This window comes from Ammoniphilus soli (genome assembly GCF_040813775.1).
The window spans coordinates 1-57,671 of record NZ_JBEGDL010000020.1 but is presented as its reverse complement, the minus strand read 5'-3'; the positions used below and the strand labels follow the sequence as shown (position 1 = coordinate 57,671).

The following is a 57,671-nucleotide window of genomic DNA, read 5'->3' as shown; positions in this document are numbered from 1 at the left end:
TATCAGGAAATCCAAAATACCCTAATACAACTTGTGCTCCTGCAGCACACAGGGCGTAATTGGTTGCCTCGCGACTGTCCATATTAGACATTTCAAGTTCTTCAAGAATTTCTACAAAGATATCAAAAATTAAATCTTCCCACTCATCAGATGTCATTTGTAGATGTTGTCCCATCCAATTGGCTATCTTTCCGGAACGAGCAAGGCGATTAAAGGCTTTAGTATCACGCTTAAACTTGGTCGAGTGAACAAAAACAGTACGAGACATTATCGCTGAATCTTCAGTTGGTACTTCTCCAGATAAGCCCACAATCGCATTGGTTGAATAGATTAATGGTGCATTGGGGTCGAGCGTGCCCCGCTTGTGGTCGTCTCTGTCAAAGGTTTTATTGATAACCTCCCGCATTAGATTAAAGAATCCGTTTTTTCCTGTATCCCTCACCTCGTCAAAATTAATCGGAAGAGAGCCATAAGCCTTAACAGATTTTCTCCAAATATCTTTTGTTGGGTTTGTATCGAACTTTCCTATTAGCCCAGCAATTTCAAATATTCTTCTCATATACTGAGTTTTACCTGACTGGAAAATACCTGTTGCAAATAAATATGGAAATTGCGGTGTATCCATCCGTTGTTCAAACATATGAACTTGGAATCCAGCAACAACCCAACCTAACCCGAGCAATCCTTGATATCCATACAACTTAAAGAAGCTCTGCAAGTATTCTAGAATTTCTTCTTTAGTTGGTTTAACTTGCTCTAAGGGACGAATTACCTTGAACATTCCATTATCAATAACTTTAAACGATTTTTCAGGTGTAACAATAAACCCATCCTTATCCGCATGATAAATCTCACCCTTTACATAAGCATACGTGGGATAAATCCAGCATTTATGTTCACGGTGATAACCAACATAGTCAATTAAGTGAACTGTCTCACCCTGATAATTCTTTATATAATCATATAGCAATTCAAGATGTTTTTGCTTCCCTATCCAGTTGAAATTTCCTTTTTTGGCCATTAATTCTTTAAAATGAGCATTAGTAGTCATAGCACTTGAATTTATGGTTATAACTACTGATTCTCCTCTACTGTCTTCGACTCTTACCACATTTGAATGATTACCATTTTCATCAATAAGAGTGTATAAAGGCGTAAGTATAAAATCCGAGATACGGACGGGGAAATTAGCTTCCCCTGTCCCTTCCCAAACGAAAAAGTATTTCCATTCGTATTGGATATGTAGTTCAGAATGTATTGCTTTCTCCTCTAACTTGGCGGCAGTAGGATGTTCATGAACATTACTCTCGTGTTCCTTGTCATCATTCTGTTTTTTGTTTTCTTTTTCTTTATCTTTGGATATAATGGATTTAAGAATTTTTTTAACGGATTTTTTCTTTTTAGTTCCTTGGTTTAAACCCTCGGAGCTTTTTTCTTTTTGGTTAGGTGCTTTATTCTGTTTCTCTTCCATAAATCAGAACGTTCCTCCATGTTCATTATTTCTATTTTCCAAACAAACTGTACCGAAATGCTTTTCAAATAAATCATAGCCATAGAAGCAGAATTCACAATGAAAAACATCTTCTTCCACCTCAAAAAATTCTGATGTTAAAGACCCTTCGTCTAAAAACACTTCGGCGGGTCTACCACAACTTGGACAACATGGCTTGTCCAACCTGTGAATTCCTTCTCGTTCCCAATCAGAATTAGTGTCTTTGTGAGTAAAACAAACGATATACTCAAACGTACTAAGGTTAATAAAGTCAATTATTTTCCTTTTCATGTTTTTTCCTCCTTGTTATTGTAATTCAACAATGTTATTATTAAATTGGTGATTTATGACCATTTTTAGGTCAGGGGCGTTAAAAATAATAGTCCTCGTCCAATTCCATAAGCCCCTCGGTATTTGGAAATGCGGCTTCGTAGTCGACCACCATAAATGGGATATTATCACTTGGTTTAACTCGTTTAAACACACAGCCCCAACACAAATGACTCCCATCTTCATTCTCGAACAGAATACGGTTTTTTGACACAAATCCATCCCTTTCGAGTTTCAGGTAAGCAATGTTATCACAATCATCGCATCTCAACATTTCATTTCTTACGTCTCCTTCCTCGTTTACTCCACCATCCTCAAAATTAATCACCTTATAAGCCACCTCATACTTGTTAACCCATTTATTATCGTATACTTCATCGTAAACAGAGCAATTTATCAAGTACTTTAATCTTTTCATTTACGCTACTCCTCCATATAGTAACTTTGGATTCATTGCTCTAATTTCAGTGCCAACAGAATCTGTATTTAGCAGTTGCTCTAGGATAGATTTCCTATGTTTCACCATCACTTCAGTTAACGAAAGCATGTCACTAATTTTCTCTTGATTGCTAAACAGTTCTTCTCTATCTTTAAAGATAGGGGTGAATGGAATAACTCCCATCAGAAACCACTTTCCATTAATCATTATGAAACTAGCTGTAAATAATGATTGAGGATGCTCTGAAAATTCGATAACAACCGTTCTGACTTCCTCTGGTGCTATACCTCCAGTGAGTTCTTCAATAAAGTTAGCTTTTACAATTATCATATTTTTACCTCTCCTCTGTATATTTATTTTTTTTGTTATTTTATCTTCTTGGAATTCTTTTTTCTTTATCATTATTTTTCATTAGCTGTTAACTTTTGAAGCAAATTGAGGCAATCTGGACAAAAATGCTCTATCCCCTCTTCATCTTCTAATTCATAAAATTCTGTAACTGTCCCTTTTTTGGGGGTTCGAGCCTCCTTTTCACAAAGGAAACAAGAAATAGGATTGTCAATAAAATCAAAATCTTTATATGTATCCAATGTCTTTAAGTCCAAAGAACTATAAATAAGCAAGTAATCCTCATCCATTTTTTCTATGAAACTAATATCAATTTTCCTTATCCCTTTTTCCTTTCTATTTCTCCTTACTGCCTTGTTATGTAAGTTAATCGCAAGTAATTCCTCCAAATTTTCATCAAAAGTCTTTTCACAAATCATTTTATCTGTAACTCCCTTCATATTTTTCATATTAATCAATTCCTCCTAATATTTATTTTCTATTCGAAAGTTTTTGTCCAAATCCATGACATCATCAAATGATACTCCATAATAATCAACAAGTTTTATCAAAATCGTGTACGTTGGGTCCCTTTTTCCTCTTTCAATCCTACTAAGAACAGAATTGGAAATTCCTATTCGTCTTGCAACTTCCTCTTGCGACACTCCTTTCTTGATTCGTAGTTCCAATAACTTATCTGCTAACAATCTAGACATCCTCCTTTCGTTCATTTAATCGTAAGGTGAATTCCTTATGCTCTTATTCTACTAAAGATTTGCCAATAAAGCAAATGTTTATTCAGAATATTCCTTGTATTTACTTTTATTTATACATTGTAATTTGCTGTAAAATCATTTAAACCCTTGTTATTACTGGTATTTTTGTGTTTTTTTTAAAAATACGAACCAAATCCCAACCACCTAATTTTTTACAATTTTTATTTATGTATTATATAAATCGTTATTTTCTATAGGTTTTTATTATTAATTAACAATTCAAAAAATATTTTAATTAAATAAAAGGTGCGGAACTTCTCTGTTCTGCACCTTCTTTCTCTTATCTTTTAGTTTTCATAATACTTTGTAACGGACTATACAAATTATGTTGTCTTATTAAATCTTCCTTCTCTAATTGGATATAACTTTTCGTGGTCGCGATATGTGCATGTCCTAAAGTACGCTGTAGAGTAAATATATCCATTCCGTTTAGGGCGGCTTGTTTTGCATAAAAGTGCCGAAACGCATGTGGTGATACCGACTTTTTTATTCCAGCTTTCTTAGCATATCTAAAAAAGCTGGTTCTCACCGAATCAATTCCTAAAGGCTCTCCAAAATTGCTGACAAATACATTACGTATGTCAAAGTATTGCCTTGTCTCATTAATTAGTTCAAAGAGTAACCGATTAACTTCACCCGAGAGCGGAATAATCCTCATTTTTCGATTTTTATTTTTGGATGCAGGCAAGTTTATACATCTTGATTTAAAGTCTATTTCTTCAACTTCTAGTGAGCAGATTTCATTGACCCTCATTCCAGTATCAATCAGCAACATTAACATAACATAATCCCTAAATTGCGCGAATAACCGCTGATTGGGTTGCTGTAATAAACGACGTACCTCTTCTTCTGTTAACGGCTCTTTGGTATCCTCGTCAACCTTCATTAATTTAATGTTTTCCATCGGGTTTCTTGTAATAATTCTTTCTTTCATTAAAACATTGAAAAAAGCCTTTAAAAAGCGAATACGAATATTGATTGTATAAGGTGACAATCCCTTCGATTGTTTAAGCTCTTCTTTTTTGAATGGATGTCCATCATACCTTGGCTTGTCATTTGCCAAGAAATTAATATATTCACGAACCGTGGCAGTATTGATTTCATCAATCCTTTCAATGTTAGGAATATGTATTCCCAACCACTCACAAAAGTATCTGTACTGAACAAAATACTCTCTTTTAGTACGTTCCTTTACGTTCTCCGTCTCCTTCACTTGAACAAATAAATTAAATGCCTCTTGGAGCGTATAATCCCTTCCTATAGGGCTTTTAAGTGACTCTCCTAATGCTTTAGAACCTCTTTCCTTCACAACTGCTTTACCACGTCTTTTTTCTGCTCCTGCTTGGATTGACATAATAAAAGCCCTCCAGTGAAACTACTGGAGGGCAAAACAGTCCTGAAGTCTAAGTAATTTTGTAACACAGTCTCATTGCTGCTAGTCCAACAGTTTCCCCATTTTCAACGGGGAAACTGTGTAGCAATCCATTATGTATCAAATACGGTTAAACCGTTGAAAATTCTAGGTTTTTATGAATTGGCGCAACCGAGTATTCTCGCGATTCCGCGACACAGTTTAGGAAACTGCAGCTCTATCCTGCTGAGCTACGGGGCCATTTATATATTAGATACCATATAAGTTATCATATCTTAGACGCCCTTTCAAGTTTCACCTAAAGAAGATATAAGGAAAATAGAATAGGATTTTCCTAAAGTCCTATATCTTTTACTAATGCCAATTTGAAACGAGGGATTTGTTCGTCAACATGGGATACTTGGTTATTAAATGGTCACTCAAGCTTCCGAAGCCATATAGCAGGATCTCTACTTTTCGCACCATCTCGATGAGGGTCATTTAGGCTTACGTCGATGACAATCCAGTCTTTTACCACAGAGAACCCCTCATATCTGTGACGTCAGGTTCGCACACGAATAGTTACGCCATTTTCCCTCGTCCTCTTAAAGGCATTCACTAAGATCCAAAAATGGCTACATACTGATCTGCCAGAACAAACTTATTCTCTTTCCATTTTAAAGTGTTCAAAACATACCCTAAAGAATCTGCATTATATCTTCCAGCTATTTTTTGATAGGCCAATAACTCATATACTTTATTTGAATCGAAATCTACTGGATACAAACCGCTTAAGGGATTTACAAATCCCTTAATTGGACTCTTGAGCTTGCCGTTCTTATCGTATATTTCATTTAAATATTCACTATCCCTAGTGGATATGTCTATAATATATTTTTTATTATTATTCTTGCTGACAACTTCAACTTTATAGTTGTCTTTATAAGTAACCTCGTACTTGTATTGCTCATTATATACATTAAAGTCAAAAAGTAATTGTGGTGCATTATTCAAGAAGGAATAAATGTAGTGGTACATAATCCCGCCACTGCCGCCTGTCGTGATGCTTATTAAAATATCAGCTACGCCATTTCCCGTGAAATCCCCCAGGAATAGTGTAGGGTTATAACCTGCATTTTCACGAAGTGCTGTACTAGTAAACCTGCCTGTTCTTCCATCCTGCACTAGAAGGGTTATATTTTGAGTAAATGGACTATCTTGAGTCTTTATTCCGGTTAAGTAAACATTATCTGGTGTTCTATCACCATTTACATCCCCCTGTACAAATGAAACAACACTCGGATAGTTCCTATTAGCCCTGAGATAATAATTATGCATAACATGCTCCTTTGGATTATAACCTTTTATAATATCCTATGGGCTAATAGGAATCTTGCTACAGAAAAGCCTAAAACATAATCACTTCACCGATACAAGCCTTTAATATACTCAATCTCTCGCTTTAATCCCTCTTCTAGGGATACTTTCGGGCTGTAGCCTAGAACCGATTCAGCTAAACGTATATCTGCCCAGGTATGTGGCGGATCTCCTGCCTGCTTATCCATATAGTCTACATGAGGTATCCGGTTGCATAATTTTCCGATCAAATCGATTACATCATTTAAAACGATCCGTGACTTGCCCCCAATATTAACCGCTATGCCTGCAGCATTCGCTTGGGCAGCCTGAAGATTTGCTTCTACGGCATCCTCTACATAGGTAAAGTCACGTGATTGGGTCCCGTCCCCATAGACCTGAATAGCTTCATTTCTTAAAACAGCCCGAATAAATTTATGGAACGCCATATCTGGCCTCTGCTTTGGACCATACACCGTAAAATACCGAAGGCTTATTGTTGGAACACCATAGTTATCAGCATATAGATGACATAGCTGTTCAGCTGCCAGTTTAGTCACTCCGTATGGGGACAGCGGTCTTGGATTGGTTGTTTCGGAGGTACTGCCTTCCGTCTTCCCGTAGATCGAGGAAGAGGAAGCATAAACCAATTTCTTGATCTCACTATTTTTTGCTGCTTCCAAGATAAGTTGCGTAGCTAAAATATTCATTTTAGAATAGTCCTGGAAGCTTTCTCCCCAGCTGCTGCGTACTCCCGGAATGGCCGCTTGATGAAAGACATAATCGACACCAGTCAGAAGATCCTTCCAATCTAGATCTAAAATATTTTTTTCTATCAAGGAAAAACCAGAATGCAATGCAAGCTCCTTAACATGATCCTGTTTAATTTTAGGATCATAATGATTGCTAAAGCAATCTACCCCCATAACCTGATACCCTTCTTGGAGTAAACGCTGGCTCAGGGATGAGCCAATAAAACCTGCACATCCTGTAACGATGGCTTTTTTCATTTTCTTACTCCTTTCCGCTTCCTCTCCCAAAGGAATGGTAGATAAATCCTAAACTCTTCAACATGCCCGGATCCAGCATATTTCTCCCGTCTATGATGAATTTATTTTTCATTCGCTTTCCTGCTTCGCACCAATCGATCTCCTTGAATTGCGGCCAATCCGTTATAATAAGGGCGGCTTCGCTTTGATCTAACGTATCGTATACGTCTGTGGCATAGTAAATCTGAGGGAAAATGGCCATGCTCTTTGTCATGGCAATCGGATCAAATGCTTTAATGGAAGCATGATACTGAAGCAGAAACTGGATGATCTCAATGGCCGGAGACTCGCGTACATCATCTGTATTCGGTTTAAAGGATAATCCAAAGATCGATACCGTTTTTCCTTCTATACTTCCGAGAACGGATAGCAGCTTTTCGATGACAAGATTACACTGTGTTCGATTGACTTCAATTACGGATCGCAAGATTTTAAACTCATAGTCCGCTTCCCCCGCCATTTGCACTAGGGCAGCTGTATCCTTAGGGAAGCATGAACCGCCATAGCCAATTCCAGCCTGCAAAAAGTAAGGGCCTATACGATGGTCATAGCCCATTCCCTTGGCCACATTTTGTATATCCGCTCCTACCTTTTCACACAGATTAGCTATCTCATTAATAAATGATATTTTCGTGGCCAAAAAAGCATTGGAAGCATATTTGATCATTTCTGCACTTCGTATATCAACTTTAAGTATGGGAACTTGCAGAGGTTCATAAAGGGAAACTAGGCCATCAAAAGCCCGCTCAGAACGCGCGCCAATAACAATCCGATCCGCTTGAAACACATCTTGAATGGCTGATCCTTCCCGCAGGAACTCAGGATTTGAAGCCACATCAAACGAAACATGCGGGGGTGCAATCTGCCGGATCAGCGTGATTAACTCATCATTGGTTCCAACAGGCACTGTACTCTTTACCACAATTAATTTATAAGCATTCAAACGTTTTGCGATTTCGGCCGCAGCATTTTTTACCGGACTTAAGTCCACTCGTCCTGAAGGCAAGGTCGGGGTTCCAACGGCAATAAAAATGATTTCTGATTGGCAAATGGCCTGATCCAAGTCCGATGTAAAGTGAAGATGGTCTTTGTTTTTTTCGATTAATTCCTTTAGACCAGGCTCATAGATCGGCGAAATCCCCCGTTGAAGGTTCCTAATCTTATCCGCGTCTATATCATAGCAAAGTACCCGGTTCCCTATTTCAGAAAGACAGACTCCCGTGACTAACCCAACATACCCTGCTCCTATAACCGATACATTCATAAAAGTCTCACCCTTAATAATTTCTGCCTCTTTAGTTAAATGAATGCAATAAATGCCCGCCCCTATTTATTAGAGGCGAGCATGTCTCATTTCTTATGAAACGCCTGAATGTCGATGTTTATCTTGTTCATATTGAAGGGCATCATGCAAAACAGGCCCTCTAGCATGATCAGGAATCGGAACGCCAAGCAGGGTACTGATCGTTGAGGCAAGCGAAACGATACTGTGTTTCTCATGAATCACTTTACCTTTTTGAATCATTGGTCCATGCATGAAGAATGGAACAAAGCGTTCACCCGTATCCAAATGTCCATGTCCGCCAATCCCATTTCCTTGGCCGTGGTCGGCCATGATCAAGAACGCTGTATCCTCCATGCTTCCTCTGTTCTCAAGCCACTGATAAAAATCAGCGATGAGCGCATCGGATTCTTGAATCTTTTGCAGATATTCAGGATATAGCACACCGCGGCTATGTCCGGTCTGATCTACCGCGATCATTTGCACTACAAACAGATCAGGTTCTTCCCGTTCATAAATTCGTTTCGCCTGTTCGATGATTTTCTTATCAACCACATCGTTATGGGATACAGCCGTAAAGCTTTCAACATGGTCACCAAAGGCATCAATTAAATGAGCACAACCAAACAGGACACCTTTTCTGCCCTGCTTCTTTAACACATCAAAAATACTTTCCACCTTGACGCCAAGGTCCCAAACCATGTTGGATTTAATGCCATGTTCCCAGGTATACGTTCCCGTAAACATAGAGGAAAAGCAAGTAACCGTTCTCGCCGGATAGATGGTTTCCATGTTTTCATAAACCGTTCCTCCCTTCATTAAGCGATGGAGAAACGGAGCTGATGCTTCGTACAGTCTCTCTTTACGGCATCCATCAATCACGACAATCACCATTCGTTTGGCTAATGGCTGCTGTTGCTCACTGGACGGTTCGACATAGGAGGGATACTCCTCCGGTTTCCAGTTAAAAAACCATCGGTGAATGAACCAACTGAACACTAGGAGTGCAATAGAAAAAATAAGATATTGAGGCAGAACGTTTAACGGTGCCGAAAGCTCATACACACCTTGCATCAACAGCAATTGGAGAAATACTTTGGGAACCTGCTCCCCCACATTTCCGCTCGTAGAATCTGTATTTAGCAGAAATAGCTTCCAAATTCTTAAAAAGTTAGTCCAAGGCGTTCCAATACGCAAATGGTAGTATAGCGTACCCCAGAAGAAAACGGTAAAAAATATAAAAAGACCAAAGGCAAGGATGTATTGGCTAAATGGCCCTATTCCGAACCCAAAGCCTGCCGCCAGCAGCGGAACCCACAAAAACCAGCGCAGATGTAGAGGGAAATCGTATTTATAGTAAATGGCCATGACCGGAGAAGTAAAAAGGACAGCGTAAAAAAACTTTGCAAGATCAAGGTCAGCCATGTGATATATAATAAACACGGAAAGAACAAAGATCGGAGTAAACGGTTTTCCCTCATTCAGCAAATTCCACATTCGAGCCATAATGATTTCAAATCTTGATGCTTGCTTCATACTTCAACTCCTTAAAACTTGATTAAACTTCTAATTCTGCCTCACTTTTATGTAGATGTAAGTAAGAATCATTTTCATTATAGTCTTCCTCTCCTAATTCCGTCAATGTTATCTACCCTAGCTTTCGACGGGTCAAACCCCAAAATAAGCTATGATAATTGTAGGGCCTTTATATTATTGACAATGATTTTCAATATGAGTTAGAATATTTTATGTATGATTTACCAAAATTGAGAAACCAAATTGTGTAAGGAAGGTGATTAAATTACTATGACAGCAGTATACAAAAAAACGTTCACCCTAGTACTAGGCTTCCTTCTGCTTTTCCAAGCGTCAATGGCCAGCGCATACTCTTATGGCAAGCCTGACGAAGAAGATATCGCGAATGTTTATACCCTTATCTATGCGGAGCTGCAAAAAGGATCGCCTGACTGGGGCAAGATTTCAACATCCTTTCAATCCGTAAAGGAGGAAATTGCTAATCCACATCATTTTGGAGCAAATTCTCCTAAGATGGCCTCCTACTTTGAAAGCAAAATTGCCAACAAGGACAAAAACGGAATTATCCCTAATTTTCAGGCGTTGCTCGTTTTAAACATTGAGAGACGATTAAAGTTTGTCGAGGAGAGCTTTACCGACTATAGCCGTGCAAAGCTGATCCTGGCCAAAGGCTATGCAACCTTTAGAGAATTAAAACCAACCATTAGCGGGAAGGTATCCTCTGCTGTTCTAGCGGATTTGGATAAATCTTTTAATATCATAAACGAAGAAGCTTTAGGAAATCCGGGGCTATTCGGAGTAGGAAAAAAAGAGCCCAACAAGGCCCTTTTTGATCAGCACCAGAATAAAATCTTAAACGCACTTAAGCCTAGCTTTCCATTAAATTTAACGTCCGCACCACAAAAAGGCATTTTATTGAAAATAGGCCAAAGCACTGCTACCATTAACGGAAAATCGAATAAACTTGATGCCGTTCCTTATATTAAGGCTAATCGAACCTACGTCCCTCTTCGCTTTATCAGTGAAGCTTTTGGTGCCAAGGTAACATGGGATGGAAAATCACAAACCGTAACCGTTGTTTCAGGATCAAAGAATATCAAACTAACGATTAATAAGTCCTACGCCTATAAAAATGGAACAAAAGTCAATTTAGATGCTCCGGCAGAGATAAGAAACGGCCGTACGTTTGTACCCGTTCGATTCATATCTGAAGTGTTAGGATATAAAGTAAATTGGAATGCATCAACCAAAACAGTAAGTATTCAATAGTTTAAGTAAACAACCATAGCTTATCATGCTATGGTTGTTTTTACTTTACGGATAAACAAAGAAAGACTGCTAATCCCACAGGACTAGCAGTCTCTCATACTCTATATTAGTTGATAATCACTTCACCATTATAATAGAACACATTACTCTTCAATAGGTTAGAAACCGCACGTACTGGAATATAGGTACGGCCATCCTCTAGAACAACCGGCTGATCAAGCTGAAGCTTATCATCCTTCTTACCGTTTACATAAACATCCTTGCTGCCGACAACTAACTCGACTTTCGTACTGCCTTTCGTAATCACAACCTTGCTATCAGCTTGCACCCAATCTACCTTTGCGCCGAGTGCTTCCGAAATAAAGCGTGTGGAAGCTAATGTGCGATTGGTTTGTTCATTTAGATAAGATGCTTTTTCTGAGAATTGTACTGATTTTCCGTTAAGCTTTAATTCGTTTTCCCCGATTTTAAAGTAGATTCCTTTCAAGCCGGAATGCAGCTTCAATACCTCGAATGCCTCTTTTGCCGCTTCTTCTACCTTATCCGCTTCTAATGCTTCATAGTAGGCCTGTCCGTGCAGCTGTACTTGTGCATATACTTCAGCATCCAATATGGTTTCTAATTGGCTTGCGAACGCATTTCCTTCTGCAGCATGAACAAGTGCCCCCGCCTTATCTTTTTTCGCAAGATCAACAAACAAGGCTTTGCCTGCATATTCATTTACTTTTGCAGATGCAGCAGTAGCCAGATGCGATTTCACCACATCTCCCTTTACTTGAGAAGCATCTCCGCCGCCTAAGGCATTTTTAATGGAATCCGCAGCTTCTTGATTTCCACCTGCTAAATAGTTATAGATTGGCATAAAGAAGAAGTAACCCTCAGACATATGAACTTTTGCATCTTCATTCTTGCCTTCCTTCACATCCTGCTCAATCTTTGCTGCGTACTTGCTAGTTGCTAATACGAACACCTTCATCATGGTCTTGTGGAAATATTGGCGATATACATTAAATGCCGTATTATCTCCATTATCTACTGCCTGCTGCATCGCTGGTACAACGGTAGTTTTCAGAAAATCCTGCATGGTCGTATTAAAGTCCTGATCGCGCTTTCCAGCGGTTACATAAATGGTTCCTTCAAAAAGTCGAATGGCCTGATTCAATGCTTCTTTAGCCTTTTGTTTGTCCCCAGCCGCCAATGCCGTTCTTGCTCCACCATTGAATTTATTAATTTGATCATAGAAGAACCATTGAAGACCCTTATCAATCGCCTGCTTTACTTGGCCTGCAGTTGCCTGACCTTCAACACCAGCATTCAGTACGATAGAAAGCTCTTGATCAATGACAGGATTAACAGCGATTACAGAATCCTTGAAATTCTTTTCATAGTCGGCTTTTACCTTGGCTAAATCAACTTTTTCAGCTTCAAATTCCTTTTTAATCAACTCAAAATTAGCTAGCTGGGTACCCTGAAGGGAAATATCTGTAGTATATTGGAACACAGTTTGCGCTTGAACAGATGCTTGTTCTGCGTTCACTGCAGATTCGAAGGATAGAAGGGAACCTCCTAATGTTAAAGAAAGAGCTAATGCCGTTGAAATCCATTTTCTCTTATTCATATGTACCTAAACCCCCATCAAAAGTTAGTTAGATTTAAATGATATTGATTATTACACTCTATATAATGATAATCATTATTATTTGGTATGTCAATATACAAGAAGGAAATACTTACATATTTCTCTTCGCAAAAAAAGAGCCGCCACTCATGTGCAGCTCAAATCATGCATAGTAACTCATACTACTCTATCATCCATTCGTATAGCGTAATATCATGGTAAACCGGATCAAATAACGGATTAGAAGAAAATTGGCCGATTTCCCGAATTTGTTTGGATACATCATACCCTTGCGACTTAAATCCCTCCACCACCGCATTAGTGAGAAAGATTCGTTTCCCTTGGTTCAACAAGAGGTCTTCCATAAAAATTTCATATGTAAAGATTCTTTTATGCTCATAAGGCACTTGCAAGTATTCCATAACCCTTGTTTCTTCCCATGTATAGACAAGAAAAGGACTCTCAATCGCATTCAAATGATCTGCTAATTGATAAGTTGCCGGGGATACCGTTGCCTGTTCCTTACTCAGCGTCATCCCCGCGAAAAATTGCACGCTAACCATCATAACTAAAAGACCCCATTTTATTCTTAGATTCCTTCTTGTTCGCAAGATTAGAATATAGAACAACAGAAGAGATGGCCCAATAAGGGGGGCAATATGCCGTGGCTTATCGATGTTCTGTGCAAACCAGGCATAGATAAAATAAAGAATCAGCAAGCTGGCCATTCCATAGTAATGGCGAAAATCATGGATGCGAAATCCGAACCGTATAGATTCTATAATCATAAGGATAAAAAGAAAAACCATTCCGGATGCAATGATCATTGATTGACCAATTAGCCCTGTCCACAAGAAATTTTCAAATAACAAGACTATCCCTCTGTCTAAAAGAGGTTGAGGATTAGACAAGGCTGACCCTCCCCATTCCGTGAAATGGCCTTTCACGAATTGAAAGGATAGTTCCAAAAAGCCACTCCAGCTTCCTTCCGACATAACAAGCCCTGTTACCCAAACCAGCTGAAAACAAATAGCAAGAATGAAATAAACCGCCCATCGCTGCCAGTAGCCTTGGCCCTGAAGCGCTCTTCTCTCTTTGATCCAGAGGTAGATAATCCCTACTCCGAACACAAAGTAAGATAATCGAATCCCCATCAAGATACTAAAAAGAAAGAGGGGCAGGATTTGTGTTAACCAGGTCCTATGCTTATTCGCTAAATATAAACTCCATAGATACCACCATAATACGGATAGAGCCGAACCTTCCGACATGGGTTGACTGGTTAATATCCAAAAATAGGTGGAACATTGAATGCAGAAGGTGATAAAAAGACTTTCTAATTTGGATAAGCCGTTTCTGGCTAATAGATAAATGGGGATCGATGATGCTGCACTCATAAGAACATTAAAAATAGACAAGGATTGAACGGGATCAGAAATCCATTGGTGAACCATCATTCCGCCAAGAATAAAGTAGGGGTAACCAGGAAAATGAGGCTGCATGGCCAACAGATCAAATCTTGACAGCCCTAAAGCAAAATCCACCTCATCCCAGGATCTAGCAAATGTGCTGCTGTATTCTAGACGCCATCCATACATGAAAAGAAATAAGAGTGTAATAGAAATCAAACAAAATGTAGAAATTAGAAGCCTAGGGCCCGATAATCTGTTCATCCCGCTAAATGATCTTGCAGGGATTGTTTAGCGTCAGCAGTTCTTGAAGGTGATTGTACAGGTCGGCGGATTTCTTTATAAATAGCTGGCAAAACCGATGTCAAATAAGCCCTGAATTTAATAAAAGACTCTCCCTTCGTTCTTACTTGGTAGCGTATAGGTATTTCCTTTACCCGAAACCCTTTTCGAATCAAATTTAAGGTTAGCACCTGAGCATAGTTATAATCGTGAACAATTTCTGCATGCTCCATGGCTTGTCTGGAAAAAGCTCGCATGCCTGATTGCCCGTCATAGATCCATTTGCGAAGAAGAATGGACTGAAGGAAAGTAAAAAAGTAATTACCCAATCTCCGGTGAAGCTTCATCCCCTTAATTTGGCCTAAAAATCGTGATCCCATCGTATAATCGGCTTCCCCGGACATAATAGGATAGACAATATCCGGAATTTGCTCAGCAGGATATTCATTATCGGCATCAATCATGACTCCTATATCTGCATCCAATAAACAGCATTCATGCAATCCTTGGCGAACCGCAGCCCCTAAACCTCTATTTGCATCAAACGAAAATATGTGATCCGCTCCGGCTCGTTTGGCTTCCTCAACCGTATGATCTTTAGAGCCATCATTGATTACGATGACTTTTACCTCTACTCTGTGATCAAAACTTCTGGGGACCTTTGAAATCACTTCAGCAATAGAGCCTTCTTCATTATGTGCCGGCAAAAATACGATAACTTTAACTTTTTTCATTTCTTTTTCTCCTCATTCCCCAACTCATGATCTCCTTCAACACAGTTGGAGTGCGATATAAGATGTAAATCCCAACTAAGTAAGAAAATATAAATTTGAAACCATGGCTAATCATGGCCACATGATAAGCTTTCTCCATAGAATAACCAATGGAGTATAAAGAAAAGGACATGACTGTTTCATAAGTCCCAATTCCTCCTGGTGTCAAGTGAAACACCTGCCCAGCTATCGTCATGCTATTTACCCAAATCGCCGCCAATATCGAGATGGGATTCCCTATTGACTGGGTTACTCCAAACACAACTATGGCCTCAAGCAGCCAACTCATTAGGACAAGACCATACATATATAATCCGGATAAGGATATCAGTGTGGTTTTCAATAGATTTACATGGCGATGAATCATAGGCACGCGCTCGAGGCCCTTTGAACGCCATAATGCAATCACCAACAGGGCAACCATAGCTATAAATACAACAAAATCATTTGGATCCCAATCTCTCCAATATAAAATGCCTATACTACAAAACAAACCTAGACTCAATAAATCTAACAATCTCATCACAGCAACGGAATGAGCAGCCAAATCCCAAGAAAGATTATTTTCTCTTGCGATCATTCCAGCTCGGACAATATCCCCTACCTTCACTGGAGCTATATGATTTACAAATAAACTATAAAAAAGGGCATGTAAATAGCGCATTAATGGAATATCTTTTTTTAAGTACATCTTCCAGGCAAACGCTTTGCAAATAAAAGACAGGTAATATAAGCCTGTTATCAGAATAAGCCAGAAAGGATTTCGCAGGAGCTCAATTCCATAGCTTTTCAATTGGCGATAGTCAAAAAATTGCTTACATAGGTATATAAAATATAAAAACATAATAAATCCAACAATCCTAGCTCCCCATTTTTTAAGCATGGATCATGTTACTCCTCATTAATAAAAACTTATAGGACAGTATACCGAATACTGTCCTGGATATAAATGAAAACAAATTGGAATTCTTTATGATAATGATAATTTTTATCACATATAAATGATATAGTTAGTATAGATCCTTGTCAATAGAAATAGCATTGTCTGGAATATTAAATATTGACAATATATAGTGTTGCATGTATAATTTAGGTTGATTTTATTTAATAATGATAATTAATATCAATATTGCATTTTGTGAAAGGACGTGTATGCGTGGACGGGCAAGCATTTTTAATTACCTTTCGCGAAGTTTTAGAGGCTCTATTAATAGTTGGAATTATTACCACCTACCTTACTAAAATGGGCCAAGAAAAATCTCACAAGTGGGTTTGGCTAGGAGTGTTCGGTGCAGTCGTTTCCAGCCTAATCGTTGCGTTTATATTCCAAGTGATTATGACTAGTTTCGCTGCCATGGGTAGCCAGCATTATTTGCGAATTTCCATCATGCTTATATCCAGCATACTCTTAACCCAAATGGTCGTTTGGATGGCTGATAATAGCAATGATATTAACACGAAGACGAAGCAAAAGCTTGACCAACTGATCACGGCAGGCAGCATTTTTGGGATGGTAATTCACGCTTACCTAGTTGTATTAAGAGAAGGAATTGAAACGGTCTTTTTCTTTGCGGCGATAAGTGGCGGGGATATCTCAAAGGCCATTCAAAGCTGGGGAGCCTTGCTAGGTGTTGTTTGTGCTGTTATTGCAGCTTACATCATATTTAAATCTACCATACGGTTTCCATTAAAAACGTTTTTCAAAATCACTGGTATTATGATTGTGTTTATAGCCGCCGGTTTATTTGTTCAAGCCATCGGCGCTCTTCAAGATTATGGTTTTATTGGAACGCTTAAAGAAGACGTTTATAATATAGCCCACATCCTCCCAGAACATCCAATAGACGAAGAGCAGCTGCGGCGGGAAGGCATTGAACCGCTCATTAGCGGTCAGATCGGTCTTTTCTTAATGGCCATGTTTGGATATTCCCATCATCCATCCTTTGAAGAAACAATCGGTTATTGGGGTTATTTTGCAGGTATCTATTTCTTTCTTCGATATCGAAGAAAAGTGTCCTCTCCAGCTAAAGAAGTGTTAAACAAGAAGTCTGAACTCGTAGTAAAAACAAGTGAACAATAAAATTTTGGGCAGTATAAAAAAATTCCTTGTCCTCTCCTTAAAGCGAGAGCAAGGAATTTTTTTACGGAATAAGAAAGTATAAACTTAATCCTTATTCCGCATAAAAAGCTTCCTCTAAAGGTGGTCTGGCTACCCCGAAATGCTTCAATGAAGCTTTTTTTATTAAAACGCTTAGCAAAGAATTACCTATTCCCCATTTTGAAACGACGGGTCAATAAACCACGAAAGGTTGACTTTCTTTTCTAGGTGTATGGCCTTTCTCAAATTCTTTTCATCTAATTGAATAGGCGATAAGGAATGTTGCTTAGAGTAGGTGATAAATTCCTCAACCGCTTTTCGAACAGCCTGCGAATCGTTTCGGGTATTCTCTGTGTGGGTAATTAATAGCCAAATTTGCTCATTAGGATCTTTACTCGCTGCCACTGCAACTATAGGAGCTCCATCTAAATAAAGATTCACAGCCGATGACAAACGGACATATCCGAAATCAATTTCCTTATTTCCAACCAGTGCGACGATATCCGTTTCCTCGGCGTACAGCTGGTGTGTTTTATCTTGCCCCTTTATGGAGTTATAATTTGCTGGTATTCCCGTAAGCAAAACTCGCTCATCAGAGGAAGAACATCCCGTTGCTGCTCCTAACGAGAAAAGTATGATCATGATCAAAGCCCCAATTCTTTTTTCCCACACGATTCATCACCTCAAAACCAAGTAATCCACTATGGTTTATTATACTTACATTGTCTTTGATCTTGGAAAACTGGTCAAGCCATATAATGTGTAGCGTGTACATTTAACCATTTTTGAAAAAAGACATAATACCCAGTGGTTTTTAAGGATATAAAAAGCCACTATTTATCCAAAATAACAGACCATCCATTATGATCCAAAAAAACTTTTGCTCAAAATGAAAAAAAGCATTATACTTAAGGAAATAGATTTGTCTGGAGTATAGCTATGATTCCACTTTTTAAAGAACCATTCTCTCAAAAAGTAAACAGTTTAAAGCAATTATATCGACTGATTTTTAAACATGGACCTATTACCAAAGGTTCCTTGATTGAATTAACGGGCATGAAGCAAAGCACATGCACCAGATTAATTGAGGAGCTTCTTCAGGAAAATGTCATTTTAGAGAGCGGGCTTGCGGAATCGAGCGGGGGACGTAAACCACTCATGTATCAAATCAATCCTAAGCTTTACTATCTCATAGGAATTGATATCTCCCGCATTCACTCTAAAATCTTATTAATGGATCTTCAGCTGACGATCTTGGCAGAAGTGAAGATGACCATGAGACAAGATAGTACGCCTGAATTGACCATTCAGTGGATTCGAAATCAAATTAACCATCTTTTACAGCAACATGAGATTAGTACTAATTCTGTCTTAGGAATAGGAATAGGAGCGGTCGGTCCATTAAATCGAGAAGACGGAATAATTATGAACCCATTAAACTTTCCTTCTGTAGGGTGGAAAGATGTGCCGATCTGTAAGATTTTACACGAACATTTTAACCTTCCTGTTTTATTGGATAATGGAGCGAATACAGCCGTTTTAGGAGAGTATATCAACGGGTTCTGGAGAGACTCGGATAGCATGGTCTATAACCTGACAGGCGTGGGTATTCGTTGCGGTATCTTAACCCACGGTCAAGTGAATCGGGGTCCCGTAGATATGGAAGGGGCTTATGGCCATACCACCGTAGATCTTCATGGGCGCCAATGCTCTTGTGGAAAGTATGGCTGTTTAAATGCCTACGCTACGATTCTCGCTATTCAAGAGGAAGTTATCCGTGGAATCAAGCGAGGACGCCCTTCGTTATTAAAAGAACGTGGCTTGGATATGGAACAAATTGAATTCAGTGATATCTGTTGGGCTGTAAAAGAAGGAGATCCGCTTTGTCGGGATGTTGTTCGAGATGCTGCCTACTATTATGGAATCGGGCTTGCCAATCTAATGTTTATGCTCCATCCGGACATCGTTCTGCTTGGGGGACCCTTGGTTACCGAACTTGACTACTTTTATCAGGTTTCCACAGAGATTGCGCTGGAAAAGATGCAGCTTTACCCTGACTATCCCGTCCGTTTTAGCCGGGGGAAACTAGGGGAAAATGCGGTAGCGGTTGGTGCAGGAAGCATGGTTTTCGAATCTTTCTTAAGGTAGGTGGAAGCTAAATGACACAAGAAAAGGTTTCAGTGAAGATGATCTGGAGAATTTTCTATACGTTCTTTTTCATATCCCCTGCCACTTTTGGAGGGGGATATGCGATGATTCCTCTCCTAGAGAAAGCTGTTATCGAACGTAATCAATGGATGAAAAAAGAAGACATTACTGATGTACTTGCTATTGCCCAAACAGTACCCGGTTCGATTGCTGTTAATGCTGCTACATTTATAGGGTATCGCTTAGCTGGTGTCATCGGCGCCATTGCTGCAACCATCGGCATGATTACTCCTACATTTATCATTATTCTGGTTCTCGCCTCTCTGTTCTTGGAATTTCAACATTATCCTATCGTTCAGGCTGCTTTCTTGGGCATTCGTCCCGCAATTGTAGCTCTCATCTTCTTTGCCGCTGTTAAGACGGGGAAGACTGCCATTTCGGACAAAACAACAGGTATGGCAACAATACTTACAGTTGTTGTTCTATTATTCACACCGGTTCATCCTATGTTAGTAATTCTGATCGGAGCACTTGCAGGAATCGTGTTAGCAAAAAGGAAGGCACCAGCCAAGTATAAGGAAACAGACTTAGATTACTTCATGGGAGCCGGAATTTAAAGAAGGGAAGAAAAACCAATGTTATGGTGGGAGCTATTTATATCGTTTTTTAAAATTGGTTTTATTTCTTTCGGCGGTGGATATGCAATGATCCCCATTATCGAATACGAGGTTCGAAAGCATGATTGGATGACCCCTCAGCAATTTACAGACGTTATCGCCATTGCCGGGATGTCACCAGGTCCAATCGCTGCCAACAGCGTTACATTTATCGGCTATAAGATTGCAGGAATGCCTGGTGCCATCCTTTCTATTCTAGCCATTTCACTTCCTTCACTGATTACCGTCCTGCTTGTTGCTGTAGTTTTTCATAAGATTCAACACCATCCCTATTTTCAGTCCTCCTTTTATATCCTACGACCAGTCATTACCGGGCTGATTGCCTTTGCTGCTATTCGATTTGCTATTAATAATGGTATCATCAGCTGGTCTCTTGACATCGCTGGAATCCTTATCATGATAGGCGCTTTAGTCATCCTCCTGTTTACAAAGCTTCATCCAGCTCTATTAATCGTCATATCAGGTATTGCTGGAATAGCATTCTACTATTAATAGGAAAAAAGAGCTGCGATAAATCGCAACTCTTTTTTCCCATACCCGTGATTATTTTACAATCTCCCATTCCTTGTTTTTCTGCAGCTCTCTTAATAGCCCTGTTAATTCATTAATGGTTCGAAGTCTACTATCCCAAGCCTCCTGTTCCATACTTTCATAAGGTGAGATCCAGACCGTTCTTCCACCTAACTTCTTAACGGGATATAAATCATTCCACGGGTTGTCCCCTATCGATAATACCTGATTGGGCTGCAATCCTGTTTCCTCAAGAATTGATTTCATCCGAGAAGCTATTCCGTGCGGTTTTTTTCCATCATAGAAAACCTGATCAAATAAAGCGTCTATTCCTAAGTAGCTAACGCATTCCACCCCATTATAGTGATCCGTATTCGTAATGAGAATTTTCCTTTGAACTCTTGTCAATTCATTAATGGCCATCATCAATTGATCATCTCGCATAATGCCATTTTCTGAGGAGATCATATCTTTTCGAACCTTTTCAAATGCCTCTCTTAATCTTCCATCCGATAGGTTTAAACGTCTAGACAAAATTGCCACTACTCCCCACGCATCACCGGCATAAAGGCAATCATTCCAAAAGTTTGGATCTGTATTGGCAAGATGAATTAATTTTTTTAGATCCGCTTCCTGGCCATCCCATGTTTGAGCAGATTGAATGTTGTCCTTGACTACGTGGAATGCGATTTCATGGCGATGATGATAAAGATGTCCTAATTTAAAAGGATGAGCATGCTGAAGAATGCGTTTAGCTTCAGCTATTACGTTATCTAACTCTTCTTCCTTTTCGGATTCTCTCAATAAGTGGCCTAAGTAACGCTTATAAAAATCATGATCTTGATATAATGTACCATCCAAATCAAAAATGATAACTTCTATTTCCCTCATCCATTTCACTTGTTTACCCCCCCCCTGAAAGAAAGGCTTCCATTTCTTAGTACCAGGTAGCTAATACTAAGAATAGAAGCGCTTATCGTTCGTTATCTATTTGCTTAACAATTCATCTGCTTTTCTTGCTGCTTCCGCAATGGCAGCTTCCGGTGCTACCGAACGGTCTAGAATTGCCCGTTTAATTTCATCTTGAATGATTGTCCCAATTTCCGGGTAAACAGTCTCCATGGGACGAGGACCTGCATACTCGAGTTGATCGACGGCTACTTTAAATTGAGGCTTTTCTGCGTACAATTTCTTCATCTCTTCGCTTTCAACGGCAGACTTACGGCTTGGCAAATATCCCGTAAAACTACTAGCATAGATGGTTTGTTCTTTTTCCGTCATCCATTTGATAAACTTCCAAGCCGCTTCTTTCTTTTCCTCCGAAAGGCCCGCTACAATTACCATGTTCGCTCCACCAGTCGGTACGCCATAAGTGGTATTTGCAGGCATAAAGGTCGTATTCAATTCAAAGTTTCCTTCTTTTGCGATCTCTAGAATTTTCGTTAAATCAGCAGTTGAGCTAAAGTACATGCCTGATTTTTGGTTTGCAAAATCCTGTCTGGATAAAGGACTCGCATCATCACCCGTAGGGATTTTAAGGATGCCCTCATCCACCATCTTGATCCAAAGCTTCACCGGATCGACTCCAGCGGCGTTGTTAAAAGCAGCAGTCTTTCCATCCTCAGAGATCATCTTTCCTCCGCTGGATTTTACAAACCCTTCATAAAACCAGATACCAACTGGCATGGTCATGCCTACTCGCTCCCCTGGAACCGTCATTTTTCTGGCATACTCCTCCCATTCCTTCCAGTTCTTTGGACCTGCCGGGTCTAGACCAACCTCCTTGGCCATGGTTGCATTTAAATATAACAGCGGTGTACTGCGCAGATAAGGAAGGCCATGAAGCTTACCATCAATATAGGAATTTCCCATGAGTCCAGGAATAAAATCATCTATGTCCACTTGGTCCCTTTGAACAAACGGCGTTAAATCTTCTGTCATGCCATTTCTCGCAAATACTCCCATAGAGGCAATCTCATTAAGGGTAACGGCAGGAGGATTTCCCGCTGCAAAAGCCGCTTGTGTCTTAGCATGTAGTTCTTCGTAATTTCCCTGGAAACTCGCTTTCACATGAACCTCATCCTGTGATTCATTAAACATCTTTACTAGGTTCTCATTATTTTCCCCGATTTTATCGCCAAAGGCATACCAGTACTCGATTTCCACTGGCTTTTTATCCCCTTGCGCAACTGGTTGTCCGCTAGCCGTTTCCTCCTGGCTTAGCCCGCATCCCGCTAATGTCAGCATTAATGTGGCTTCTAATGTCAATTTGATAAGCTTTTTCATGTTTTCTCTCCCCATTCTCTATTCTCTCAATCCTTACTTCACACCCGTATAAACGAAAGCCTTAATAATCTGTTTTTGTGCAAAAAAGAAGACAATTAGGATTGGGACAACTAAAATCATGTTCCCTGCCATTAATATGTTCCAAGAAACTCCGCCCTCTACTTTCATGATTTTAGCTATCCCAATGGGTAAGGTTCGGGCTTCATCCGATGTGGTCATGACCAGGGGCCAAAAATAATCATTCCAGTGAGCAATAAAGCTAAATAGTCCGAAAGTGATGAGCGTAGGCATAGCCATAGGAACCATGATTTTATAAATGATCTTCCATTCATTCGCTTGATCTAATCTTGCAGCTTCAAGCAGTTCTTCCGGTACCTGCATAAAAGCTTGCCGCAGCAGAAAGATACCAAAGGCACTGGTGGCAAAAGGAAGAATTAAAGCGAATAGCGTATTAATTAATTTCCAAGAGCTCAATTGCAAAAAGACCGGCAAAAAAATCAATTGGGCGGGGATCATTAATGCGACCATGGTCAAAGAAAAGAAAAGTTTATCCCCTTTAAATCGATATCTGGCAAAGGCATACGCTGCAGGTATAATCGTTAATAATTGCAGGATGAGGATACCGATAGAAACTATGACACTATTCATAATGAAGTGCAAAAAAGGGCCGGAGTTCCAAGCTTGAGCAAAGTTTTCCCACATCCATTCTTTCGGCAGCCATTTAGGCGGAAAGGTGATAGTCTCTGGCAACGTCTTAACGGAAGTGGAGATCATCCATAAAAAAGGAACAGCAAAAACGGCAATCATAAGGATGATCCCAATGAGGTTTACCCCTTTTAACACCTTGTGGGTGAAGGTCATCGTCTTCACACCTTTCTACTTATCGATAATGTACTTTTTTCGCTACGAGTCTAAAGTAAATGACAGTCAAAATAGAAATCACAACTAAAAGAATAACCCCTGCAGCCGATGCATAACCGATTTTAAAGAAACGAAAACCATTTTCATAAATAAAATAAACGAGGGTATTCGTTGAATTGATCGGTCCACCCTTGGTCATGATATCAATGGTTTCAAATACCTGGAAGGAATTGATCATATTGATAATGATTAAGAAAAAGAGCGTTGGCGAAAGCATAGGCAATGTAAGTTTATAAAACGTAGTAAACCGTTTGGATTGATCAAGCTCAGCCGCCTCATAAATATCCTTAGGAATGCTCTGCAGACCCGCAATAAAAACCAAAGCGTTAAACCCTACCCCTTTCCAGACGGCTACCAGGACTAGTGATAAAAGGGCAGTGTTGGGGTGAGAGATCCATTCCAACCCAGGCAGACCGAAGAATCCTAACACCCAATTTAACAAGCCGTAACTTGGCTCCATGAGCCACAGCCACAGCATCGCGACGGAGACCAGCGAAATAATATGGGGGCTAAATATGGCAGCTTGTACAAACCCGTATAAGGCACCGGGCCGATTTAGGCGAATGGCTAGCATTAAAGAAAGCGTAATACTGAATAATACCGTTAAAATGGTATAGATAAATGAATTTTTGAGAACTTCCAGAAACCCTTGATCTTGGAATAATTGGATATAGTTTTGAAATCCGACGAACTGTTTCGTCGGACTTACAAAATTCCACTCAAACAAGCTTAAGTAAATCATGTAAAAGATAGGATATATAAAAAACATCATAAAAACGATCATGGCAGGAGTAATCATCATATAGGGACGCATCCGTGTCCAGAAAGACATTAGAAAACTCCCCCTGCAACCAGTTCACGCTCTATCTTTTCCTTCCCTACCTCTATTACTACTCGCTCTCCCTTTTCATCAAAAAAATATAAATCGGAATAAGGAATAAATACTTGTACCTGCTGAGAGAGTTCAATGGGTCGTAAAAAGCTTTTGACATAAAATTGGCCTGCTCGAGATTGAATCTGATAGATTGTTTCTGATCCCAAGGTTTCTCTCGTCAGGATTTCCCCTGAAATTAAAAGCCCTTCTGTTTTCTTCCCTTGAACCATTACCGCTCTTTCAGGCCTAAAACCAACAAAGGCAATGTCTGGGTGGGTTATTTTTAGTCCGTCTAGGTCATTACGTTCTACTATATTCATCGCAGGTGTACCTATAAACTGAGCAGAAAACAAATTCGCTGGGTTATGGTACACATGAAGGGGGGTATCCATCTGTTGGACTACTCCGCGGTCCATGATGATAATTTCATCTCCCATGGACATAGCTTCCACCTGATCATGCGTCACATAGACAAAGGTGGTACCCAATCGCTTGTGGAGCTGGATCAATTCTGTTCTCATTTGGTTTCTTAGCTTGGCATCAAGATTGGATAAAGGCTCATCCATTAAAAATACTTTCGGGCTTTTTACCATGGCGCGAGCCAACGCTACTCTTTGCCTCTGACCCCCGGAAAGCATCTGGGGCTTTTTATTCAAATAGGGAGTTAAACCGACGATTTCTGAAATATCATTTACAAGCTTGGCTCTTTCTTCTCTCGGCACTTTTCGGTTTTTCAAACCGAATTCAATGTTTTCCTTCACAGTCATTGTCGGATAAAGCGCATAGTTTTGAAAAACCATGGCTATATCCCTTTTTCCTGGGAGAACATGATTCATGCATTGATCACCAATCCATATCTCGCCACTGGTTTGTGTCTCAAGACCAGCAATCATTCGTAAAGTGGTTGATTTACCACATCCTGAAGGGCCGACCAAGACGGTAAAAGAACCGTCTTTAATCGTTAAGTTTAGGTTTTTGACAGCAGCTTCACCGTTTTCATATTTTTTTTCGATATTTTTCAATACGATCTCGGCCATTTTCTATCACGTCCTTTTCTTATTTGACAGCACGAGCAGGGACGGATACGGTATAAACCTGATCGAAGGAACGGCCCTTGCATTCCACGGTATGGTTAAAATAAGGCATTGGGTTATATACTTTCGGTGCATGCTGCAATAGCTCAGAATTTTCTACTTCTATTAGATGAATCTTAATCTCGTCTTGTTTAAGCTCTACCATGCGGAAACAAGGATGATCGAGACACGCGGCGGTTTGCACAAAATGCCATTGGTTCTCATTTACGATGGAATGAACATGATTATGCCCATTAAAGTAAAGGCCTGCACCAGTCTTTTTTCCAAGAATGCTCCTCATGTCAATCGAGGGGTGGATCGATAGCTTATCCATATGGGATCTTGCCGTGGTATCATATACGGGATGATGGGCGAAGATGAGCAAAGGCTTATCCTCAGATTCTTGAACTTGCTGTTCTAGCCAGCTTAATTGTTCGGCATCTATTGTTCCGCCCCAATCTTTCCAATCCATTTCCCTAGTCGTATCTAGAAAAACAAGATGAGCCTCTTCGGTCTTCACTGCATGATAGCGTTTTTGGCCCGTTATGGAGAAAACATTGGTTTTAGGCTGTAAATATACATCATGATTGCCTAATACATGATAAAAAGAACGTTCACTGTTGTTAATATGGCGAAATACATACTCTAGTTCTTCAGTGTGCCCTTGGTTCGTCAAGTCACCCAAGGAGATATGATAATCCGCTTCGATGTTCAGGAACTCACCAAGGAAGCCGGCAAAAAACTTTTCACGAGCGTCCAATACTTCTTCACCTACCTGTTGAAGGTATGGATAATGCAAGTCACCCATTAATAATATTTTCATCGATACTCTCTCCTCTCCTAGATCCCTGTAAAACAGGGTGTGAATTATCTATCTATTTGTGTATCACTATACAGAATAATCATTAATTTACTTCCATATTTTTGTAGAGGTTAAATAAACTTTATTTAAGTTTCGTTAAATAACGATGAAGAACATTAACAGAACTATATACTATTCCACTTTCACCTTTACTTCAGCTACTGCATTATATCCATAACCCTTACGGTTCCAAAATGGTTGTACCGGTTGAACTCTACCCTGGGTATCCTGTGCCCTTGATTGAATAACATATTCCCCTTTTTTATTCACTTCCCACGTATATGACCAAAGGGTCCAGGCATAAGGCTGAGCGGAACTATAAACCAACTCCGCTGCATCCCAGCTCCTCCCACCATCTACGCTAACTTCTACTTTTTGAATGCTTCCTAAACCGGTCCAAGCTAACCCCTTGATTTCGCGGATTCCTTCATCAAGCACTTGGAGAGGGAGCGGTTGTTGAATAATGGAGTTTACATTTGTTACTGTCACAGGTATTTTCCCGGTATCCCTCTGCGGATCGGGATAATACTGATAATCGATTATTTGAAAAGGACCTTGGTATTCATGATCAATCACCATGATGCGCTTTAGCCATTTGACCGAAGCCATAGCATACCATTGGGGAACAATTAAACGGTAAGGATAGCCATGAATATAGGGAATCGGCTTTCCATTCAATTCATAGGCAATGATCGTATCAGGATGTAACGCTTTGCTTAATGGAAGGCTTCGGCCATAGAAAAAGGTGCCATCCATATCTTTTTGTTTTCCAAAATCATATCCTTCAAATACGACTTCTTTTGCGGATGCATGAAGGCCGGTTTGGGTTAAGAGATAGGCTAAGGGTACGCCCTTCCATGTCCCTTGACTGACTGCACCTTTCTCCCATTGTTCACCATAAACTTGGGGCCTGAAAAGCGATCTTTGGTTTCCTGCACACTCTAACGATACCGTTATGGTTTTCGATGGCATTCTAATCAAATCTTGATAAGAAAACATCTTAGGCTGTTGGACATGCCCTAAGATCGGAAGGAAATAGCTACTCTCGGATAATCTGGGATATCCAAAATGGTTCCGCCGATAAAAAAGAGACTCTTCGGTCTGCCATTCCTGTAAGAATTCGATCGGAGTCTCCTGGTTTTCAGGATATAAGCTCCTCGTGATCAAATATGGTCTCATGAGCCCCTCCCCTTTTCTCTAAGTCACTTGTATTAAATATATTGGGAGGAGGTTGGCCAGATGATCAGTAATCTTTTTGTGATGAGAGGAGATTTGAGATTGTCGATTAACATATACCTGAAGTCATTATGAGATCGGTAGCTAAGAAAACGTTAACATTCTTAAAAATGACAAATAGCAGGAGAAATTCCTGCTATTTGGGCTTTTCAATGCTATTTTTAAAGATGCTTCAAACTGTCGATATACTAATACCTGATCATTTTAAATCTAGGTGATAACAGGAGAATCATCCTTCATGACCAGTTTCACTCACCAGACTCACCGACCAATGAGGGGAGCCTGACCTATCAAACCAAGCTCTATTTCGCGATTCTCTCTTTGCCACCCATATATGGACGAAGCACTTCCGGTATTAATACACTTCCGTCTTCCTGTTGGTAATTTTCTAAGATAGCAGCAACAGTTCGGCCAACGGCTAAACCGGATCCATTTAATGTATGGACAAACTCCGGCTTTCCTTTCGCTTCGCGGCGGAAACGGATATTAGCGCGGCGGGCTTGAAAGTCTTCGCAATTACTGCAAGATGAAATTTCCCGATACGTATTATAGCTTGGCAACCATACTTCTAAATCATAGGTCTTTGCGGACGAAAAGCCCATATCCCCCGTGCACAAGCTAAGCAGGCGATATGGAAGTCCTAGCAGTTGTAGGACTTTCTCAGCATTGGCAGTCATTTTTTCTAGCTCTTCATAGGAATCCTCCGGTCTAGAGAATTTCAAAAGCTCCACTTTATTAAACTGATGCTGGCGAATTAATCCTCTTGTATCTCTTCCTGCCGATCCCGCTTCTGAACGGAAACAAGCACTATAAGCGGTATAATAGATTGGCAATTGTTCATTGGCTAAAATCTCTTCCCGGTGATAATTGGTCACTGGAACTTCCGCAGTAGGAATTAGAAAATAGTCTGTGCCTTGCACCTTAAATGCATCATCTTCAAATTTCGGAAGCTGTCCAGTTCCAGTCATACTAGCCCGATTAACCATTTGTGGTGGCATCATTTCAACATATCCATGCTGATCCACATGCAGGTCTAGCATAAATTGAATTAATGCCCTTTCCAAACGGGAACCTAACCCTTTATAGAAAACAAAGCGGCTACCGGTTACTTTCGCTGCTGCTTCAAAATCAAGGATACCTAGTTCAGAAGCGATATCCCAGTGGGCTTTCGGCTCAAACAAAAACTCCTTCGGTTCTCCCCAATGACGGACAGGAACATTATCCTCTTCGGAAGCTCCAACAGGTACACTCTCGTGCGGGATATTCGGTATCGTAAGTAATATTTGATCTAATTCTTCTTCCACGTTGCGAATCTCTTCATCAAACTCTTTAATCTTATCGCCAACACCTTTCATTTCCGTGATCAGGTCATCAGCATTTTCCTTATTCCGCTTCTTTTTGGCGATTTCTTCAGATACTGTATTTCTTTTGTTCTTTAAAGCCTCACTTTCTACAAGCAGCGATCTTCTCTTCTCATCCAATTCCGTAAATTGATTTAATCCCGGAAAATCTCCTCCTCGATTGGCTAAAGCAAGTTTCACTCCTTCTAAATCCGCTCGAAGACGTTTAATATCTAACATAATTCATCCTCCTATCTAAAAAATAAAAAATAAAAAATAAAAAAATCCCGTCCCTAAAATTTAGGGACGAGATTTAACCCGCGTTGCCACCCTAGTTGGCTAGTCGAAATAGCCCACTCTTTACTTGCCATTTGCTCAGGGATGGATTCATCATTCAACTTGTCGGTTTGCACCACCCACCGACTCTCTGCAGAAGTTTACCTGATTACTATTCCCATCATTGCTCACGTATTTACTTATGGAATAAATGTACTATATTTTTACAGTACCTGCAAATTATTGTACAGTGGCTGGATTTCCTTGATATTTCTCAACTAACTCTAAGAAATAACGGTGGATCCGCTCATCATCTGTTAACTCTGGGTGGAAAGAGTTTACCATCAAATGACCTTGCTGTGCTGCTACTACCTGGCCATTGTGAACGGACAAAACTTCAACGTCTTGACCCACTTCAAGAATGAGGGGAGCACGAATAAAAACGGCACGGAAGTCCTCCGCTACTCCTTTAACCTCTAAGTCCACCTCAAAGCTTTCCCGCTGACGGCCAAAGGCATTACGCTGTACTTTTATATCCATATAGCCTAAGTGATTCCAATCCTGTCCCTCTATTTCCCCAGCTAGAATAATCATTCCGGCACAGGTTCCAAATAAAGGTTTCTTTTGCATATGGAATTGCTTTAGCGCAACATCAAAACCGTATTGCTTAATTAATTTCCCGATGGTCGTACTCTCGCCGCCAGGAATAATCAAGCCATCAATGTCATCCAGTTGCGATACTTTTTTAACGGCTACCGCTTCAGCGCCGGCCTTCTCCAACAGGCGCATATGTTCAGCAACAGCCCCTTGAAGAGCTAAAACTCCTACTTTTCTCATACTTACCAACCGCGTTCAGCCATACGCTCGTTTTTCAACAACGTGGAAATTTCGATTCCTTTCATGGCTGTTCCTAGATTCTTAGAAAGTTGCCCAATCAAAGCATAATCTTCATAATGAGTGGTTGCTTCTACGATTGCTTTCGCAAAACGCTCAGGATTATCGGACTTAAAGATCCCAGAACCAACGAATACACCATCAGATCCTAAATGCATCATCAAAGCCGCATCAGCTGGAGTTGCTACTCCACCTGCAGCAAAGTTAACGACTGGAAGCTTTCCGTTCTTATGGATGTACTCCAACAATTCATAAGGAGCTCCTAAGTTTTTCGCTTCTGCCATTAATTCATCGTAAGACATGCTTTGAACCTTACGGATTTGGCTTTGCATGGTGCGTTGGTGACGAACCGCTTCAACAATATTACCTGTTCCTGGCTCACCTTTTGTACGGATCATGGATGCCCCTTCTCCGATGCGGCGAAGAGCTTCTCCTAAGTCACGCGCTCCACAAACGAATGGTACTGTGAAGTCCTTTTTATTTAAGTGGAATACTTCATCCGCAGGAGTCAGTACTTCACTCTCATCAATGTAGTCTACTCCAAGAGCTTCTAATACCTTAGCTTCCACAAAATGTCCAATACGGGCTTTTGCCATTACTGGAATAGAAACAGCAGCCATTACTTCTTCTACAATAGTTGGATCAGCCATACGGGCTACTCCGCCTGCTGCACGAATGTCAGCTGGAACTCTTTCCAATGCCATAACCGCAACAGCACCTGCTGCTTCAGCAATTTTCGCTTGTTCAGCATTGATAACGTCCATAATGACGCCACCCTTTTGCATTTCAGCCATACCGCGTTTGACTAGAGAAGTACCGGTTTCGATCATAATTATCCCCCTACCATATATCCATTAGAATTATTTATCAAATTAATCATTTACTTATTTTACATAATGCGAGTCAAAATGACAACATTCCCCATAGAGATACTAGAACATCCCAGTAATGCTGTCGAAAAGACCTGCTACAAAGCTTTTAATTGCCCGGAAGAATAAACGGATCCAACCAGCCTCTTCCACTTCTTCCTTAGCAACTAAAGGAACCATATTCTGTTCCTTGTCTACAGGGCGCAAATATTCGTTTAGATCTTCACCAGAATACTCAACGCTAACTTTTCCTATAGATTGCCCTTTTTCTACAGGGGCTATTACTTCTTGTGTCGTAACAACCGGTTTATAATTCTTCTCATCATCGATTCGGACAGGAACAATAAGATCCCGTTCAGGAACGGCTACTGCTTCTAATTCTTTCCCTTTTTTTACTTCAACGGTTTCAAAGCCTTCGATCTCTTTATCTTTGTTGACAATGGCTTGCATCTTAAAGTTATTAAACCCGTGAGTCATTAGCTTTTTGGTTTCGGCAAAACGCTTGGCTTCCGTTTCAGCCCCCATGACTACAGTAATAATTCTCATGCCGTTTCGTTCTGCTGTTCCGGTAAAGCAATATTTTGCCGCATTGGTATGACCGGTCTTCAAACCGTCTACCCCTTCAAACCCATAAACCAAGCTCGGAAGCATAAAGTTCCAGTTATCCATTCGAACCTTTTGCGGAGAGTCTTCTCCTCTAAAGAACTTGCGTGGGATCGATGAAATCTGTAAGGCTTCCGGATGCTTGGTGATAATTTCCCGAGCAAGAATCGCCGAGTCTTTGGCGGTCATCAGATTGTCGCCTTCCACACTTGGGGCATACTGTCCCAACTCACTTGCAGGAAATCCCGAGCTGGTAACGAAGTGAGAGTTTTCCATGCCAAGCTCGGCAGCCTTTTGATTCATCAAGCTAACAAAATTCTCTTCTGTTCCGGAAATATGCTCCGCTAACATTACAGTTGCATCATTAGCTGAGTAAATCGCCATCGCTTCATACAATTCTCTAACCGTTCTTATTTCTCCTAACCCCAAGTAAACGCGTGACCCGCCATATGTCCCCATCCAATGTCCATACTCAGACGTTGTCACCTTATCATCCCAAGAAATCTTCCCGCTTTTAATGGCTTCTAGGGTAAGAAGCTCTGTCATCATTTTCGTCATACTGGCAGGAGGCAGAGCCTCATTTTCATTCATCTTGTACAGGACACGACCCGTACTGGCTTCCACCATGATCGCTGATTTCACTTCTAGATTAATTCCAACCGGAGCGGCCTCCGTTTGATTCCCGAAAGGCAAAACAAGCGTAAATAATAAGGCTAACGTCAAAATTGATGCTAATTGTCTTTTGATAGTTCTGTATTTCAACCTTTTCTCCCTCCTTATGTAGTACAAACCAATATCCATTGTACCACAGGAGAAGTTAAGATTTTAAGAAAAAATAAAAGCCGAGGGTTTCCCCGGCTTAAGACCTTTCCTACATCGAATAATTCGGTGCTTCTTTTGTAATCTGTACATCATGAGGATGACTTTCAATAAGTCCTGCGCCTGTTATGCGGACAAACTTGCCGTTTTCATGCAACTCATGCAAGTTTTTTGTTCCGCAATATCCCATTCCTGCACGAAGGCCTCCCACCAGCTGGAAAATGATATCAGCAACCGGACCCTTATAAGCTACTCGCCCTTCAATGCCTTCCGGTACCAGCTTCTTTTCATTTTCTTGGAAGTATCGATCCTTGCTTCCTTCCTTCATGGCTCCTAAAGAACCCATGCCTCGATAAACCTTAAAGCGTCTTCCTTGATAAATTTCGGACTCTCCTGGGCTTTCCTCACAGCCTGCAAACAAGCTGCCCAGCATCACCGCACTAGCACCTGCTCCAATGGCTTTTGCAATATCCCCAGAGTACTTAATTCCGCCGTCAGCGATAATCGGAATGCCATTTTTTCTAGCCACCGTGGCGCAGTCATACACGGCAGTAATTTGAGGGACCCCTATTCCCGCTACTACACGGGTTGTACAGATAGATCCTGGTCCAATTCCCACTTTTATTACAGAAGCCCCGGCATCAATGAGATCTTGAGTTGCTTCACCTGTTGCTACGTTACCAGCTACAATGGTCAAGTCTGGATACATTCCTCTAAGTTCACGGACACTATCCAATACCCCTTTGGAGTGGCCATGAGCCGTATCCACCACTAAGCAGTCAGCTCCCGCTGCTATCAATGCTTCCGCTCGTTCAAATAAGTCTTTAGACACGCCAACCGCTGCCCCAACCAACAAACGACCTTGTTTATCCTTAGCTGCATTAGGGAATTGAATAGCCTTCTCGATATCCTTAATGGTAATAAGCCCTTTAAGGATGTTGGTATCATCGACTAGAGGCAACTTTTCAATCTTGTGCTTCTGTAAGATGCTTTCCGCTTCTTTTAACGTGGTTCCCACTGGCGCCGTTACGAGGTTTTCTCTCGTCATGACTTCGGAAATGGAAATCGAGTAGTCATGGACAAAACGAAGATCTCGATTGGTTAGAATTCCTACTAAGTGATTCCCTTCGTCCACAATCGGTACTCCTGAAATCCGATATTTCGCCATAATTTCTTCCGCTCGATACACTTGCTCTTCTGGTCTTAGGGAAAAAGGATTGGATATTACTCCACTTTCCGAGCGTTTCACCCGATCGACTTCTTCAGCTTGTTGGGCTATGCTCATATTTTTATGAATGATCCCTATTCCACCCTGCCTGGCCATGGCTACGGCCATAGCAGATTCTGTTACAGTGTCCATACCAGCACTAATGATTGGCACGTTTAATCGGACATTCTCGCTCAGTTGGATGGCTACATCCACATCACGGGGCAGGATTTCTGATTTGGCAGGTACCAACAACACATCATCAAAGGTTAATCCTTCTTTAGCAAATTTGTTTTCCCACACTTGTTTTCCCTTCCCTTCACCGTATAAAATTTTTCCCTATTTCATCATTGCAAAAGATATTAGACGTAGTGTATCAAAATCCATATTTTACTGTCAAGAATCCCCTTATATTGTTCGTTTTTTAAAGTAAACTATAAGGAAACAAACCTCTTTAGTTCTAACATGCTAACCATTACCGAATATTACAGAAGATTGGTGATGCTTGTGGACTGCATTCATCGCATAGCATGCGAAAATCCAAACGAAAAAATGTGGAGTATGTTCGTTTACTTTGAGAGCGAGCCCCATGTAAAGCGTTTTTTAGAAAAGACCTACCAGGCTAATCAAGGGCAGGATGCATCACGCTTTGCCTTTCAAAATACTCATAAGTTTATTTACTACATCAAGCAAGGAAAAGAATATTACAACGCTGCATCTACCAGCAATATCTTGGTTAAACCATTGCTGATTTACTACGGTATGGTAAGCCTATTAAAAGCTGTCATCATATCCTCAGACCCGGGTTACCCCGCTCATACGCGGGTTTTACAGCACGGTATTACCAGCCGCAAGTTAAAAAAACTTGACTATAGCTTCTCTGAAGATGAAGTCAAAGTCCAAAAAGAAGGATTGTTTCCTATGGTGGCCAGCTATTTGAATTCGGATCACATCGTAGGGCAGAAATTTAAGATCAAAGATCTCCTTTCACTCATCCCAGAATTGAGGGAAAGCTATGAGAAATCTTATGAGGAAACCACTTTGATACCCTTACATATATCAAGGCATATTGATTTCTCATCGCCTGTCACTACTTTTTATCTCCCTGAACATATTTTGGATAAATACCATCTAACTTATGAAAGCTTTATCCATTTTCTGAATCGCCATAATCAAGGACAAGCTCGCTTTGTTCCCCATTCCCTTGAGGCTCCAAAGGGAATCATCCGGATCAGCTGGGAGCACCCGCAGGATATTCACGTTTCGGAGTCCCCTTCAGGCTTTGAAAATCATCTGTTTATCCAGGACTATAAGGGAAATCATCATTTCCTTTTAAGTGATAAGCCCGAATTATTTATTCCAGAGATGTTGTCTCACTACATGCTAATGTATATCTTAGGCATGCTTTGTCGTTATGAAACCGAACTATGGGGAGAAATTATCTTTTCCTTTACATCAGGAGAGATGTTCATCATCAACGAATTCTTAAACATCAGCCAAAGAAAGTTCCCCAATATGATCTTGAACTTATTGTTCAACGAACGGTTTATTTTCGAAACAATGTAAAGATAGCTTAATTGAACCAAAAAAAGAGTATCCCATTTGAATGGGATACTCTTTTTTATTATCCACGATTGATTTAGTGACCAAGATAAGCTTCTTTGACCTTGTCATCATTGAGAAGCTCAGTAGAGGATCCTGCTGTTACAATCTTTCCGGTTTCTAATACATAACCTTTATGGGCGACCTTTAAGGCTTGACGAACGTTTTGTTCAACCAATAGAACCGTAGTTCCAGACTGGTTAATTTCGCGAACAATCCTAAAAATATCGGCAATAATTAATGGTGCAAGACCCATAGAAGGTTCATCCAACAACAAAAGCTTAGGACGCGACATGAGCGCACGAGCTATGGCTAGCATTTGTTGTTGCCCTCCAGATAGGGTTCCCCCTAGCTGATTTTTCCGCTCTCTAAGGATGGGGAATCGATCCATTACCTTTTCCAAGTCATCCTTGATTTCGGCATCATTCCGTTGGAAAGCACCCATTTCCAGGTTTTCCAGAACGGTCATCTTGGATAGTATAGCTCGTCCTTCCGGAACCAAGGCAATTCCTTTACCCACCAATTGATCCGGACGCAAACCTGTGATATCTTCCCCAAGAAATTCAATTTTCCCTTTTTTAGGCTTGAGAAGGCCGGCCACGGTTTTCATGGTTGTGGTTTTTCCAGCCCCATTTGCCCCGATGATCGTTACAACCTCACCGGCGGAAACTTCAATGTCAATGCCCTTCAGAGCTTGAATATTGCCGTAATAGGTTTCCACGCCTGTTAGTTTTAGCATACTTCCTCATCCTCTTCTTTTCCGAGGTAGGCCTCAATAACTTCAGGGTTATTTTGAACCTCCTCCGGCTTTCCTTCTGCAATCTTCTTCCCAAAATTGATTACAGTCAGCCGATCACAGATATTCATTACCAGCTTCATGTCATGCTCTATTAAAACAACGGTAATATCCATGGATTGGATTCGTTTAATTAAGTGAAATAAATCGTCGGTTTCACTTTCATTCATTCCAGCAGCAGGTTCATCTAATAAAATTAACTTTGGATCGGTTGCAAGGGCACGGGCAATTTCTAGCCGGCGCTGCTGACCGTAAGCCAAATTTTCAGCTATGGTATCCTCATAACCCTTAAGTCCAACGACTTCAAGCAGATGGATCGCTTTTTCTCTAGTAGCCTTTTCTTCTTGCCGCTGTGCATTGGTTTTAAAAACACTTCCCCAAACCCCAGACTTGGTTCGGCAATGAGCGCCGACCATTACGTTATCCAATGCGGACAAATGGCTAAATAGCTTGATATTCTGAAAGGTACGGGTAATACCTAGTTCTGCAATTTGATGGGCCTTCCAACTGCTGATCGGCTTTCCCTCGAAGGTAATCGTTCCAGTAGTGGGAGGGAAAATTGCAGTAATCACGTTAAACATCGTGGTTTTCCCTGCTCCATTTGGACCGATGAGTCCAAAAATCTCCCCTTTTTTCACTTCAAAACTTATATCCGTCAGAGCGGCTAGACCGCCAAACATCTTACTGACGTTCTCCAGCTTTAAGCTCATGACGACACCTCCTTTGACTGGCCGCCTGCTTGGTTGGATTTCTTCCGTGATGTAAGAACTCTAAGCATATTCGCATCCAAAATACCTTGAGGTCTGAAGATCATCATAAGAACAAGAATCGTTCCAAAGATCATCATCCGATAATCACTTGCAAATCGCAAAGCTTCAGGAAGAAGGGTCAATAAAGTAGCTCCTAAAATAGGACCCCATATTACTTCGCTTCCGCCTAGAACGGCAAAAATCAGAATATCTACGGCTTTATGGTAATCAAAGTCAACCGGGCTGATAAAGAAAGTGACGTGGGCAAACAATGCTCCTGCCATTCCCGCAAGTATGGCCCCTTGAGCAAATGCTAAAACCTTATAATAGGTAATATTAATCCCCATAGCCTGGGCTGCACTTTCGTCAGCACGAATGGCTTCAAAAGCTCTGCCTACGCGTGACTGGCTTTGTCGATAAATAAATAAAAACACAAGCAATAAAACCAGCAACAATACCAAAATCGTTAATAGAGAGGAGAGTTGGGGAGAAGACAACCCTAACATTTTGGCTTGGATCCCCATACCCTTAAGCAACTTGCTCAAGGTCTGTCCTAACTGAGGAATTCCGTTCAAGCCCAGCGCTCCATTAGTAAATTCTAAGTTGTTGAAAATCACGCGAACCATCTCACCAAAACCTAAGGTACAAATCGCCAAGTAGACGCCGCTTAGACGCAAAGCAGGAATTCCGATCATAACCCCTACGATCCCAGCCATTATCCCCCCTGCAAGAACGCCTAGAGGCATTGGGAGTTGAAGGTTCAGCGTCAATAAGGCGGAAGTGTAGGCACCTATACTCATAAACCCTGCTGCTCCTAAGGATAACTGTCCCGTTGAAAGAGGAAGATACATACTTAGAGCTAGCATACAGTTAATTAAGATAAATGTGAAAATTTGTAGGTAGTAAGGATTCAATAACTGATCAAACATTCAATCACCGCCTAACTGGTTGCCCAGAGCTGAATAGCCCCTGTGGACGAAGCAATAAGATAAGGATAATCATTCCAAAGGCTACCGCATCTCGATAAGCGGAATCACCGTAAGCCACTGCAAATACTTCAGTTACTCCGAGAATTAGACCCCCGGCCATAGCACCTGGTACATTTCCCATTCCGCCTAATATAATAATAGCCAATCCCTTAAGACCCATGGAAATTCCCATAGTTGGAGCAACTGCATTAAAACCCATTCCGACAAGTACGCCAGCTAATCCGCCCAGGGCAGATGCCAACATCACTGTCATGATAACGATTCTCTTTGTATTAACCCCAAGCAAACTAGCGGTTTCCATATTTTCCGCTGCCGCTCTTAAAGCTTTACCGTACTTTGTTTTCCCTAACCAAATCTGTAACATTACCATAACGGCAACAGCAAGCGCGAAAATCAAAATTTGCACTAGGGAAATGCGAACGGAACCTACTTCGAAGGTAATGTTATTGAAGGGGATAGGGAAGGGTTGTGTTTCCGCTCCGAATAGTTTATGAGCCAAATTTTCTAAGATAATCGAAACGCCAATTGTGCTTATCAAGGAAGCAAGATGTGAAACTCCTTTTTTTCCTCGTAACGGTCGAAGCGCAAACCATTCCAACAAAAGTCCTAGAACAATCGTTACAGCAATGGCTGCAATAATGGCCATAATAACCGAACCGTCATAATAAACCACGGTCATCAATCCGACAAAGGCCCCAAACATGAATATTGCTCCATGGGCCATATTAATGATCTCTAACACCCCGAAAATTAACGTATACCCTAGTGCAACTAGGGCATACGTACTTCCAAGGGTCAAGCCATTGATGAGCTGTTGCGTTAACATATGAATGTCTCCTTCTTCATCTCAGCATTTTCCCTTTGCTTTTTAATTTGCTATTCAACTCGCTTGAATTCTCCACCTTCAATATGAAGAACCTTTACATCCATGATTGGATCACGATTTTCGTCAAATTGGAACTTTCCAGTAACCCCTTCAAAGTCCTTTAGCTCTACTAAGGAATCCTTTAAAGCATCACGATCATCCGCAACTCCCGCATTAAGGATGGCGTTTGAGATGATATAAAGGGCATCATAAGCTTGAGCAGCGAATTGGTCCGGACCCTTACCATACTTCTCGGTATATTTCTTCACGAAAGCATCAACCTTTTCAGACCCTGCAGGATACCAAGGAGTTGCAACATAGCTATTGTCTGCTGCTGCTCCAGCTTGCTTAACTAATTGTGGGGAGTTAAATCCGTTTCCACCGACGAATGGAACATTCAATCCCATTTCCCTCGCTTTTGCCAATACCAAACCTGCTTCCTTATACAGGGAAGAGACTAGAACCGCATCTGGTTTTTTGGAAGCTACAGAGGTCAATTGAGCGCTATAATCTGTATCTCCATTAGCGAAAGTTTGCGTATCAACAATTTCCAAGCCCAATTCCTTTACTGTTTTCTCCATTGTTTTGTAACCAGAAACGGAGAAATCATCATTACTAGCATACATTAATGCTACCTTTTTGACACCATGCTTTTCTACTACAGTTTTGATAGATTCTGGAATCGCAATGGATTCAGGGAGCGCATTTCGGAAAACATATTCCCCAATGTCTGTAATTCCTTCAGCTGTTGTAGAGGTTCCCATAATCGGCACACCATTTTGGTTCGCCACAGGACCTGCTGCAAACATCTCACCGCTTAGCGTTGGTCCGATAATTCCTACTACGTTATCATTGTTAATCAATTTATTTACGGCACTAATGGCCTGGTCCTTTTTACCTGCTGAGTCCTCAATGGCTAGCTCTACTTTCAATTTACCTTGATTAGCCTCGTTAATCTCCTCTTGAGCCAGCTTTAATCCGTTCGTAATAGCTTCACCATAGGCTGATCCACTTCCTGTCAGGAAGGACACTACCCCAATTTTAGCTACTAGCTCTCCTTGAGCTTGTTCTCCCCCTTGCGCTTCCTTGTTCGCTTCTGGTTGAGATTCAGCAGGTTGCGTTGATTGACCGCCGCCACATCCTGCTAACATGCTTACCGCTAGTACGGATGAGGCAAAGATAGAAAAAGCCTTTTTCTTAAAAACTTTCATTGTGATCCCCCTCGTATATGTTTTCTAGTAGTTCTTATCTTCAAAAAATTATATATGAATAGAAGATAATTTACAAACAATATTTTATATTTGAATTAATTCTGGAAAAAAAAGAAAATATCCCTAATCCACGAGAACCTGTTTAATATAAACGTTGCGATTTGCAGATAGATTGATAATCTTTCCCTTCACATCGACCATAGGCCGAGTCGGTTGGCTTGTATCGACAAATACAATTTTGCCTACTGTGCCATCTTGCAATTCAACATCTGTCCCTATTGAAAATTGGGTCATCCCCTCAACAAATGATCTGACAAAGGCCGGATCCAGCTTGCCAAAGCTATCGCTTAGCAACTGTTCTAAAACGATATAAGGAGAGTATCCTTGCTTATAAATCTTAGAGGAGCACATGGCATGGAAGATATCAGATATCGCAATAATTTTTGCATACACATGGATAGATGCAGACTGAAGTCCGAGCGGATAACCGGAACCATCTTCTCGTTCTTGGTGCTGCAGCACTCCAAGTGCTACTCCTTCACTGATGGACGGATTCGCTTTAACAAGATGATAGCCATATACGGGATATTTTCGAATTTCCTTCATCTCAGAAATCGAAAGCTTTTCTGGTTTATAAAGGATGCTTGAATCAATTTTGCTCTTTCCAATATCATGAAGCACTCCGGTTAAGGCAAGAGGCATGATCTCCTGATTAGGAAACCTGCTCCACCTTGCGATGCAGGCGCTTAAATAGCCAACAGATATACAATGATAATACGTATAATCATCCAAAGGGTAGTTCTGCTTTAACGTCGTCATGATATTAGAAAGCTCAATGGGAGCTTGAATGAGCGGATGAAGGCTTTCACTCAGTTCATGGATGGGGATAGGAAGACCACCTTGGACGCTTTGGAACATGCTCCTGAAAAATTGTACACAGCGAAAAAAATGCTGTTCAAAGGTGAGAACAATCGGCTGTGGCGGCTTAGGAACCACTTCAGAGGAAGGGGGAACAATCTCCTTTTCCTCAGTAGGTTTTACTAGATCTTTTCCTTTCGGCTGATGGGGATGCGATTCCGCAACTGTCACCTCCTCAATGAGGAACGCCTCTAAAATCTCGATTTCACGCTCATACAACTTTCTTCCTTTTTCAAACAATAGACCGCCAAGCGAAGTAACCACATCCGAACTGAGAGTTGATCCAGGCTTTAAATATGATACAAGTACTTGCGGCATGAAATCCCCTACCTTCTTGGGCTTCGTTTTACTCGAATCTAATAATAAAAGAAAAAAAGAAAGGTCAATGACCTTTCTTACCGTGAAGGAAAGTTTAAGTTCTCTAAAGTTTTAAAGCGAACAAAACTTTCCTGGAGGCATTGAAAAGATTCCAATAGAAGCTTTTCTTATTCTAAGTTTTGCTCTTCGTTTGTATCTTCTAGAATATCCTCTTCTTCATCCTCTTTATCACCCGTGCTCTCCACTTTGGCTACAGAAGCTACCTCCTGATCGTTTTCAATCCGAATCAGCTTAACCCCTTGCGTATTTCTGCCCATTGTGGAAATACCGCTGATTTCAAGGCGGATAATAACACCGGCCTCTGTTACGATCATGAGGTCATTTGCCTCATTTACGACCTTCAAAGCTACAATGTATCCATTACGCTCCGTCACATTTAACGTCTTAATCCCCTTGCCTCCACGTGACTGGATGCGGTAATCGGCTTCTGGAGTTCGCTTTCCATAACCCCTTGAAGTCACAATAAGGACATCTGCCCCTTCTTCGATCAGATCCATGTCAATGACTTGATCATCATCGTCTAGGGATATTCCTTTAACCCCTGTAGCGGAGCGGCCCATAGATCGAACATCATTTTCGTTAAAGCGGATAGACATCCCATGTTTAGTACCCATGATCAGATCCTGTTTGCCATCTGTCAATACCACACCAACCAGTTCGTCATCCTCTTTGATATTAATTGCAAATAAACCACCCTTGCGAATATTCTCGAAGGCCTTCAGATCTGTCCGTTTGACAATCCCATGCTGGGTCGCAAAGAATAGATAATGATCTTCGGAGAAATCCTTAACAGGGATGACGGCTTTGACATACTCCCCTTGCTCAATCTGTATTAAATTGATAATCGGGGTTCCACGGGCTGTCCGGCTGAACTCGGGGACTTCGTAGGCTTTAATGCGATAAACCTTCCCACGGTTCGTAAAGATTAATAAATAATTATGGGAATGGGTAACATAAAGATTCTGAACGAAGTCATTTTCCTTTGCTTCTGCTCCCTGAATCCCCCGGCCTCCTCTACGCTGGCTCTTATAAGTTGAAAGAGGCAGACGCTTGATATAGCCATTATGGGTAAGAGTGATACATACTTCATCTTCTGGAATTAAATCTTCGATTTCAATAAGATCTTCTGATTCAGCAATTTCCGTCCGGCGCGCATCAGCAAATCTTTCTCTTACCTCTAGCAATTCTTCTCGTATGATCGCCAGGATTTTCTTTTCATCGGCTAGGATTGCTTTCAATTCAGCGATTTTCTTCACAAGCTCCTGATATTCCTCTTCGATTTTATCCCGCTCTAAACCGGTTAAACGCTGTAGTCTCATATCGAGAATAGCCTGGGCCTGCTCATAGCTTAAGGAAAATCTGTCCATTAGGCCATTGCGTGCTTCTTCCGTTGTTCGCGAGCTTCGAATCAATGTGATAATTTCATCAATATGGTCGAGAGCAATCCGCAAGCCTTCCAAAATATGAGCCCTAGCTTCCGCCTTGCGAAGCTCAAACTCGGTGCGGCGACGAATAACTACTCTTTGATGATCTAGATAATGGGTTAGAATTTCCTTGAGATTTAATACCTTAGGCTGTCCATTCACTAAGGCAAGCATATTGACCCCAAAGGTCGTTTGGAGGGCCGTCTGCTTGTACAAGTTGTTTAAGAGAACCTGTGGGTTAACATCCCTTCTCAACTCCATGACGATACTCATCCCATTACGGTCAGATTCATCGCGCAGGTCGGTAATGCCCTCTATTTTCTTATCTCTAACCAGTTCCGCTATCCGTTCAATAAGTTTCGCTTTGTTGACTTGATACGGTATTTCTTCAACGACGATGCGGAACTTCCCTTTGACTTCTTCCACATTGGCCTTTGCTCTAACCGTGATGCTACCACGGCCGGTTTCATATGCCCGATAGATTCCACTTCGTCCCATAATCTGAGCCGCCGTTGGAAAATCCGGTCCCTTGACGATTTCCATAAGATCACGAATCGTTACCTCTTCATGATCGATAAGCAAGAGAACCCCATCAATGACTTCCCCCAGATTGTGAGGGGGAATATTGGTGGCCATTCCGACAGCAATACCTGCTGCTCCATTCACTAGAAGGTTAGGAAAGCGGGCAGGAAGGACAAGGGGCTCTTTTTCATTCCCGTCATAGTTCGGTCCATAGTCAATCGTGTCTTTATTAATATCTCGAAGCAATTCAGTGGAAATCTTCGACAGCCTTGCTTCCGTGTATCTCATCGCCGCTGCTGGGTCACCATCAATGGATCCAAAGTTTCCATGACCTTCTACAAGAGGATAGCGGTATGAGAAATCTTGGGCCATACGCACCATCGTCTCATAGACAGCTGAATCACCATGGGGATGATATTTACCGATAACATCCCCAACGATTCTAGCTGACTTTTTAAAAGGTTTATCCGGCGTCATTCCCATCTCGTTCATGGCAAAAAGAATCCGGCGGTGTACCGGCTTTAGCCCGTCTCGGACATCTGGCAGAGCTCGGCTTACGATGACGCTCATGGCATATCCCAAGAAGGACTCCCGCATTTCCTGAGCGATATTTCTATCTATTATGTTGGAACGTTGCTCTTCAGCCATTCCGCTTTACCTCCGTATCGTCCTATATGTCCAAATTCACTGCGTACTGCGCATTATCCTGGATGAAGTCACGGCGTGGCTCAACCCGATCGCCCATCAAGGTATCGAAGATTTCATCTGCTTCCATCGCATCCTCAAGACTTACGCGAAGCAAGGTGCGACTCTCAGGATCCATGGTCGTCTCCCAAAGCTGATCCGGATTCATCTCTCCCAAACCTTTATACCGTTGAATATTAGGCTCCGGTTTATCGCCAATTTCTTTCAATGTCGCCCTTAGCTGATCATCCGTATAGGCATATCGGATATTCTTTCCTTGAGAAATCTTATAGAGAGGGGGCTGGGCAATATAGATATAGCCTTCCTCGATTAATGGTTTCATATAGCGGTACAAGAACGTTAACAACAGCGTACGTATGTGAGCTCCATCCACATCCGCATCGGTCATGATAATGATCTTGTGGTACCTTGCTTTCGCAATATCAAAATCTTCTCCAATTCCTGTCCCGAAAGCCGTAATGATGGTACGAATCTCATTGTTGGAAAGAATCTTGTCAAGACGAGCTTTCTCCACATTGATGACTTTTCCGCGCAGAGGCAGGATGGCTTGATAATGACGATCACGTCCTTGTTTAGCAGATCCGCCCGCTGAGTCCCCTTCAACGATATAAATTTCACTGATCGATGGATCCTTAGATGAACAGTCCGCTAGTTTCCCAGGAAGGGCACTCACCTCAAGCGCACTCTTCCGGCGTGTCAACTCTCTCGCCTTTTTAGCGGCTTCTCTCGCACGTGAGGCCATCATCGCTTTATCCACGATTTTCCTAGCCTCTGAAGGATGCTCATTGAGATAATCCATGAAGTGAACGCCAAAGATAGACTCTGTAATGCTCCTTGCTTCACTGTTTCCTAGCTTGGTTTTGGTTTGCCCTTCAAATTGGGGATCCGGGATCTTCACGCTGATAATAGCCGTTAAGCCCTCCCTCACATCATCTCCCGTAAGGTTATCATCCTTCTCCTTGAGGAGATTGTGTTTACGCGCGTAATCATTAATAACCCTCGTTAGTGCGCTCTTAAATCCAGACTCATGCGTTCCACCCTCATGGGTATGAATGTTGTTCGCATAGGAGTATAGATTACTGACGAAGCTATCGTTATATTGAATAGCCACTTCTACAAATAAACCATCTTTTTCGGTGGAGATGTAGATCGGGTCTTCTAATATGCTTTCTTTGTTTTTATCTAAATGCTGAACAAAAGAAACAATCCCGCCATCAAACTTATAGGAATCGCTTCGATCATTCCTCTCATCAACAAGGGAAATACGGATGCCTTTATTTAAGAAAGCGAGCTCTCGCAGTCTTTTTTGCAAAATATCATACTCAAAAACCGTAGTTTCGGTGAAAATTTGCGGGTCAGGCTTAAATGTTACCTTCGTTCCTGTTTCTTCCGTGTCACCGATAATGTGCAGATCTCCTTCGGGATTCCCGAATGTAAAGCGTTGTTGGTGGATGTGCCCATTTCGTCTGACTTCCACTTCTACCCATTCAGATAAAGCATTAACAACGGAGATCCCTACACCATGGAGTCCACCGGATACTTTATAACCTTCCCCTCCGAATTTTCCTCCAGCATGAAGAACGGTTAGTACAGTTTCTACCGTAGATTTACCTGTCTTTTCATGAATGCCTGTCGGAATTCCACGACCGTTATCAATGACCGAAATACTATTGTCTGGATGAATGGTTACTACAACGTCGGTACAGTATCCAGCCAAGGCTTCATCGATGCTATTATCGACCGCCTCCCAAACCAAATGGTGAAGCCCTCTGCTGCTCGTTGACCCAATATACATCCCTGGACGCTTCCGAACGGCTTCCAGACCTTCCAACACCTGAATTTGACTTGCATCATATGAATGATTTTCAGTCGTCAAGCCAATCACCTACTCTCTAAACTGCTGACAAAATTCGCTCTTCTCTTTAACGTTAAAGAGGAGATCGGGGAACAATATACTTTATCACGCATAATGACATAAGACTTCGTTTCTTCTTTACTGATGCGAATCAGTAGCTGCTCTCCGTCCTTTTGATCGAGGAATTCTTTTGTGATTTTTGATGACTCCATATGATTATCAATAATAGCAATCACATCGGTAGACCGAACTACTGTATCTCCGCCTAAATGAATAAACAAAATCCCACCTCATTTCTCCATGATGGCATTGCCGGATTGAACCCGGAAGATCGAAGCATCCTCCAACGTTTGATGATGGAGCCCTTCTACGCCGGTTGCAGTCACAAAGGTTTGAACCTTGTCCTTGATTGCATCCAATAAATGAGACTGGCGTGAAGCATCTAACTCAGAAAGGACATCATCCAACAAAAGAATCGGATATTCTCCGATTTCCTCATAAATCAATTGTATCTCTGCTAATTTCAAGGAAAGGGCTGTGGTCCTCTGTTGCCCCTGGGAGCCATATTGCTGAACATTCGTCCCATTAATGTGAAAACTAAGATCATCCCGATGAGGACCAAGCAATGTCGTACCACGTGCCAGCTCCTTTTCCTTTAGCTGTTCCAATTGCTGGACAAACTGTGCAATCGATTCGGACAGGGGCAGGAGCCGATCCACGCTAAAAGAAGGGTGATATTGAATCGTTAACGTTTCTTTCCGTTGCGTGATATCCTGATGAACGTTATTGGCCCAAATTCCCATTTTTTCAAGGAAATCTATTCTTCGAGAAATGATCTTAACGGCTAATTCGGCTAGTTGTTCATTCAACACATCCAAAAAGCCTATATATTTTTTGTTTTTAAACGCATCTTTCAGGCATTGGTTTCTTTGGGTTAGTACCTTTTGGTACTGTGATAGCAAGTGAATATACATCGGTGAAACTTGTCCGATTTCCATATCAATAAACTTGCGTCTCTGCTGAGGGGTCCCTTTCACAATACTGAGATCCTCTGGAGCGAACATGACCACATTCATAGCTCCAATATAATCGCTTAGCTTTTTTTGCTCCAACCCATTTATTTTCGCTTTTTTTCCCTTCCCAGTCAACTGTATTTCCAACTGGAGGGGACCTCTTTTTCTCTGAACCGTTGCTTTAATCCAACTAAACTCCTCATCCCAGTTGATCCATTCTTTGTCTTTCGTGGATCGGTGTGATTTAGTTAGTGCTAAAACATAGATAGACTCCATAAGGTTGGTTTTGCCCTGCGCGTTTTGTCCGAGAAAAAGGGTAATATTTTGATTAAACGTTAGTTTTTGCTGCCCATAATTCCTAAAGTGCTTTATATCGAGTTCCTTCAGAAACACTACAGGGATCCTCCCTTTGGTAAACCGAGTTTTACGTATGCAGGCTGCTTGAGTCTGCCAGGGAAGACATCTTAAGAGGAACGGCCAATCACATAAGCATGCGTTCCATCAATTTCGATGCGATCATCGGGGTAAAGTTTCTTTCCCCGACGATTCTCTGCTTCTCCATTAACGGAAATTTGAGCTTCCTCTAAAAACACTTTGGCTTGCCCTCCTGTATCCACAAGGCCTACCAGCTTAATAAACTGCCCTAGTGTAATATATTCATCACGAATCTGAACCATTTCTTGATTCAATGGATACACCCCATCATTTTGGAATTAGTAAGTTCTTACCGGCAATATGAGATACAAGCTATGCTCATGCTCTGTAGGATGAATAATAAAAGGGCTCATCGCACCCGTAAAGCGAATTTTCACTTCTTCACTATCAATAACCCTTAGTGTATCAAGCATATACTTGGCATTAAAAGAGATTTTTAATTCTTCTCCCTCAATCATTGTTGCTTGAAGCTCTTCCGTAACTTTTCCAACCTCGGGAGAAATAGAAGAAAGTTCGACAAGGGAATCAGGGCTAACGGAAAACTTGACTACATTGTTTTTTCCATCCTTTGCTAATAAGGATGCCCTTTCTATCGCATGTAGAAACTCTTTTGTATTTAAAATTATATCCGTTTTACTCTGTTGTGGAATAATACGGTTTACATCTGGGTAGGTTCCATTCAATAAGCGTGAGTAAAACAAGATACGCTGGGTTTTAAATAGAATTTGGTTATCGGTAACAACAATATCAACTAAAGTGTCATTATCAGGCAAAATTTTATTTAACTCCTGCATACTTTTTCCCGGTGTAACAATGTTATCTAAGGCTAGATCGGAAGAAGCTTCCACAAAAGATCTTTTGCTCGCCAAACGATGACTATCAGTAGCCACAAATCGCAGTTCATCTCCTTGTAAGGACCACATAATCCCTGTCAGGATCGGCCGCAGTTCCGTTGTTGCTGCAGCAAAGCCTGTTTGCTTGACCATTGTTTTTAGAATATCAGAAGGTAAACTAAACACCTTTTCTTCTTCAATCTGAGGAAGTCTCGGGAAATCTTCAGGATCTAATCCATTTAAGTTAAACTCTGACTTTCCAGAACGCAGAATCGTTTGGAACCGATCGCCTACCTCTAATTCAACAAATTCTCCAGGTAAGCGGCGTACAATATCGTTTAAATAACGAGCTGGAAGGACAATGCTTCCATGCTGCTTAATATCAACATAAAGATCTCCCTCCAACTCCAGGGGAATGGTGTATTCAATCGAAATATCAGAATCACTGGCAGTAAGAGTGATTCCTTCAGAATGGCTGCTTATTTTAATCCCTGTCAAAATGGGAATCGTAGTTCGTGAAGACACGGCTTTACTAACGTCATTTATTGCTGCTGTCATGATGTCTCGATTAATCATTAAGTGCACGTGTAGTACCCCCTTATTTCTTTTTCAAACTATCGGAACTATAACTTCAGCTTCGTTTCCTCAGCAGGTTCTAAATTATCTCGTAGAGAAGTCCAATCTTTAATATTATAACTTATCTATATCTTTTTTTTAACAGTAATAGTAGTAGGGCCTGTGAGTTTGTGGATAACAGAAGAAAAGAAATAAAGAGACAGCCTGTCCACATGTGGATAACTTGTGGTTAGACTGTCTCCTGTATTCACAGGTTAAAGGCTGCTTTATTTTACATTTTTAATTTTATCAATTAATTCTTTTACTGTATCTTGCAGTGAATGGTTGGACTGCAGTTCCGTAGAAATTTTCTCATTGGCATGAATGACGGTCGTGTGGTCCCTTCCGCCAAACTCGTCACCAATCTTTGGAAGAGAGTAATCGGTCAGCTCACGAGATAAGTACATGGCGATTTGCCGCGGATAAGCAATGGATTTATTGCGTTTTTTCGCTTTAAAGTCCTCTAGTTTTACCCCGAAGTGCTCTCCTACCACTCGCTGTATATCCAAAATCGAAATCACTCTAGGCTTGTTAGAAGGAATAATGTCCTTTAACGCTTCTGTCGCCAGATCTACGTCAATATCGCGATTAATTAAAGAGGAATAAGCAACAACACGGATAAGTGCACCTTCCAGCTCACGGATGTTGGTATCAATCTGGTTCGCAATATAAACCATCACTTCGTTGGCTATGTCGAGATTTTCTGCTTTAGCCTTCTTTCTAAGGATGGCTATTCTTGTCTCCAGGTCTGGCGGCTGAATATCGGTAATGAGCCCCCATTCAAAACGGGATCTTAACCGATCCTCTAAGGTTGGAATTTCCTTAGGCGGCCGATCACTGGAGATGACGATTTGCTTGCTCTCATCATGCAGTGCATTAAATGTATGGAAAAACTCCTCTTGAGTTTGTTCTTTCCCCGCTAAAAACTGAATATCATCTATTAATAAAACATCTACACTGCGATACTTATTGCGGAAGTCAACCGCTTTATTATCTCGAATGCTATTGATGAATTCATTCGTAAATTTTTCAGAAGAGAGATAGACGACTTTGGCCGACGGGTTATGCTCTAAGACATAATGGCCGATGGCGTGCATCAAGTGGGTTTTTCCTAAACCTACACCACCATAAATAAATAGGGGGTTGTATGCTTTCGCCGGAGCCTCGGCTACAGCCAGGGATGCTGCATGGGCAAACCGATTACCTGTACCAATGACAAAAGTATCGAACACATATTTAGGATTAAGCATATGTCCGGGTCCAGGGTCATCGGAGGAATAGGACCTTTTATCCTCTACCTTCTTAGGTGCCTTGGACTTAATATTCGCATCCGAATCGGAAGTTACGATTTTAACTTTCATAGTTTCGCCAGTTATCTCATACAATGTTTCGCCAATTAATTGAGCATAGCGTGATTCTAGCCAATCTCTCGAAAACTCATTGGGAGCTGAAATGAATAAGGTATCATCGTCAAGGGCAATGGCCTTCGTAGATTTTAACCATGTTTCAAAGCTAGGTTTACTTAATTTTGTCTCAATCATGGCAAGGGCCTTATCCCATACTTTCTGAATCCCTTTCATATCATTCCCCCCAAATACTTATGCACATTAAATGTGTATAAGAAAAGCTTATTTTTCTCTATATTCGACAACATTCGCTCATCATCCACATATCTATAGTTGTTAATACTCACAATAGTGGATAATTGTCCACAAATCTATCCACAGATTGTGGAAAACTCATCTATCCTATCCAACTTATCCACGAGTGAAAACACAACTATGATAGCAAATAAAAGTCTTTATATCAATGGGTTTTTCTGATTTATCCACAAGCACCACAAATTGTGGTCTATTTTTGTTCACACCACTATATTATGTGGATATCAGCCGGATAACCCTGTCGATATCCGACGAAAATTGTTTCACGGTTTTCCACACGGTGGTTTGGGAAATAATTTAAGGTAGGTATAAAGGATTACTGACCTGTATCATTCACTAGTAATACAGTAGATATGCAAGGACCAAGAAATGGACAGGCTATATTCTTGACAGGGCTAGGCAGAAGGAATATAATAATCGAGAATGTCTTGAGATTCTTTGCAGTTGAGCTGCAAGGAGTGAAAGGCAGCACTCAATATGATTGAAGGATCCTATTTGGGATATTTTTAAAAGAGGATCTAGCTGGTCTGAGTGTTAGAATAGGTGTTATTCCTCAAGGGAGGTGGATATAATGAAACCAACGTTTAGTCCGAATAATCGTAAGCGCAAGAAGGTGCACGGATTCCGTAAGAGAATGAGCACGAAGAACGGTCGTAAAGTTCTAGCTGCGCGTCGTAGAAAAGGAAGAAAAGTATTATCTGCCTAGGCCACTTTTGCAAGTGGCCTTTCTACAATTCAAGGCTTTTTTCTGTTTATTGGGGTTTATTCCCACCTCTGCATTCCCATAATCTTTAAAAGAGGAACCAACTTACAGGGGATAGGGGTTTGTTTATGCTACAAAGTCAACATCGTTTGCGTGATCAAAATGAGTTTCAAAAGGTTTTTCAGCAGGGGAAATCAGCAGCTAACCGCCAATTTGTAGTGTATATGCTGCCCAAAGAGGGACAAGAGCATATTCGAATCGGGATTTCCGTTTCAAAGAAGATCGGAAAGGCTGTAGTTAGAAATCGTGTGAAAAGATTAATTCGGGAAGCTTCCAGATTGCTTGTTCCACAAATGAAGTGGAGAGGGGATCTTGTGATTATTGCCAGAATTCCTGTAGCAGAGATGGACTATCACGAATTGTCGGCTAGTTTAACCCATTGCTTAAAAAAAGCAAAGCTCCTATCCTAAAAAGACATTAAAGGAGGAAGGGTTTGTGAAGCGATTGCTTATGGGTGCCATCCAGTTTTACAGAAAAGGCATTTCTCCCTTAAAACCGCCAAGCTGCCGTTTCTACCCAACATGCTCTGCTTACGGATTGGAAGCCATTGGAAAGTTTGGAGCCTTAAAAGGGACTTGGCTAACGGCAAAAAGAATAGGAAGATGCCATCCTTTTCATGCAGGAGGCTATGATCCTGTTCCTTAATTTGTATATACATATTATTCATATCAGTGCAAGGAGGAGTTTTCTTGCTTTTTGGGAAGAAGAAAAGCTATACCTTTATTTCTATTGTTTTTATGGTGCTTCTCCTAACCGGTTGCGGCACGGATTATATGACCAATCCGCCACCGATTGATCCGAATACAGGTGGTTTTTGGGATCGTTATTTTGTCTTTCCTCTATCCTGGCTGATTGATGAGACTGCCTTAATTCTATGGGGAAGCTATGGGTTAGGGATTTTGGCAACGACGATTATCATTCGTCTTGCTGTATTGCCTTTAATGATTAAGCAATTAAAGAGTTCCAAAGCCATGCAGGCTATTCAGCCTGAATTGCAAAAGATCAGGGATAAGTATAAAGATAATCAGCAAAAGATCCAAGAAGAAACTTTAAAGTTATTTCAAAAGCATAATGTCAATCCATTGGCTGGATGCTTGCCTTTGTTGGTGCAGATGCCCATCCTGATCGCCTTTTATCAAGCCATTATGCGCAATGAGCACGTTCGGGAGCATAGTTTTCTTTGGATGCAGCTAGGACAACCCGATCCTTTTTATATCTTGCCGATTCTTGCCGCGGTAACGACCTATTTCCAAAGTAAAATGATGGGCACAGGAATGCCTCCAAATCCACAAATGCAGATGATGCTTGTCATTATGCCGATTATGATTTTAGTAATCGCTGTGACCCTTCCTTCTGCGCTATCTTTATATTGGGTATTTGGTAATATCTTTACAATTGTTCAGACCTTTTTTATTAAAGGGAACACACCGGTTCCAGCTCAGGAGGTTAAAAAGAAGTGAATAAAGTAACGGTTACCGCCAAAACGGTTGATGAAGCCATTGCCTTGGCACTTAAACAGTTAAATGCTGAAAAGAACCAAGTAACCGTAACCATCCTAGAAGAGCCCACGAAAGGTTTTTTTGGCTTAATTGGCGCCCGGCTGGCCAAATTGGAAGTAGAGCGTAAGATTGATCCGGTCGATGAAGCAAAAACGTTTTTGCAAGATATCTTAACGGCGATGAATGTTACGGCTTCCATTGAAGTGAAAAAGGAAAAGGATGCGATCTTGTTTAATATCGTTGGGGAGGATCTAGGGATTATTATTGGAAGACGCGGACAAACCTTAGACTCTTTACAATTCTTAGTTAATACGGTAGGGAACAAGCATTCGGAATCCTATTTGCGGATTGTATTGGATGCGGAAAATTATCGGCTTAAGCGAAGACAAACCCTGGAGCAGTTAGCGGATCGACTGGCTCATAAGGCCATAAAAACCGGTCAGGTAGTTAAGCTGGAGCCGATGCCATCTCATGAACGGAAAGTCATTCATACCTTTTTACAGGATCGAAAGAACATCAGCACATATAGTGAAGGGGAAGATCCTAACCGTTACATTGTGATTCAATCCAAAAAATAAATAAGACAGTAAAAAAGCTCCTTGTATAACTTTTGTACAAGGAGCTTTTTGTTTAATGGAAATCTTGTTGTATATTTATTCAAAATAGCTGGTCTGGAGGCTTTTTCTTATTCTGCTGGTATGATATTCTAATATTTTAGGGAAATCTATATACTAAGGCATTTTTATATAAGGAGCAGTATTGTTATGGAATTTGATACGATTGCAGCCATTGCCACGCCCATGGGAGAGGGAGGGATAGGTATTATCCGCGTAAGTGGACCCGATTCCGTTGAGGTTGTGGATAAAATATTTAAAGGAAAACATAAGTTATCCACTGTGGATACTCATACGATCCATTATGGTTATTTAATCGAGCCCGGAGAGGGAACGATTCAGGAAGAAGCAATGGTAACGGTTATGAGAGCGCCGCGTACGTTTACCAAAGAGGATGTGGTAGAAATTAATTGCCACGGAGGGATCGTTTCGGTTAATCGTACGTTGCAATTGGTTTTAGAAAATGGGGCAAGGCTGGCTGAGCCTGGGGAATTTACAAAAAGGGCTTTTTTAAATGGGAGAATCGATCTTTCTCAGGCAGAGGCTGTTATTGACTTGATTCGTGCCAAGACAGATCGGGCGATGAAAGTGGCTTTGCATCAAGTGGAAGGAAAGCTGTCGAGACTAATACATCGCTTAAGGCAAAATATTTTGGAGTTGTTAGCCCATATCGAAGTGAATATAGATTATCCAGAACATGATGTGGAATCGGTAACCCGAAACATGTTATTAGAAAAAAGCGAACTAATAAAAGAAGAGATTCTGCGACTTGTACGAACTTCAGAGCAAGGAAAGATTCTTAGAGAAGGTTTATCCACGGTCATTGTTGGCCGGCCGAATGTAGGGAAATCATCATTGCTTAACAGCTTGATCCATGAGAATCGGGCTATTGTTACGGAAATTCCAGGAACCACAAGGGATGTTATTGAGGAGTATGTAAATGTAAAAGGCGTACCGTTGCGGTTAGTCGATACCGCTGGGATTCGTGAAACTGAAGATATTGTAGAACGGATCGGGGTTGAAAAATCCCGGCAAATGTTAAAGGAAGCCGATCTTATTCTTTTAGTCTTAAATTACAATGAAGAACTCTCTGAAGAGGATAAGACTTTATTGGAATTAGTAAAAGGTTTAAATACAATAGTAATCATAAACAAAATTGACTTACCGCAACAGCTAAAGATGGAGGAGCTGCAATCCCTTGTTCCTAATCTTACGCTAATTACAACCTCAGTAAAAGAGGAAGAGGGCATTGAAGATCTCGAGCAAGCCATAGCCAATTTGTTCTTTCAAGGACAAGTCATGCAAGAAGATCAAACTTATGTTAGCAACGCGAGGCATATTGCTTTACTAAAGGATTCAATTAAAGCGATGGAGGATTTCGCAGAAAGCATTGGGTCTGGAATGCCTGTGGATATTTCTGCTTTTGATTTGAAGCAAACTTGGGAGCTTCTTGGTGAGATCGTAGGGGATACGGCTAGCGACAGCTTATTAGATCAGATTTTCTCACAATTTTGTCTAGGAAAATAAGGAGGGGAGTCTTATGGTATCACAATATGATGCAGGCTCGTTTGATGTTATTGTAGTCGGGGCAGGGCATGCAGGAGCAGAGGCGGCTTTGGCAGCAGCAAGGATGGGTTGTAGTACTCTCCTGCTAACCATTAACTTAGATGCCGTGGCCTATATGCCATGTAATCCATCGATTGGAGGACCGGCGAAAGGACATGTGGTCCGGGAAATTGATGCGTTAGGAGGGGAAATGGGGAGGAATATAGATCAAACCTATATTCAAATGAGGATGTTGAATACAGGAAAAGGTCCCGCTGTGCATGCGCTGCGTGCTCAAGCAGATAAGTTTCTGTATCAGCATCGAATGAAAGAAACCATTGAAAATACTCCAAATCTCATGTTAAGGCAAGGTCTGGTAGAAGAACTTATCGTGAATGAAGGGGTATGTGAAGGGGTTATTACCAAAACCGGTGCAAGATATACTTCGAAAGCAGTTGTGTTGACAACAGGAACCTATTTAAGAGGAAGGATTATTATCGGAGAGCTTCAATACGAGAGTGGTCCTAATAATATGGCTCCTTCGGTTAACCTTTCTCACAATTTAAAGGATTTAGGGTTTGAGTTAGTCCGTTTTAAAACGGGAACCCCTCCTCGCGTAAACCAGCAGACGGTCGACTTTAGTAAGATGGAAATTCAGCCGGGGGATGAAAATCCGCAATTTTTCTCTTATGATACGACGGAGGAAGTACCCAACCAAATTCCTTGCTGGCTGACCTATACCAGTTCCGAAACCCATGAAATTATTAATTCTAATCTTCATCGGGCCCCTATGTTCTCTGGGGTTATAGAAGGAACGGGTCCAAGATATTGTCCGTCAATAGAAGATAAGATCGTTCGATTCAATGATAAGCCAAGGCATCAGATTTTCTTAGAGCCAGAAGGAAGAAATACATTAGAAATGTATGTTCAAGGATTTTCTACAAGTTTACCTGAGGACGTACAGCTTCAAATGTTAAGAAGTGTTCCTGGAATGGAAAATGTGAAAATGATGCGAACCGGCTATGCCATTGAATATGATGCGGTTGTTCCTTCTCAACTTTGGCCTACACTCGAAACCAAAAGAGTAGAAAATCTTTTTACAGCCGGACAGCTTAATGGTACTTCAGGGTATGAAGAAGCGGCTGGGCAAGGGCTAATGGCAGGGATTAATGCAGCCTTAAAGGTACAAGGAAAAGAACCTCTAATCTTAGACCGTTCAGAAGCTTATATTGGCGTCATGATTGATGACTTGGTTACGAAAGGAACGCTAGAGCCGTATCGTCTTCTTACCTCTAGAGCGGAATATCGACTCTTACTTCGCCATGACAATGCGGATTTACGACTTACGGATAAAGGGTATGAAATCGGACTAATACCTGAAAAAAGATATACAAAATTTACGGAAAAGAAACGATTAATCGAATTAGAAAAAGAACGCTTAATGACTACGAAGGTAAAACCTGATGCACATGTTCAGGAGTTTTTGAGGCGTGTTGGATCCGCTGAGATAGATAACGGAATAGAATTAGGCGCTTTGCTTAGAAGACCGGAAGTTAGGTATAAAGAGTTGGTGGAATTAGCTCCCCCAGAGGTTCAAGTGCCAGACGATGTAGCAGAACAAGTAGAGATCCAGATTAAATATGAAGGATATATCCGCAAGCAGCTACAAGACGTAGAGCGAATGAAAAAGATGGAGAGGAAGACCATCCCGCCGCATATTGATTATCATCAACTTCAGGGTCTAGCTAAAGAAGCCAGAGATAAGCTAGCTAAGATCCAACCGCTGAACATTGGTCAAGCGGCACGTATTGCAGGTGTAACGCCGTCAGATATTTCCGTGCTCCTGATTTATCTAGAACATAAAAATAAGGTAACCAGTTAGGAGAAGTTTCATGGAACCATCGGTTTTTCAAGATAAGTTAGCTGAGCGGAACATTACCTTATCTGATCAGCAAATGAGTCAGTTTCATCAATATTTTACCTTGTTAGTGGAATGGAATGAAAAGATTAATCTTACAGCGATTACGGATAAAAACGAAGTATATGAAAAGCACTTTTTCGATTCTCTATCCGCTTCTTTCTTCTTCGACTTTTCAAAGGTCCAGACTATAATCGATATTGGGGCAGGGGCAGGGTTTCCGTCCTTGCCTATTAAAATCGTTCACCCCCATCTTCAAGTAACCATTGTCGACTCTCTTAACAAGAGAATAACATTCTTACAACACCTAGCTAAAGAATTAGAACTTGAAGGGGTCACTTGTGTTCATGGGAGAGCGGAGGAATTGGGAGTCAATCCTCAATATCGGGATCGATTTGATGTCGTTACGGCAAGAGCAGTTGCTCGCTTGAATGTATTAGCCGAGTTTTGTATGCCGTTTGCCAGGGTTGGAGGTTCTTTTGTCGTGTTGAAAGGGGCAGATGCTTCCAATGAACTAGATGAAGCAAAAAAGGCAATTAAGACATTAGGAGGAAAGACGGAGAAACTGGAAAACTTCCGGCTCCCAACAGAGCAATCGGAACGAAGCATTATTCTCATTAATAAGCTCACGCCAACTCCGAAAGGGTACCCAAGAAAAGCGGGGACACCAGTGAAGAAACCAATTATATAGGTTATTTAAGCAGAGAGGCTATATTCTAGCCTCTTTTTTGTGCGCTTGGCAGCGCATCTTACTAATCGGGTTCAAGTCCCGTGTGTGC

At 41.1% G+C, this 57,671-nt stretch carries 55 protein-coding genes and 1 other annotated feature (1 of these 56 running past the window's edge); of the genes, 14 read left to right on the top strand and 41 right to left on the bottom strand.

What is annotated here, in order from left to right; genetic code table 11:
- The 11 genes from ABLT31_RS26820 to ABLT31_RS26770 all read right to left on the bottom strand — a co-directional run.
- Positions 1–1,471: the 5' portion of a hypothetical protein gene (locus ABLT31_RS26820; RefSeq protein ID WP_367757606.1), read on the bottom strand. It extends 461 nt beyond the left edge of the window; only the first 1,471 of its 1,932 coding nucleotides appear in the window; its start codon is at positions 1,469–1,471; its stop codon lies beyond the left edge, outside the window.
- A gap of 3 nt (positions 1,472–1,474) precedes the next feature.
- Positions 1,475–1,783, bottom strand: coding sequence for a hypothetical protein (locus ABLT31_RS26815; protein WP_367757605.1), 309 nt, complete (start codon positions 1,781–1,783; stop codon positions 1,475–1,477).
- 79 nt (positions 1,784–1,862) lie between these two features.
- Positions 1,863–2,240: a hypothetical protein gene (locus ABLT31_RS26810; protein WP_367757603.1), complete on the bottom strand. Its 378-nt coding sequence runs from the start codon at positions 2,238–2,240 to the stop codon at positions 1,863–1,865.
- Positions 2,241–2,663, bottom strand: a complete 423-nt coding sequence (locus ABLT31_RS26805) for a hypothetical protein (protein WP_367757601.1) — start codon at positions 2,661–2,663, stop codon at positions 2,241–2,243.
- A complete protein-coding gene (locus ABLT31_RS26800) occupies positions 2,663–3,058 on the bottom strand; it encodes a hypothetical protein (RefSeq protein ID WP_367757599.1) in 396 nt (131 codons plus the stop codon). Before ABLT31_RS26800 ends, ABLT31_RS26805 begins: the two co-directional genes overlap by 1 nt.
- A 15-nt stretch (positions 3,059–3,073) precedes the next feature.
- Positions 3,074–3,295 carry a helix-turn-helix domain-containing protein gene (locus ABLT31_RS26795; RefSeq protein WP_367757597.1) on the bottom strand — a complete coding sequence of 74 codons (222 nt, stop codon included), beginning with the start codon at positions 3,293–3,295 and terminating at the stop codon, positions 3,074–3,076.
- Positions 3,296–3,644: 349 nt separating this feature from the next.
- The gene (locus ABLT31_RS26790; RefSeq protein WP_367757595.1) at positions 3,645–4,718 is read right to left on the bottom strand and encodes a tyrosine-type recombinase/integrase; all 1,074 of its coding nucleotides are present in this window, start codon (positions 4,716–4,718) and stop codon (positions 3,645–3,647) included.
- A 615-nt stretch (positions 4,719–5,333) separates the two neighbouring features.
- Positions 5,334–6,053 carry a VCBS repeat-containing protein gene (locus ABLT31_RS26785; protein WP_367757593.1) on the bottom strand — a complete coding sequence of 240 codons (720 nt, stop codon included), beginning with the start codon at positions 6,051–6,053 and terminating at the stop codon, positions 5,334–5,336.
- 86 nt (positions 6,054–6,139) lie between these two features.
- Positions 6,140–7,081, bottom strand: coding sequence for an NAD-dependent epimerase/dehydratase family protein (locus ABLT31_RS26780; protein WP_367757591.1), 942 nt, complete (start codon positions 7,079–7,081; stop codon positions 6,140–6,142).
- 4 nt (positions 7,082–7,085) lie between these two features.
- Entirely contained in the window at positions 7,086–8,384 is a 1,299-nt protein-coding gene (locus ABLT31_RS26775) for a UDP-glucose dehydrogenase family protein (protein WP_367757589.1), read from the bottom strand.
- 93 nt (positions 8,385–8,477) lie between these two features.
- Positions 8,478–9,938 (bottom strand): alkaline phosphatase family protein, encoded by a 1,461-nt coding sequence (locus ABLT31_RS26770; RefSeq protein WP_367757587.1) that lies wholly within the window; start codon positions 9,936–9,938, stop codon positions 8,478–8,480.
- A gap of 270 nt (positions 9,939–10,208) precedes the next feature.
- Between ABLT31_RS26770 and ABLT31_RS26765 the strand changes: the two genes are divergently transcribed.
- Positions 10,209–11,207: a copper amine oxidase N-terminal domain-containing protein gene (locus ABLT31_RS26765; RefSeq protein WP_367757585.1), complete on the top strand. Its 999-nt coding sequence runs from the start codon at positions 10,209–10,211 to the stop codon at positions 11,205–11,207.
- 106 nt (positions 11,208–11,313) lie between these two features.
- Here ABLT31_RS26765 and ABLT31_RS26760 read toward each other — a convergent pair whose 3' ends face one another.
- The 4 genes from ABLT31_RS26760 to ABLT31_RS26745 form a co-directional block, all read right to left on the bottom strand.
- Positions 11,314–12,825: a stalk domain-containing protein gene (locus ABLT31_RS26760; protein ID WP_367757583.1), complete on the bottom strand. Its 1,512-nt coding sequence runs from the start codon at positions 12,823–12,825 to the stop codon at positions 11,314–11,316.
- Between the two features lie 182 nt (positions 12,826–13,007).
- Positions 13,008–14,423, bottom strand: a complete 1,416-nt coding sequence (locus ABLT31_RS26755) for a glycosyltransferase family 39 protein (protein WP_367757581.1) — start codon at positions 14,421–14,423, stop codon at positions 13,008–13,010.
- 71 nt (positions 14,424–14,494) lie between these two features.
- Entirely contained in the window at positions 14,495–15,250 is a 756-nt protein-coding gene (locus tag ABLT31_RS26750) for a glycosyltransferase family 2 protein (protein ID WP_367757579.1), read from the bottom strand.
- On the bottom strand, positions 15,237–16,172 hold the full coding sequence (locus ABLT31_RS26745; protein ID WP_367757577.1) for a lysylphosphatidylglycerol synthase transmembrane domain-containing protein: 936 nt from the start codon (positions 16,170–16,172) through the stop codon (positions 15,237–15,239). Before ABLT31_RS26745 ends, ABLT31_RS26750 begins: the two co-directional genes overlap by 14 nt.
- A gap of 273 nt (positions 16,173–16,445) precedes the next feature.
- Between ABLT31_RS26745 and ABLT31_RS26740 the strand changes: the two genes are divergently transcribed.
- Entirely contained in the window at positions 16,446–17,369 is a 924-nt protein-coding gene (locus ABLT31_RS26740) for an FTR1 family iron permease (protein ID WP_367757575.1), read from the top strand.
- A 186-nt stretch (positions 17,370–17,555) separates the two neighbouring features.
- On the opposite strand, the gene ABLT31_RS26735 is transcribed toward ABLT31_RS26740, so the two are convergent.
- Positions 17,556–18,059 carry a hypothetical protein gene (locus ABLT31_RS26735; RefSeq protein ID WP_367757573.1) on the bottom strand — a complete coding sequence of 168 codons (504 nt, stop codon included), beginning with the start codon at positions 18,057–18,059 and terminating at the stop codon, positions 17,556–17,558.
- Between the two features lie 267 nt (positions 18,060–18,326).
- On the opposite strand from ABLT31_RS26735, the gene ABLT31_RS26730 reads away from it, so the two are divergent.
- From ABLT31_RS26730 to ABLT31_RS26720, 3 genes are read left to right on the top strand one after another with little or no spacing between them, the layout of a single operon-like run.
- A complete protein-coding gene (locus ABLT31_RS26730; RefSeq protein ID WP_367757571.1) occupies positions 18,327–19,535 on the top strand; it encodes an ROK family protein in 1,209 nt (402 codons plus the stop codon).
- A gap of 11 nt (positions 19,536–19,546) precedes the next feature.
- On the top strand, positions 19,547–20,152 hold the full coding sequence (locus ABLT31_RS26725) for a chromate transporter (protein ID WP_367757569.1): 606 nt from the start codon (positions 19,547–19,549) through the stop codon (positions 20,150–20,152).
- 18 nt (positions 20,153–20,170) lie between these two features.
- A complete protein-coding gene (locus ABLT31_RS26720) occupies positions 20,171–20,704 on the top strand; it encodes a chromate transporter (RefSeq protein ID WP_367757567.1) in 534 nt (177 codons plus the stop codon).
- Between the two features lie 51 nt (positions 20,705–20,755).
- Here the strand turns inward: ABLT31_RS26720 and ABLT31_RS26715 are convergent, their stop codons facing one another.
- The 12 genes from ABLT31_RS26715 to guaB all read right to left on the bottom strand — a co-directional run bounded on the left by ABLT31_RS26715 (position 20,756) and on the right by guaB (position 34,285).
- On the bottom strand, positions 20,756–21,613 hold the full coding sequence (locus ABLT31_RS26715; protein WP_367757663.1) for an HAD family hydrolase: 858 nt from the start codon (positions 21,611–21,613) through the stop codon (positions 20,756–20,758).
- 96 nt (positions 21,614–21,709) lie between these two features.
- Positions 21,710–23,008 carry an ABC transporter substrate-binding protein gene (locus ABLT31_RS26710; protein WP_367757565.1) on the bottom strand — a complete coding sequence of 433 codons (1,299 nt, stop codon included), beginning with the start codon at positions 23,006–23,008 and terminating at the stop codon, positions 21,710–21,712.
- 33 nt (positions 23,009–23,041) lie between these two features.
- Positions 23,042–23,869 carry a carbohydrate ABC transporter permease gene (locus ABLT31_RS26705; RefSeq protein WP_367757563.1) on the bottom strand — a complete coding sequence of 276 codons (828 nt, stop codon included), beginning with the start codon at positions 23,867–23,869 and terminating at the stop codon, positions 23,042–23,044.
- Positions 23,870–23,888: 19 nt separating this feature from the next.
- Entirely contained in the window at positions 23,889–24,761 is an 873-nt protein-coding gene (locus tag ABLT31_RS26700; RefSeq protein WP_367757561.1) for a carbohydrate ABC transporter permease, read from the bottom strand.
- Positions 24,761–25,840 (bottom strand): ABC transporter ATP-binding protein, encoded by a 1,080-nt coding sequence (locus ABLT31_RS26695; RefSeq protein WP_367757559.1) that lies wholly within the window; start codon positions 25,838–25,840, stop codon positions 24,761–24,763. Before ABLT31_RS26695 ends, ABLT31_RS26700 begins: the two co-directional genes overlap by 1 nt.
- A 19-nt stretch (positions 25,841–25,859) precedes the next feature.
- Positions 25,860–26,699, bottom strand: a complete 840-nt coding sequence (locus ABLT31_RS26690; protein WP_367757557.1) for a metallophosphoesterase family protein — start codon at positions 26,697–26,699, stop codon at positions 25,860–25,862.
- Positions 26,700–26,870: 171 nt separating this feature from the next.
- A complete protein-coding gene (locus ABLT31_RS26685; protein WP_367757555.1) occupies positions 26,871–27,917 on the bottom strand; it encodes a sulfite oxidase in 1,047 nt (348 codons plus the stop codon).
- 359 nt (positions 27,918–28,276) lie between these two features.
- Positions 28,277–29,554, bottom strand: coding sequence for a serine--tRNA ligase (gene serS / locus ABLT31_RS26680; RefSeq protein ID WP_367757553.1), 1,278 nt, complete (start codon positions 29,552–29,554; stop codon positions 28,277–28,279).
- Positions 29,555–29,613: 59 nt separating this feature from the next.
- Positions 29,614–29,784: a binding site (T-box leader), on the bottom strand.
- A gap of 46 nt (positions 29,785–29,830) precedes the next feature.
- Positions 29,831–30,427 carry a pyridoxal 5'-phosphate synthase glutaminase subunit PdxT gene (pdxT, locus tag ABLT31_RS26670; protein ID WP_367757549.1) on the bottom strand — a complete coding sequence of 199 codons (597 nt, stop codon included), beginning with the start codon at positions 30,425–30,427 and terminating at the stop codon, positions 29,831–29,833.
- 2 nt (positions 30,428–30,429) lie between these two features.
- The gene (gene pdxS / locus ABLT31_RS26665; RefSeq protein WP_367757547.1) at positions 30,430–31,314 is read right to left on the bottom strand and encodes a pyridoxal 5'-phosphate synthase lyase subunit PdxS; all 885 of its coding nucleotides are present in this window, start codon (positions 31,312–31,314) and stop codon (positions 30,430–30,432) included.
- Positions 31,315–31,416: 102 nt separating this feature from the next.
- Positions 31,417–32,718, bottom strand: coding sequence for a D-alanyl-D-alanine carboxypeptidase family protein (locus ABLT31_RS26660; RefSeq protein ID WP_367757545.1), 1,302 nt, complete (start codon positions 32,716–32,718; stop codon positions 31,417–31,419).
- 109 nt (positions 32,719–32,827) lie between these two features.
- On the bottom strand, positions 32,828–34,285 hold the full coding sequence (gene guaB / locus ABLT31_RS26655) for an IMP dehydrogenase (RefSeq protein WP_367757543.1): 1,458 nt from the start codon (positions 34,283–34,285) through the stop codon (positions 32,828–32,830).
- 162 nt (positions 34,286–34,447) lie between these two features.
- Between guaB and ABLT31_RS26650 the strand changes: the two genes are divergently transcribed.
- Positions 34,448–35,548, top strand: a complete 1,101-nt coding sequence (locus ABLT31_RS26650; protein WP_367757541.1) for a YaaC family protein — start codon at positions 34,448–34,450, stop codon at positions 35,546–35,548.
- 73 nt (positions 35,549–35,621) lie between these two features.
- Here the strand turns inward: ABLT31_RS26650 and ABLT31_RS26645 are convergent, their stop codons facing one another.
- The 13 genes from ABLT31_RS26645 to dnaA form a co-directional block, all read right to left on the bottom strand.
- Positions 35,622–36,323: an ABC transporter ATP-binding protein gene (locus tag ABLT31_RS26645; RefSeq protein ID WP_367757539.1), complete on the bottom strand. Its 702-nt coding sequence runs from the start codon at positions 36,321–36,323 to the stop codon at positions 35,622–35,624.
- A complete protein-coding gene (locus ABLT31_RS26640) occupies positions 36,317–37,090 on the bottom strand; it encodes an ABC transporter ATP-binding protein (protein WP_367757537.1) in 774 nt (257 codons plus the stop codon). The genes ABLT31_RS26645 and ABLT31_RS26640 overlap by 7 nt, the downstream gene beginning before the upstream one ends.
- Positions 37,087–38,058, bottom strand: a complete 972-nt coding sequence (locus ABLT31_RS26635; RefSeq protein ID WP_367757534.1) for a branched-chain amino acid ABC transporter permease — start codon at positions 38,056–38,058, stop codon at positions 37,087–37,089. The genes ABLT31_RS26640 and ABLT31_RS26635 overlap by 4 nt, the downstream gene beginning before the upstream one ends.
- Before the next feature lie 4 nt (positions 38,059–38,062).
- Positions 38,063–38,944 (bottom strand): branched-chain amino acid ABC transporter permease, encoded by an 882-nt coding sequence (locus ABLT31_RS26630; RefSeq protein ID WP_367757532.1) that lies wholly within the window; start codon positions 38,942–38,944, stop codon positions 38,063–38,065.
- A 50-nt stretch (positions 38,945–38,994) separates the two neighbouring features.
- Positions 38,995–40,194 (bottom strand): ABC transporter substrate-binding protein, encoded by a 1,200-nt coding sequence (locus ABLT31_RS26625; protein WP_367757530.1) that lies wholly within the window; start codon positions 40,192–40,194, stop codon positions 38,995–38,997.
- 123 nt (positions 40,195–40,317) lie between these two features.
- Positions 40,318–41,430 (bottom strand): HD domain-containing phosphohydrolase, encoded by a 1,113-nt coding sequence (locus ABLT31_RS26620; protein WP_367757528.1) that lies wholly within the window; start codon positions 41,428–41,430, stop codon positions 40,318–40,320.
- 167 nt (positions 41,431–41,597) lie between these two features.
- Positions 41,598–44,084: a DNA gyrase subunit A gene (gene gyrA / locus ABLT31_RS26615; protein ID WP_367757526.1), complete on the bottom strand. Its 2,487-nt coding sequence runs from the start codon at positions 44,082–44,084 to the stop codon at positions 41,598–41,600.
- A 22-nt stretch (positions 44,085–44,106) separates the two neighbouring features.
- A complete protein-coding gene (gene gyrB, locus ABLT31_RS26610; protein ID WP_462976539.1) occupies positions 44,107–46,023 on the bottom strand; it encodes a DNA topoisomerase (ATP-hydrolyzing) subunit B in 1,917 nt (638 codons plus the stop codon).
- Positions 46,023–46,277 carry an extracellular matrix regulator RemB gene (remB, locus tag ABLT31_RS26605; protein ID WP_367757522.1) on the bottom strand — a complete coding sequence of 85 codons (255 nt, stop codon included), beginning with the start codon at positions 46,275–46,277 and terminating at the stop codon, positions 46,023–46,025. The genes gyrB and remB overlap by 1 nt, the downstream gene beginning before the upstream one ends.
- 9 nt (positions 46,278–46,286) lie before the next feature.
- Positions 46,287–47,402, bottom strand: a complete 1,116-nt coding sequence (recF, locus tag ABLT31_RS26600) for a DNA replication/repair protein RecF (protein WP_367757519.1) — start codon at positions 47,400–47,402, stop codon at positions 46,287–46,289.
- A 71-nt stretch (positions 47,403–47,473) separates the two neighbouring features.
- The gene (gene yaaA / locus ABLT31_RS26595) at positions 47,474–47,686 is read right to left on the bottom strand and encodes a S4 domain-containing protein YaaA (RefSeq protein WP_367757661.1); all 213 of its coding nucleotides are present in this window, start codon (positions 47,684–47,686) and stop codon (positions 47,474–47,476) included.
- 36 nt (positions 47,687–47,722) lie between these two features.
- Positions 47,723–48,862 carry a DNA polymerase III subunit beta gene (dnaN, locus tag ABLT31_RS26590; RefSeq protein WP_367757517.1) on the bottom strand — a complete coding sequence of 380 codons (1,140 nt, stop codon included), beginning with the start codon at positions 48,860–48,862 and terminating at the stop codon, positions 47,723–47,725.
- A gap of 257 nt (positions 48,863–49,119) precedes the next feature.
- Entirely contained in the window at positions 49,120–50,472 is a 1,353-nt protein-coding gene (gene dnaA / locus ABLT31_RS26585) for a chromosomal replication initiator protein DnaA (RefSeq protein ID WP_367757515.1), read from the bottom strand.
- Positions 50,473–51,121: 649 nt separating this feature from the next.
- On the opposite strand from dnaA, the gene rpmH reads away from it, so the two are divergent.
- From rpmH to rsmG, 8 genes are all read left to right on the top strand, one after another.
- The gene (gene rpmH, locus ABLT31_RS26580; protein ID WP_205668534.1) at positions 51,122–51,259 is read left to right on the top strand and encodes a 50S ribosomal protein L34; all 138 of its coding nucleotides are present in this window, start codon (positions 51,122–51,124) and stop codon (positions 51,257–51,259) included.
- Between the two features lie 125 nt (positions 51,260–51,384).
- A complete protein-coding gene (gene rnpA / locus ABLT31_RS26575) occupies positions 51,385–51,726 on the top strand; it encodes a ribonuclease P protein component (protein ID WP_367757513.1) in 342 nt (113 codons plus the stop codon).
- A gap of 40 nt (positions 51,727–51,766) precedes the next feature.
- Positions 51,767–51,961, top strand: a complete 195-nt coding sequence (gene yidD, locus ABLT31_RS26570; RefSeq protein ID WP_367757658.1) for a membrane protein insertion efficiency factor YidD — start codon at positions 51,767–51,769, stop codon at positions 51,959–51,961.
- Between the two features lie 92 nt (positions 51,962–52,053).
- Entirely contained in the window at positions 52,054–52,776 is a 723-nt protein-coding gene (yidC, locus tag ABLT31_RS26565) for a membrane protein insertase YidC (RefSeq protein ID WP_367757656.1), read from the top strand.
- Positions 52,773–53,393 (top strand): RNA-binding cell elongation regulator Jag/EloR, encoded by a 621-nt coding sequence (jag, locus tag ABLT31_RS26560; RefSeq protein ID WP_367757511.1) that lies wholly within the window; start codon positions 52,773–52,775, stop codon positions 53,391–53,393. The genes yidC and jag overlap by 4 nt, the downstream gene beginning before the upstream one ends.
- Positions 53,394–53,579: 186 nt before the next feature.
- A complete protein-coding gene (mnmE, locus tag ABLT31_RS26555) occupies positions 53,580–54,956 on the top strand; it encodes a tRNA uridine-5-carboxymethylaminomethyl(34) synthesis GTPase MnmE (RefSeq protein ID WP_367757509.1) in 1,377 nt (458 codons plus the stop codon).
- 13 nt (positions 54,957–54,969) lie between these two features.
- A complete protein-coding gene (gene mnmG / locus ABLT31_RS26550) occupies positions 54,970–56,856 on the top strand; it encodes a tRNA uridine-5-carboxymethylaminomethyl(34) synthesis enzyme MnmG (RefSeq protein WP_367757507.1) in 1,887 nt (628 codons plus the stop codon).
- Positions 56,857–56,866: 10 nt separating this feature from the next.
- Positions 56,867–57,583, top strand: a complete 717-nt coding sequence (rsmG, locus tag ABLT31_RS26545) for a 16S rRNA (guanine(527)-N(7))-methyltransferase RsmG (protein WP_367757505.1) — start codon at positions 56,867–56,869, stop codon at positions 57,581–57,583.
- Positions 57,584–57,671: the final 88 nt, after the last annotated feature.

Coding starts and splice junctions, on each gene's coding strand:
- ABLT31_RS26695 (WP_367757559.1), bottom strand. CDS start 25,840: ATGGCCGAGATCGTATTGAAAAATATCGAAAAAAAATATGAAAACGGT.
- serS (WP_367757553.1), bottom strand. CDS start 29,554: ATGTTAGATATTAAACGTCTTCGAGCGGATTTAGAAGGAGTGAAACTT.
- ABLT31_RS26690 (WP_367757557.1), bottom strand. CDS start 26,699: ATGAAAATATTATTAATGGGTGACTTGCATTATCCATACCTTCAACAG.
- ABLT31_RS26715 (WP_367757663.1), bottom strand. CDS start 21,613: ATGAGGGAAATAGAAGTTATCATTTTTGATTTGGATGGTACATTATAT.
- ABLT31_RS26730 (WP_367757571.1), top strand. CDS start 18,327: ATGATTCCACTTTTTAAAGAACCATTCTCTCAAAAAGTAAACAGTTTA.
- ABLT31_RS26625 (WP_367757530.1), bottom strand. CDS start 40,194: ATGAAAGTTTTTAAGAAAAAGGCTTTTTCTATCTTTGCCTCATCCGTA.
- ABLT31_RS26705 (WP_367757563.1), bottom strand. CDS start 23,869: ATGACCTTCACCCACAAGGTGTTAAAAGGGGTAAACCTCATTGGGATC.
- ABLT31_RS26780 (WP_367757591.1), bottom strand. CDS start 7,081: ATGAAAAAAGCCATCGTTACAGGATGTGCAGGTTTTATTGGCTCATCC.
- ABLT31_RS26630 (WP_367757532.1), bottom strand. CDS start 38,944: ATGTTAACGCAACAGCTCATCAATGGCTTGACCCTTGGAAGTACGTAT.
- ABLT31_RS26725 (WP_367757569.1), top strand. CDS start 19,547: ATGACACAAGAAAAGGTTTCAGTGAAGATGATCTGGAGAATTTTCTAT.
- mnmG (WP_367757507.1), top strand. CDS start 54,970: ATGGTATCACAATATGATGCAGGCTCGTTTGATGTTATTGTAGTCGGG.
- ABLT31_RS26810 (WP_367757603.1), bottom strand. CDS start 2,240: ATGAAAAGATTAAAGTACTTGATAAATTGCTCTGTTTACGATGAAGTA.
- ABLT31_RS26745 (WP_367757577.1), bottom strand. CDS start 16,172: ATGCTTAAAAAATGGGGAGCTAGGATTGTTGGATTTATTATGTTTTTA.
- rsmG (WP_367757505.1), top strand. CDS start 56,867: ATGGAACCATCGGTTTTTCAAGATAAGTTAGCTGAGCGGAACATTACC.
- ABLT31_RS26765 (WP_367757585.1), top strand. CDS start 10,209: ATGACAGCAGTATACAAAAAAACGTTCACCCTAGTACTAGGCTTCCTT.
- ABLT31_RS26645 (WP_367757539.1), bottom strand. CDS start 36,323: ATGCTAAAACTAACAGGCGTGGAAACCTATTACGGCAATATTCAAGCT.
- ABLT31_RS26800 (WP_367757599.1), bottom strand. CDS start 3,058: ATGAAAAATATGAAGGGAGTTACAGATAAAATGATTTGTGAAAAGACT.
- yidD (WP_367757658.1), top strand. CDS start 51,767: ATGGGTGCCATCCAGTTTTACAGAAAAGGCATTTCTCCCTTAAAACCG.
- ABLT31_RS26710 (WP_367757565.1), bottom strand. CDS start 23,008: ATGAAAAAGCTTATCAAATTGACATTAGAAGCCACATTAATGCTGACA.
- ABLT31_RS26805 (WP_367757601.1), bottom strand. CDS start 2,663: ATGATAAAGAAAAAAGAATTCCAAGAAGATAAAATAACAAAAAAAATA.
- pdxT (WP_367757549.1), bottom strand. CDS start 30,427: ATGAGAAAAGTAGGAGTTTTAGCTCTTCAAGGGGCTGTTGCTGAACAT.
- ABLT31_RS26775 (WP_367757589.1), bottom strand. CDS start 8,384: ATGAATGTATCGGTTATAGGAGCAGGGTATGTTGGGTTAGTCACGGGA.
- pdxS (WP_367757547.1), bottom strand. CDS start 31,314: ATGATCGAAACCGGTACTTCTCTAGTCAAACGCGGTATGGCTGAAATG.
- ABLT31_RS26815 (WP_367757605.1), bottom strand. CDS start 1,783: ATGAAAAGGAAAATAATTGACTTTATTAACCTTAGTACGTTTGAGTAT.
- ABLT31_RS26750 (WP_367757579.1), bottom strand. CDS start 15,250: ATGAAAAAAGTTAAAGTTATCGTATTTTTGCCGGCACATAATGAAGAA.
- ABLT31_RS26650 (WP_367757541.1), top strand. CDS start 34,448: ATGCTAACCATTACCGAATATTACAGAAGATTGGTGATGCTTGTGGAC.
- ABLT31_RS26620 (WP_367757528.1), bottom strand. CDS start 41,430: ATGCCGCAAGTACTTGTATCATATTTAAAGCCTGGATCAACTCTCAGT.
- dnaA (WP_367757515.1), bottom strand. CDS start 50,472: ATGAAAGGGATTCAGAAAGTATGGGATAAGGCCCTTGCCATGATTGAG.
- ABLT31_RS26790 (WP_367757595.1), bottom strand. CDS start 4,718: ATGTCAATCCAAGCAGGAGCAGAAAAAAGACGTGGTAAAGCAGTTGTG.
- ABLT31_RS26770 (WP_367757587.1), bottom strand. CDS start 9,938: ATGAAGCAAGCATCAAGATTTGAAATCATTATGGCTCGAATGTGGAAT.
- gyrA (WP_367757526.1), bottom strand. CDS start 44,084: ATGGCTGAAGAGCAACGTTCCAACATAATAGATAGAAATATCGCTCAG.
- rnpA (WP_367757513.1), top strand. CDS start 51,385: ATGCTACAAAGTCAACATCGTTTGCGTGATCAAAATGAGTTTCAAAAG.
- yaaA (WP_367757661.1), bottom strand. CDS start 47,686: ATGGTTCAGATTCGTGATGAATATATTACACTAGGGCAGTTTATTAAG.
- ABLT31_RS26640 (WP_367757537.1), bottom strand. CDS start 37,090: ATGAGCTTAAAGCTGGAGAACGTCAGTAAGATGTTTGGCGGTCTAGCC.
- ABLT31_RS26720 (WP_367757567.1), top strand. CDS start 20,171: ATGTTATGGTGGGAGCTATTTATATCGTTTTTTAAAATTGGTTTTATT.
- ABLT31_RS26760 (WP_367757583.1), bottom strand. CDS start 12,825: ATGAATAAGAGAAAATGGATTTCAACGGCATTAGCTCTTTCTTTAACA.
- ABLT31_RS26785 (WP_367757593.1), bottom strand. CDS start 6,053: ATGCATAATTATTATCTCAGGGCTAATAGGAACTATCCGAGTGTTGTT.
- ABLT31_RS26755 (WP_367757581.1), bottom strand. CDS start 14,423: ATGTATGGATGGCGTCTAGAATACAGCAGCACATTTGCTAGATCCTGG.
- mnmE (WP_367757509.1), top strand. CDS start 53,580: ATGGAATTTGATACGATTGCAGCCATTGCCACGCCCATGGGAGAGGGA.
- ABLT31_RS26635 (WP_367757534.1), bottom strand. CDS start 38,058: ATGTTTGATCAGTTATTGAATCCTTACTACCTACAAATTTTCACATTT.
- ABLT31_RS26685 (WP_367757555.1), bottom strand. CDS start 27,917: ATGAGACCATATTTGATCACGAGGAGCTTATATCCTGAAAACCAGGAG.
- yidC (WP_367757656.1), top strand. CDS start 52,054: ATGGTGCTTCTCCTAACCGGTTGCGGCACGGATTATATGACCAATCCG.
- ABLT31_RS26700 (WP_367757561.1), bottom strand. CDS start 24,761: ATGTCTTTCTGGACACGGATGCGTCCCTATATGATGATTACTCCTGCC.